At 63.3% G+C, this 57,046-nt stretch carries 52 protein-coding genes (2 of these 52 only partly in view); 14 read left to right on the top strand and 38 right to left on the bottom strand.

What is annotated here, in order from left to right; all coding sequences use genetic code 11:
- Positions 1–179: the 5' portion of a preprotein translocase subunit YajC gene (yajC, locus tag C7G61_RS16425; RefSeq protein WP_108515959.1), read on the bottom strand. 184 nt of this gene lie to the left of the window's left edge; the window shows 179 of its 363 coding nt (coding positions 1–179); its start codon is at positions 177–179; the stop codon falls past the left edge of the window.
- Between the two features lie 197 nt (positions 180–376).
- Between yajC and C7G61_RS16430 the strand changes: the two genes are divergently transcribed.
- A complete protein-coding gene (locus C7G61_RS16430; RefSeq protein WP_108515961.1) occupies positions 377–1,360 on the top strand; it encodes an ATP-binding protein in 984 nt (327 codons plus the stop codon).
- A 113-nt stretch (positions 1,361–1,473) separates the two neighbouring features.
- Here the strand turns inward: C7G61_RS16430 and C7G61_RS16435 are convergent, their stop codons facing one another.
- A complete protein-coding gene (locus tag C7G61_RS16435; RefSeq protein WP_108515963.1) occupies positions 1,474–2,844 on the bottom strand; it encodes a peptidoglycan DD-metalloendopeptidase family protein in 1,371 nt (456 codons plus the stop codon).
- Positions 2,845–2,953: 109 nt separating this feature from the next.
- A complete protein-coding gene (locus tag C7G61_RS16440) occupies positions 2,954–3,598 on the bottom strand; it encodes a protein-L-isoaspartate(D-aspartate) O-methyltransferase (RefSeq protein ID WP_417021148.1) in 645 nt (214 codons plus the stop codon).
- A gap of 237 nt (positions 3,599–3,835) precedes the next feature.
- Here C7G61_RS16440 and C7G61_RS16445 point away from each other — a divergent pair, with 237 nt between their 5' ends.
- A complete protein-coding gene (locus C7G61_RS16445; RefSeq protein WP_108515965.1) occupies positions 3,836–4,213 on the top strand; it encodes a response regulator in 378 nt (125 codons plus the stop codon).
- Between the two features lie 133 nt (positions 4,214–4,346).
- On the opposite strand, the gene surE is transcribed toward C7G61_RS16445, so the two are convergent.
- The 12 genes from surE to C7G61_RS16505 all read right to left on the bottom strand — a co-directional run bounded on the left by surE (position 4,347) and on the right by C7G61_RS16505 (position 16,197).
- Entirely contained in the window at positions 4,347–5,114 is a 768-nt protein-coding gene (gene surE / locus C7G61_RS16450) for a 5'/3'-nucleotidase SurE (protein ID WP_108515967.1), read from the bottom strand.
- A 96-nt stretch (positions 5,115–5,210) separates the two neighbouring features.
- On the bottom strand, positions 5,211–5,573 hold the full coding sequence (locus tag C7G61_RS16455; protein WP_108515970.1) for a hypothetical protein: 363 nt from the start codon (positions 5,571–5,573) through the stop codon (positions 5,211–5,213).
- 11 nt (positions 5,574–5,584) lie between these two features.
- Positions 5,585–6,916, bottom strand: a complete 1,332-nt coding sequence (gene serS, locus C7G61_RS16460) for a serine--tRNA ligase (protein WP_108515972.1) — start codon at positions 6,914–6,916, stop codon at positions 5,585–5,587.
- A gap of 153 nt (positions 6,917–7,069) precedes the next feature.
- Complete coding sequence (tatC, locus tag C7G61_RS16465) at positions 7,070–7,891, bottom strand: twin-arginine translocase subunit TatC (RefSeq protein WP_108515974.1); 822 nt, start codon at positions 7,889–7,891, stop codon at positions 7,070–7,072.
- Entirely contained in the window at positions 7,888–8,403 is a 516-nt protein-coding gene (tatB, locus tag C7G61_RS16470; protein WP_108515976.1) for a Sec-independent protein translocase protein TatB, read from the bottom strand. Before tatB ends, tatC begins: the two co-directional genes overlap by 4 nt.
- A gap of 120 nt (positions 8,404–8,523) precedes the next feature.
- Entirely contained in the window at positions 8,524–8,766 is a 243-nt protein-coding gene (locus C7G61_RS16475) for a twin-arginine translocase TatA/TatE family subunit (protein WP_108515979.1), read from the bottom strand.
- A gap of 147 nt (positions 8,767–8,913) precedes the next feature.
- Positions 8,914–9,666, bottom strand: coding sequence for an SMC-Scp complex subunit ScpB (scpB, locus tag C7G61_RS16480; RefSeq protein ID WP_108515981.1), 753 nt, complete (start codon positions 9,664–9,666; stop codon positions 8,914–8,916).
- Positions 9,667–9,683: 17 nt separating this feature from the next.
- Positions 9,684–10,511, bottom strand: coding sequence for a segregation and condensation protein A (locus tag C7G61_RS16485; protein WP_108515983.1), 828 nt, complete (start codon positions 10,509–10,511; stop codon positions 9,684–9,686).
- Positions 10,508–11,530 (bottom strand): beta-N-acetylhexosaminidase, encoded by a 1,023-nt coding sequence (gene nagZ / locus C7G61_RS16490; RefSeq protein ID WP_108515986.1) that lies wholly within the window; start codon positions 11,528–11,530, stop codon positions 10,508–10,510. Before nagZ ends, C7G61_RS16485 begins: the two co-directional genes overlap by 4 nt.
- 53 nt (positions 11,531–11,583) lie before the next feature.
- The gene (locus tag C7G61_RS16495; RefSeq protein ID WP_108515988.1) at positions 11,584–13,068 is read right to left on the bottom strand and encodes an SPOR domain-containing protein; all 1,485 of its coding nucleotides are present in this window, start codon (positions 13,066–13,068) and stop codon (positions 11,584–11,586) included.
- A 117-nt stretch (positions 13,069–13,185) separates the two neighbouring features.
- A complete protein-coding gene (gene argS / locus C7G61_RS16500) occupies positions 13,186–14,979 on the bottom strand; it encodes an arginine--tRNA ligase (protein WP_108515990.1) in 1,794 nt (597 codons plus the stop codon).
- Between the two features lie 9 nt (positions 14,980–14,988).
- Positions 14,989–16,197 (bottom strand): deoxyguanosinetriphosphate triphosphohydrolase, encoded by a 1,209-nt coding sequence (locus tag C7G61_RS16505; protein ID WP_108515992.1) that lies wholly within the window; start codon positions 16,195–16,197, stop codon positions 14,989–14,991.
- Between the two features lie 104 nt (positions 16,198–16,301).
- On the opposite strand from C7G61_RS16505, the gene erpA reads away from it, so the two are divergent.
- Positions 16,302–16,631 carry an iron-sulfur cluster insertion protein ErpA gene (gene erpA / locus C7G61_RS16510; RefSeq protein ID WP_108515995.1) on the top strand — a complete coding sequence of 110 codons (330 nt, stop codon included), beginning with the start codon at positions 16,302–16,304 and terminating at the stop codon, positions 16,629–16,631.
- Positions 16,632–16,790: 159 nt separating this feature from the next.
- Here erpA and C7G61_RS16515 read toward each other — a convergent pair whose 3' ends face one another.
- On the bottom strand, positions 16,791–17,696 hold the full coding sequence (locus C7G61_RS16515; RefSeq protein WP_108515997.1) for a LysR family transcriptional regulator: 906 nt from the start codon (positions 17,694–17,696) through the stop codon (positions 16,791–16,793).
- A 111-nt stretch (positions 17,697–17,807) separates the two neighbouring features.
- Between C7G61_RS16515 and C7G61_RS16520 the strand changes: the two genes are divergently transcribed.
- Positions 17,808–18,881 (top strand): tartrate dehydrogenase, encoded by a 1,074-nt coding sequence (locus C7G61_RS16520; protein ID WP_108515999.1) that lies wholly within the window; start codon positions 17,808–17,810, stop codon positions 18,879–18,881.
- Positions 18,882–18,971: 90 nt separating this feature from the next.
- Positions 18,972–19,940: a tripartite tricarboxylate transporter substrate binding protein BugD gene (locus tag C7G61_RS16525; protein ID WP_108516320.1), complete on the top strand. Its 969-nt coding sequence runs from the start codon at positions 18,972–18,974 to the stop codon at positions 19,938–19,940.
- A gap of 144 nt (positions 19,941–20,084) precedes the next feature.
- Here C7G61_RS16525 and C7G61_RS16530 read toward each other — a convergent pair whose 3' ends face one another.
- From C7G61_RS16530 to C7G61_RS16545, 4 genes are all read right to left on the bottom strand, one after another.
- Positions 20,085–20,645 carry a DUF3224 domain-containing protein gene (locus tag C7G61_RS16530; protein WP_244608321.1) on the bottom strand — a complete coding sequence of 187 codons (561 nt, stop codon included), beginning with the start codon at positions 20,643–20,645 and terminating at the stop codon, positions 20,085–20,087.
- A gap of 316 nt (positions 20,646–20,961) precedes the next feature.
- A complete protein-coding gene (locus C7G61_RS16535) occupies positions 20,962–21,798 on the bottom strand; it encodes an amidohydrolase family protein (RefSeq protein WP_108516324.1) in 837 nt (278 codons plus the stop codon).
- A gap of 17 nt (positions 21,799–21,815) precedes the next feature.
- Positions 21,816–24,941, bottom strand: coding sequence for an efflux RND transporter permease subunit (locus C7G61_RS16540; protein ID WP_108516001.1), 3,126 nt, complete (start codon positions 24,939–24,941; stop codon positions 21,816–21,818).
- A 3-nt stretch (positions 24,942–24,944) separates the two neighbouring features.
- Entirely contained in the window at positions 24,945–26,075 is a 1,131-nt protein-coding gene (locus C7G61_RS16545) for an efflux RND transporter periplasmic adaptor subunit (protein ID WP_108516004.1), read from the bottom strand.
- A 154-nt stretch (positions 26,076–26,229) separates the two neighbouring features.
- Between C7G61_RS16545 and xth the strand changes: the two genes are divergently transcribed.
- Both xth and C7G61_RS16555 read left to right on the top strand, forming a co-directional pair.
- A complete protein-coding gene (gene xth, locus C7G61_RS16550; protein ID WP_108516007.1) occupies positions 26,230–27,021 on the top strand; it encodes an exodeoxyribonuclease III in 792 nt (263 codons plus the stop codon).
- Positions 27,018–27,611 (top strand): GNAT family N-acetyltransferase, encoded by a 594-nt coding sequence (locus C7G61_RS16555; RefSeq protein WP_338026085.1) that lies wholly within the window; start codon positions 27,018–27,020, stop codon positions 27,609–27,611. Before xth ends, C7G61_RS16555 begins: the two co-directional genes overlap by 4 nt.
- Positions 27,612–27,714: 103 nt before the next feature.
- On the opposite strand, the gene C7G61_RS16560 is transcribed toward C7G61_RS16555, so the two are convergent.
- Both C7G61_RS16560 and ilvD read right to left on the bottom strand, forming a co-directional pair.
- A complete protein-coding gene (locus C7G61_RS16560; RefSeq protein ID WP_108516010.1) occupies positions 27,715–28,560 on the bottom strand; it encodes a tetratricopeptide repeat protein in 846 nt (281 codons plus the stop codon).
- Positions 28,547–30,271 carry a dihydroxy-acid dehydratase gene (gene ilvD / locus C7G61_RS16565; RefSeq protein ID WP_108516012.1) on the bottom strand — a complete coding sequence of 575 codons (1,725 nt, stop codon included), beginning with the start codon at positions 30,269–30,271 and terminating at the stop codon, positions 28,547–28,549. The genes C7G61_RS16560 and ilvD overlap by 14 nt, the downstream gene beginning before the upstream one ends.
- A 931-nt stretch (positions 30,272–31,202) precedes the next feature.
- On the opposite strand from ilvD, the gene C7G61_RS16575 reads away from it, so the two are divergent.
- Both C7G61_RS16575 and C7G61_RS16580 read left to right on the top strand, forming a co-directional pair.
- Positions 31,203–32,159 carry a calcium-binding protein gene (locus C7G61_RS16575; protein WP_108516017.1) on the top strand — a complete coding sequence of 319 codons (957 nt, stop codon included), beginning with the start codon at positions 31,203–31,205 and terminating at the stop codon, positions 32,157–32,159.
- Positions 32,160–32,722: 563 nt separating this feature from the next.
- The gene (locus C7G61_RS16580; RefSeq protein ID WP_108516020.1) at positions 32,723–34,933 is read left to right on the top strand and encodes a lytic transglycosylase domain-containing protein; all 2,211 of its coding nucleotides are present in this window, start codon (positions 32,723–32,725) and stop codon (positions 34,931–34,933) included.
- Between the two features lie 55 nt (positions 34,934–34,988).
- Here the strand turns inward: C7G61_RS16580 and C7G61_RS44680 are convergent, their stop codons facing one another.
- The 10 genes from C7G61_RS44680 to C7G61_RS16625 all read right to left on the bottom strand — a co-directional run bounded on the left by C7G61_RS44680 (position 34,989) and on the right by C7G61_RS16625 (position 44,610).
- Positions 34,989–35,153 (bottom strand): hypothetical protein, encoded by a 165-nt coding sequence (locus tag C7G61_RS44680; RefSeq protein WP_190241845.1) that lies wholly within the window; start codon positions 35,151–35,153, stop codon positions 34,989–34,991.
- A gap of 96 nt (positions 35,154–35,249) precedes the next feature.
- Positions 35,250–36,218, bottom strand: coding sequence for a tripartite tricarboxylate transporter substrate binding protein BugD (locus tag C7G61_RS16585; protein ID WP_108516023.1), 969 nt, complete (start codon positions 36,216–36,218; stop codon positions 35,250–35,252).
- Positions 36,219–36,251: 33 nt separating this feature from the next.
- The gene (locus C7G61_RS16590) at positions 36,252–37,493 is read right to left on the bottom strand and encodes a threonine synthase (protein WP_108516026.1); all 1,242 of its coding nucleotides are present in this window, start codon (positions 37,491–37,493) and stop codon (positions 36,252–36,254) included.
- A 47-nt stretch (positions 37,494–37,540) separates the two neighbouring features.
- Positions 37,541–38,959: a dihydrolipoyl dehydrogenase gene (lpdA, locus tag C7G61_RS16595; protein WP_108516029.1), complete on the bottom strand. Its 1,419-nt coding sequence runs from the start codon at positions 38,957–38,959 to the stop codon at positions 37,541–37,543.
- 208 nt (positions 38,960–39,167) lie between these two features.
- Positions 39,168–40,508: a pyruvate dehydrogenase complex dihydrolipoamide acetyltransferase gene (locus C7G61_RS16600; RefSeq protein ID WP_108516032.1), complete on the bottom strand. Its 1,341-nt coding sequence runs from the start codon at positions 40,506–40,508 to the stop codon at positions 39,168–39,170.
- Positions 40,509–40,510: 2 nt separating this feature from the next.
- A complete protein-coding gene (locus tag C7G61_RS16605; protein ID WP_108516035.1) occupies positions 40,511–40,816 on the bottom strand; it encodes a DUF5076 domain-containing protein in 306 nt (101 codons plus the stop codon).
- Between the two features lie 6 nt (positions 40,817–40,822).
- Positions 40,823–42,244 (bottom strand): pyruvate dehydrogenase complex E1 component subunit beta, encoded by a 1,422-nt coding sequence (locus C7G61_RS16610; protein WP_108516038.1) that lies wholly within the window; start codon positions 42,242–42,244, stop codon positions 40,823–40,825.
- A gap of 102 nt (positions 42,245–42,346) precedes the next feature.
- Entirely contained in the window at positions 42,347–43,372 is a 1,026-nt protein-coding gene (gene pdhA, locus C7G61_RS16615) for a pyruvate dehydrogenase (acetyl-transferring) E1 component subunit alpha (RefSeq protein ID WP_108516040.1), read from the bottom strand.
- Positions 43,373–43,572: 200 nt separating this feature from the next.
- Positions 43,573–43,890: an FtsB family cell division protein gene (locus tag C7G61_RS16620; protein ID WP_108516042.1), complete on the bottom strand. Its 318-nt coding sequence runs from the start codon at positions 43,888–43,890 to the stop codon at positions 43,573–43,575.
- Positions 43,891–44,058: 168 nt separating this feature from the next.
- Positions 44,059–44,610, bottom strand: a complete 552-nt coding sequence (locus tag C7G61_RS16625) for an NADPH-dependent FMN reductase (RefSeq protein WP_108516044.1) — start codon at positions 44,608–44,610, stop codon at positions 44,059–44,061.
- Between the two features lie 274 nt (positions 44,611–44,884).
- On the opposite strand from C7G61_RS16625, the gene C7G61_RS16630 reads away from it, so the two are divergent.
- Complete coding sequence (locus C7G61_RS16630) at positions 44,885–46,000, top strand: D-alanine--D-alanine ligase family protein (RefSeq protein WP_108516046.1); 1,116 nt, start codon at positions 44,885–44,887, stop codon at positions 45,998–46,000.
- A gap of 203 nt (positions 46,001–46,203) precedes the next feature.
- On the opposite strand, the gene C7G61_RS16635 is transcribed toward C7G61_RS16630, so the two are convergent.
- Together C7G61_RS16635 and eno are read right to left on the bottom strand one after the other, a co-directional pair.
- Positions 46,204–47,340 (bottom strand): zinc-binding dehydrogenase, encoded by a 1,137-nt coding sequence (locus C7G61_RS16635; RefSeq protein ID WP_108516048.1) that lies wholly within the window; start codon positions 47,338–47,340, stop codon positions 46,204–46,206.
- A gap of 49 nt (positions 47,341–47,389) precedes the next feature.
- Positions 47,390–48,673 carry a phosphopyruvate hydratase gene (gene eno, locus C7G61_RS16640; protein WP_108516050.1) on the bottom strand — a complete coding sequence of 428 codons (1,284 nt, stop codon included), beginning with the start codon at positions 48,671–48,673 and terminating at the stop codon, positions 47,390–47,392.
- A gap of 176 nt (positions 48,674–48,849) precedes the next feature.
- Between eno and C7G61_RS16645 the strand changes: the two genes are divergently transcribed.
- The 4 genes from C7G61_RS16645 to C7G61_RS16660 all read left to right on the top strand — a co-directional run bounded on the left by C7G61_RS16645 (position 48,850) and on the right by C7G61_RS16660 (position 51,868).
- Complete coding sequence (locus C7G61_RS16645) at positions 48,850–49,842, top strand: Vgb family protein (RefSeq protein ID WP_108516052.1); 993 nt, start codon at positions 48,850–48,852, stop codon at positions 49,840–49,842.
- On the top strand, positions 49,839–50,213 hold the full coding sequence (locus C7G61_RS16650) for a c-type cytochrome (protein WP_108516054.1): 375 nt from the start codon (positions 49,839–49,841) through the stop codon (positions 50,211–50,213). Before C7G61_RS16645 ends, C7G61_RS16650 begins: the two co-directional genes overlap by 4 nt.
- 56 nt (positions 50,214–50,269) lie before the next feature.
- Positions 50,270–50,734: a preQ(1) synthase gene (gene queF, locus C7G61_RS16655; RefSeq protein WP_108516328.1), complete on the top strand. Its 465-nt coding sequence runs from the start codon at positions 50,270–50,272 to the stop codon at positions 50,732–50,734.
- A 252-nt stretch (positions 50,735–50,986) separates the two neighbouring features.
- Positions 50,987–51,868, top strand: a complete 882-nt coding sequence (locus C7G61_RS16660) for an FkbM family methyltransferase (RefSeq protein ID WP_190241846.1) — start codon at positions 50,987–50,989, stop codon at positions 51,866–51,868.
- A gap of 50 nt (positions 51,869–51,918) precedes the next feature.
- Here the strand turns inward: C7G61_RS16660 and C7G61_RS16665 are convergent, their stop codons facing one another.
- The 4 genes from C7G61_RS16665 to C7G61_RS16680 all read right to left on the bottom strand — a co-directional run.
- A complete protein-coding gene (locus C7G61_RS16665) occupies positions 51,919–53,151 on the bottom strand; it encodes an HlyD family secretion protein (RefSeq protein ID WP_108516058.1) in 1,233 nt (410 codons plus the stop codon).
- Complete coding sequence (locus C7G61_RS16670) at positions 53,144–53,611, bottom strand: hypothetical protein (RefSeq protein ID WP_244608322.1); 468 nt, start codon at positions 53,609–53,611, stop codon at positions 53,144–53,146. The genes C7G61_RS16665 and C7G61_RS16670 overlap by 8 nt, the downstream gene beginning before the upstream one ends.
- A 288-nt stretch (positions 53,612–53,899) precedes the next feature.
- Entirely contained in the window at positions 53,900–55,774 is a 1,875-nt protein-coding gene (glsA, locus tag C7G61_RS16675) for a glutaminase A (RefSeq protein ID WP_108516060.1), read from the bottom strand.
- Positions 55,775–56,113: 339 nt separating this feature from the next.
- A protein-coding gene (locus tag C7G61_RS16680; RefSeq protein WP_108516330.1) for an MFS transporter crosses the window boundary here: on the bottom strand, positions 56,114–57,046 show its 3' portion. The gene runs 243 nt beyond the window's last position; only the last 933 of its 1,176 coding nucleotides appear in the window; its start codon lies off the right edge, out of view — the gene reads right to left on this strand; the stop codon is at positions 56,114–56,116.

A 57,046-nucleotide genomic window follows, 5' to 3' on the forward strand; every position in this document is an offset into this window, starting at 1 on the left:
GTGTCGCCGCGCCGGATGTTTTTGACCAGTTCCTGATGATCCTTCACCTTCTTCTGCTGCGGGCGCAGAATCAGGAAATACATGATCACGAAGATCAGCGCGAACGGCAGCAGTGACATCAACATGCTGTTGGCATCGCCGCCGGCCGCAGCCTGGGCGTACGCAGGGGTAATCAGCATCGAACAATCCTCGTGAGACGGAAAAGAACCGGCCATGCCTGGGCTTAGCGCCTTGGGCAAATCGCCCGGTCCCCGGGGCAAATTCGCGCGGACTATAGCGGCGGCGGGCCCAATTGCAACGTGGCCGGCCCTCTCATTTAGGCCGCTTGCGGGACCTTCCAAGGCCCGTTAAGGCTGCGCGGTCAGGAACTGCAAAAATGTCGAAAAAAGCCAAGAAAACCGCGGCTCAAACAGCGGCGCGCACCACCCCCAAAGTGGCCTCGCGAGCGGTCGCGAAAACCGCGACAAAACGTCCGGCAAACAGCCTCAACGGCGCCACCGCCGAGCGGATCGCCACGGCGCTGGAAGCCATCGCCGTCCACCTTTCCGCGGCCTCCCCGGCGACGGCCACCCTTGAGCAGTTCGGTTCTGCGGACGCCTTTGTCTGGCATCCGGACGGACGGCTTTCGCCGGTGCCGCGGGTCAGCCGCGTCGACCTTGGGCTGCTTAGGGGTATCGACCAGGTGCGCGACATCCTGATCGAAAACACCGAGCGCTTTGCCGACGGGCTGCCCGCGAACAACGCGCTGCTGTGGGGCGCGCGCGGCATGGGCAAGTCGTCGCTGGTGAAGGCCACTCACGCCAACATCAACATCGACCGCAAGCCGGCCGACCGGCTGAAGCTGATCGAGATCCACCGCGAGGATATCGAGAGCCTGCCGGGCTTGATGGATCTCCTGCGCAGCTCCGATTTCCGCTTCATCGTGTTCTGCGACGACCTCTCCTTCGACGGCAACGACGCCTCCTACAAATCGCTGAAGGCGGTGCTGGAAGGCGGTATCGAGGGACGCCCCGACAACGTCATCCTCTACGCCACCTCGAACCGGCGGCACCTGCTGGCGCGCGAGATGATCGAGAACGAACGCTCGACCGCGATCAACCCGGGTGAAGCGGTCGAGGAGAAAGTCTCGCTGTCGGATCGCTTCGGGCTTTGGCTCGGCTTCCACCGCTGCAGCCAGGATGAATATCTGGCGATGGTGCGGGGCTATTGCGGCCATTTCGGCATCGCGATGGCCGACGAAGAGCTGGAGCGCGAAGCGCTGGAATGGTCGACCACGCGCGGCTCCCGTTCGGGCCGCGTGGCCTGGCAGTTCACGCAGGAACTGGCGGGACGGCTGGGCGTGCGGCTCTCGGGGAAGTAGGCGACGCGCGAGAACCCGTAGCCCGGATGGAGCGCAGCGCAATCCGGGATCAGTCTGACCACTGGCGAGAGCGGCCCCGGATTTCGCTTCGCTCCATCCGGGCTACGCTCGCCTCACGCCCCGTTCAGGAATTGAAGCGGGTCAACCGGTGAAGATCCCTTGCGGATCTCGAAGTGGAGCTGCGGCGACCCCACCTCGCCCGATTGACCCGATTTGGCAATGATCTGGCCGCGCTTGATCGTATCCCCGCGCTTCACCATCAGTTCACTCGCATGGGCATATGCGGTGACGTAACCGTTGGAGTGCCGCACCAGAACCAGATTGCCGTAACCCTTGAGCTCGTTGCCGGAATAGGCGACCACGCCATCTTCCGCGGCTTTCACCGGCGTACCTTCCGGCACCGCCAGGTTGATACCGTCATTCGATTTGCCGTTGGTCTTGGCGCCGTAGCTCGTGATCACCTTGCCGCGCACCGGCCAGCGGAAGGTCGGCAGAGCGCCGGTGGCTTCGCTTGATTTGACCGACGCGGCTTCGACGACGGGCTTTTCTTCGGCAACATTGGTGGTCGCCTGTGCCAGCCGCGCGGCCTGCGGCGGACCGCCGGCTGCGGCCAGCTTGGTGGCAGGCGCCGCAACCGGGGCGACCGGCTGGGCAGGTACGGCGGCGACGACGGGCTGCGCCACTGGCGCGACGGCCGCGGACTTCGAACCGGGCACGGTGAGCTTCATGCCGAGGCTGAGCTTGGCGGACTGATCGAGATTGTTGGCCTTGGCGAGTTCGGCAACCGGGACATGATTGCGGCGCGCGATGCTCATCAGCGTATCGCCGCGATTGACGATATGGACGCTCGACGGCGCAGCCGCGGCGGCAACCGGCTTGCTGGCCGCCGGCGCGGCCGCAGCCGCAGCCACCGCCGTCTGCCGCGGAATGATCAGTTGCTGGCCGGGCGACAGGACCCGCGGGCCCTTGTAGCCGTTGGCCTGCAGGATCGCGGCGGCTGAAACGTTGTAGCGCTTGGCCAGAATGTCCAGCGTGTCGCTGGTGCCGACGATGATCGAGGTGCCGTTCGGCGCAGCCGGGCGCGCGGCCGCGACCGAGCGCGGCGGTACCGTGGCGGTGGTCTCGATCGGCGGCTGGGATGGCGGCGCATAGGAGGAAACCCCGCGCCCTCCTCCCGACACCCCGCCAGGGCTGGCCGGATAAGCCTGCGGTGTAACGACGGCGGGCGGCGGCAGAGCCTGGGACTGGAATTGCGGCGCAGACGCCTGCGGCCGGCCGTATTGCGGCAGCTCGCGGCGTTCAGCGGCGGGCGGGCGCACCGAACCGGTGGCTTCGGGCTGCGAGGCAAAGGGATTGGAGAACGAGCTATCGGAAAAGCGCGTCTGCATATCGGCGCTGCAGCCGGCAAAGCCGACCGACATCAGCGTCAGCACCGCGACCTGCGGCATCCGACGCGAGCGAAGCAACTCGGCGACACGGGACATGGTTACTCACTCGTACGCAACAAAATACTGTTTTGAGTAAACACTGACCGAGTAAATAACCGCTTAACCCTTGGAATAAGATGTTGGAGGGAACCGCCAATCCGGGATTCTACAGCTCTCGCGCAATTCCCGGCAGCGCCGGGACGAAGCGGACATCGACCAATTCCTTGCGCTCGAAACCGCTATCTTTCCTGGTCACCCTGACCAGCGTCTGGGTGCCGTGATGCGGACCGACCGGTGCGATCAGGATGCCGCCGGGCTCAAGCCGCCGCTGCAGGGTATCGGGGATTTGCTCCATCGCGGCGGTGACGATGATGCGATCGAAATCGCCGGCGCCCGGCGGAATGTCGAAGCCGTCGCCATACATCACCTCGATATTGAAATAGCCGAGCGCTTCGAGCCGGTCGCGGGCCGTGTCCGCCAGCGTCCGATAGCGCTCGATGGTCAGGACATGCGCGCACAGCCGCGACAGCACCGCGGCCTGATAGCCGGAGCCGGTACCGATCTCGAGCACCTTGTGGTCCTTCCGCAGCTGCAGCTGCTCGGTCATGTAGGCCACCACGAAGGGCTGGCTGATGGTCTGCCCGCAGGCGATGCCGAGCGCACTGTCGCGATAGGCGTGACCGCGGTCGCCAGCCGCCACGAAAACCTCCCGCGGCACCTCTTCCATGGCGCGCAGTACCGCCTGGTCGCTGATCCCCCGCCGCCGCAGGGTGAGCTGAAACATCATCTTCTCGGGCGGTTCTTGCGACATTGCGGTCTCGCGGCGGGCTCAGGCCCCGCCGAGATGTAATAGCGTCCGCGCACTTAAGGAAGAATTTCCTCAAGATTTCGGTTCCGGCTACCGGAACTGTTGTTGCGCCCCCGGCGTTAGGGCACGGCAAATCCACAGCCGGAGTCTTTGCTTAAATGCGTGCCGGTTCATGTCGACGTTGCGCCAAGGGGTGTTTTTTGCGAACCTCAAAGCCTTGGAAGGGCAAGGATTCCCCTCATGATAGCGACACGGCCGGCAGGCTGTTCTGTTTTCCTCGTCGAAGACGAGGTGATGATCCGGATGATGGTCGCTGACATGCTGGAAGAGCTGGGCCACAGCGTAGCTGCCGAGGCCGGCGAAATCGGCGAAGCGGTCAAGCTGGTGCAATCGACCGAATTCGATCTCGCCATTCTCGACGTCAACGTCAACGGCAAGGTGATCACGCCGGTCGCCGAGCTTATCACGGCGCGCAACCTCCCGTTTATCTTTGCGACCGGCTACGGCTCCTCCGGCCTGCCCCAGGAATATCGCGACCGCCCCGCACTGCAGAAGCCGTTCCAGCTGGAAACGCTGGCCCAGGTGATCGCCGCTACGATGAAGAGCGCCCCGGTTTAAGTGTTATCCGCGTGCTCAGCTGTCATCATCCGCGTAGGCGGATGATCCAGTATCCCAGAGACCTGCGATTGAACCGAGAAGCCGCGGCGTACTGGATACCCGCCTTCGCGGGTATGACGAGTTCGGCCGGAGCCTACTTCAACGTCGTCGTCAGCTCTTCCGAAAACGCCTCGTCCGTGCGATCGAGCCGCAGCGGCGTGACCGATACGTAGCGCGCCGCAAGTGCGGCAAGATCGGTGCCTTCGGCCGGCGTATCCATCATCGCCGCGCGCTCAAAGCCGATCCAGAAATACGGATTGCCGCGGCCGTCGTGGCGCTTGTCGACCTTGAGGAAGCCGAGGTTGCGCTTGCCCTGACGCGTCACGCGCACGCCCTTGACCTGGTCGGGCGTGCAGGCGGGAAAATTGACGTTGATCACAGTATTTTTCGGCACGCCCGCATCGATCACCTTGCGCAGGATATCGGGGCCGAATTTCAGCGCGGTGTCCCACAGCGGCGCGTGACGAGTCTCGATGGAAAATTCCTGGCTCAACGCAAACGACGGGATTCCCAGGATCGTGCCTTCAAGGGCACCGGCGATGGTGCCGGAATAAACCACGTCCTCGGCGACGTTGCGGCCCTTGTTGACGCCGGACAGCACCAGATCCGGCATCTTCTCGCCGAGGATGTGACGCGAGCCCATGATCACGCAATCGGTCGGCGTGCCCCGCACCGCGAAATGGCGCGGACCGACTTCGCGCAGCCGCAGCGGATCGTTCAGCGACAACGAATGCGAGACGCCGGACTGATCGAGCTCCGGCGCCACGATCCAGACGTCGTCGGACAGCGCGCGGGCGATTTCCTCGACGATCTTCAACCCCGGCGCATGAATGCCGTCGTCGTTGGTGCAGAGAATTCGCATCCGTCAAAATGCCTTCTGGTTCAGGTCGGGGCAGGCGCTTACCTTTGGGCGTCGTCTTATCCGGCTATCGCGGCTGAGGCAAACCGGCCGATTTCCTCATGTTTTCTTCATCCAGACCCGCCAAGGGCGCGCGAATCTGGCGCTGCCATCGATTTTCATCTGCAGGTCCGGCGATTGCTGCTCGGGCGGCGCGATGGGAACAGGCGGCGGCGGTGCAACTATCGATGTCGATCCCGCCTGCGGCTGCGGATGTCGCGTTCGCGCAACCGCCAGCCCCTTGTCGAAGTCCGCGGCGTTGAGCCATTCCTTGGCATGCATACGCTCGATCAGGTCATCGTCCCACAGGCCGGCCACTTCGATATCGAAGGCGCCCTTCAGCCGCTGGTCGACCAATTGCATCCCGTGGCCGGTAACAGCCCATTGCCTCCCGATCCAAAAGATGTCGCGATGCAATGCCATTTTGCCTTGCGCTATTTGTCCCGCTCGATGGTCTTGAGCCCGCCCATATAGGGCTGCAACACGTCGGGCACCGCGATCGCGCCGTTTTCCTGCTGATAGGTTTCCATGACCGCAATCAGCGCGCGGCCGACCGCCGTGCCGGAGCCGTTCAGCGTATGAACGAAACGCGGCTTGCCGTCGGGCCCACGCGAACGCGCATCCATCCGCCGCGCCTGGAAGTCGCCGCACACCGAGCAGCTCGAGATTTCGCGGTAAGCCCCGCCCTCGCCCTGCCCCGGCATCCAGACCTCGATGTCGTAGGTTTTTTGCGCGGAAAAGCCCATGTCGCCGGAGCACAGTGTCATCACGCGATAATGCAAATCGAGCCGGCGCAATACTTCCTCGGCGCAGGACAACATACGCTCATGCTCGTCGCGGCTGGTCTCGGGCGTCGCGATCGAGACCAGCTCGACTTTTGTAAACTGATGCTGCCGGATCATGCCGCGGGTATCGCGGCCCGCAGCGCCCGCTTCTGCGCGGAAGCACGGCGTCAGCGCGGTCAGCCGCATCGGCAGCTCTTTTTCGTCGACAATGGATTCGCGGACGAGATTCGTCAGCGAGACTTCCGCGGTGGGAATGAGCCCGAGACGCTCGGTCTTCAACCGCTCGTCGGGCGCCACAAGCAATTCGCCCTTGATGGCCCAGAACTGGTCGTCCTCGAATTTCGGCAATTGGCCCGTGCCGAACATCACGTCGTTGCGCACCAATAGCGGCGGGTTGATTTCGGTGTAACCATGCTCGCCGGTGTGGAGATCGAGCATGAACTGACCGATGGCGCGCTCCAGCCGCGCCAGCCCCCTCTTCAGCACCACGAAGCGCGCGCCGCTCAATTTCGCGGCGGCCTCGAAATCCATGTAGCCGAGCGCGCCGCCGAGATCGTCATGCGGCTTCGGCGTGAAGGCATAGTTGCGGATCTTGCCATAGAGGTGGCGCTGCACGTTGCCGTGCTCGTCTGTGCCTTCGGGCACATCGTCGAGCGGCAGATTCGGAATAGCGGCAAGTTCTTTCGCCAGCTCCTCGTCCGCGATCTTCGCGGTAAGCTCAAGCTCCGGCATCGTGGTCTTGAGCTCGGCGACTTCCGACATCAGTCTGTTGGCGCGCGCGTCGTCCTTGGCCTTCTTGGCCTCGCCGATTTCCTTCGACGCCGCATTGCGCCGCGCCTGCGCCTGCTCGGACGCCAGGATCGCCGCGCGACGCTTTTCATCGATCGCCAGCAGCGCAGCCGACAACGGCGCCAGCCCGCGGCGCTTCAGTCCGGCGTCGAACGCCTGGGGGTTGTCGCGGATCGATTTGATGTCGTGCATGGCCACAATTCCTGCGTCATGGCCGGGCTTGTCCCGGCCATCCACGTCTTGGCTGCGTTAGAACAAGTCGTGGATGCCCGGGTCAAGCCCGGGCATGACGAATCATTGGCAGCACGGCGCGATGATAGAAAAAAAGGCGGCGAACGCGCCCCCCTACTCGGCCGGGTTGGCTTCCGGGGGCGGGCTGGCGGGCGGAGGCGTGGTCGAGGCCTGCGCGGCCGCGGCCTTCTTTTCCACCATGCGGACGGCAACGATGGCGCCCTCGTAGAGCAGCAGCAGCGGTATCGCGAGCGAGGCCTGGCTGATCACGTCGGGCGGCGTCAGGACGGCTGCGATCACGAAGGCGATGACGATGAAATAGCGCCGCTTCTCGCGCAGCATCTGCGAGGTGACGATGCCGATCCTCCCCAAAAGCGTCAGGATCACCGGCAGCTGGAACGCGATGCCGAAGGCGAAGATCAGCGACATCATCAGCGACAGATACTCGCCGACCTTCGGCAACAACTGGATCTGCGCGGACTCGTCACCGCCGGTCTGCTGCATGCCGAGCGAGAACCGCACCAGCATCGGCAGCACGATGAAGTAGACCAGCAGCGAACCGAGCGCGAAGAAGAACGGCGTGGCGACCAGGTAAGGCAGGAACGCGCCGCGCTCGTGCTTGTAGAGGCCGGGCGCCACGAACATGTAGATCTGCCCGGCAACGATCGGGAACGAGATGAAGGCAGCGCCGAACATCGCCAGCTTCAACTGGGTCAGGAAATATTCCAACAGCGCGGTGTAGATGAATTTCGAATTTTCGGCGCCCGCGACCCAGACGAACGGCCAGACCAGCACGTTGTAGATCTGCTTGGCGAAGAAGAAGCAGAAGATGAACGCTATGCCGAAGGCCAACAGCGCCTTGATCAGCCGCGAGCGCAGCTCGATCAAGTGATCCATCAATGGCGCCTTGCTGGCCTCGATATCCTCAATGGTCATGACGCTTTGGCGTCCTTGAGAACGTCAGGCGCCACCGGCGCGATATCCTGCGCCGCCGCCTGAACCTCACGCGTGATCACAAGCGGCTCGGACGCCGCCGCATGCGCCTCGGCTTCGACGAAGGTCTCCGGCGTCGGTGCGGCCGGCGTAGTCGGGGTGACGGGTTCGCCGATCGCGGACGCCACTTGGGCATCGTTGGGAGCGGTGGCGGGCTTGTCGATATCGCCGATCTGCAGGGCGTCGCCGACATCCTTCTGCAGCGAGGTCATGAGGCTGCCGGGGGAAAGCGCCGTCGCGGAGTCCTTGACCTCGTCGAAGCTTTTCTTCAGGTCGGCCATTTCGGCCTCGCGCATGGCTTCCTGGAACTGGCCCTGGAATTCAGAGGCCATTTTGCGCGCCTTGCCCATCCATTGCCCGACCATGCGCAAGACGCCCGGCAGTTCTTTCGGGCCGATGGCGATCAGCGCGACAACCGCGATGACGACCAGTTCACTCCACCCGATGTCGAACATGAATTCTTCCGCTCGCGCGAGACGTCCGCGCCCCAATCCATCATAGCCAAGATTTGGAGCCGCCCGCGCCGTTTCTCAACCGGCATCCTCTAAACTGACGCCTGGTTCAAGATGCCTGGTTCAGACAGCCTTGCTGCCGACATCGGTCCGCGCCGCGGTGGGCGCCGGCGCCGCATTGTGATCGATGGTCTTCACCGGCTCAGCGGGCTTTTCGGGTGCCTTGTCATCGTCCTGCAAGCCCTTCTTGAAGGACTTGATGCCCTGCGCGACGTCGCCCATCAGATCCGAGATCTTGCCGCGGCCGAACAACAGCAGGACCACTGCGATCACGACGATCCAGTGCCAAATGCTAAGCGAACCCATCCTGCAACTCCTCCAAAAGAGACGGCCGGCTTCCGGCCAAGCTTTGGCGGAAGGTAGGCCCGAGAGGTGTCAAAAACAAGGACCCCTGCCGCGGCAAATCGCTGTCGCGGCTACGTATTATGGCTATCATTAACCCCGCTTGCGGGGCTAGCCGGCTGAGCCTTCAGAACCAGCTCCACCGCCCTCTTCGGGCTCGGCGGCCGGGGCCAGCAGGAGTTCCAGAGTATCGCCGGCGTCGAGCGGATCCTCGTCCTCACGCAGTGCCGCGTCGTCCGACGGCGTCGGAACGCTGAAGCCGGAAGGCAGCCGCGAATCCAGTAGCCCCGTCCCCTTCAGCTCTTCCAGGCCCGGCAGGTCGCCGAGCGCTTCCAGGCTGAACTGCGACAGGAACGCTTCCGTTGTGCCGAAGGTTAGCGGCCGGCCCGGCGTCTTGCGGCGGCCACGGGGGCGGATCCAGCCGGTTTCCAGGAGCACGTCGAGTGTTCCCTTGGATGTGATCACGCCGCGGATATCCTCGATCTCGGCACGCGTCACCGGCTGGTGATAGGCGATGATCGCGAGCACCTCGATCGCCGCCCGCGACAGGCGCCGCGTCTCCGTGCTCTCGCGCGTCATCAGCCACGACAGATCGCCGGCGGTGCGAAACGTCCATTTGTTGGCGACGCGCACCAGATTGACGCCGCGCGGGGCATATTCCGCCTGCAGTTGCGCCAGCGCTACCTTGACGTCGACGCCATCGGGCATGCGCTTGGCAAGCGCCGCCTGATCGATCGGCTCGGCAGAGGCAAACAGCAGCGCTTCGAGAAGACGCAATTCCTCCGGCCGCGCCTCAACTTCGGTATTCTGGTCGATGGGATGATCCTCGGCATCTTCCATGCGTTTTTCCGCCAGGCTTGCCATGGCTAGGTCTCCTTCCACTACTCGACCGTCATATCCGGCGCGGGCATCGCTGCCTGCGGCGGACGCTTACGAAAATACAGCGGCGCGAACGCCTCTTTCTGGTTCAATTCCATCTCGCCTTCGCGCACCAGTTCGAGTGCTGCAGCGAAGCTCGACGCGAACACCGTCGCCCGCTGCGAGGGATCGACCACGTAGCTGAGCAGGTAATCGTCGAGGCAGCTCCAGTCTTCGGCTTCGGTCATGCCGACCAGCCGCTCCAGCGAGGCGCGCGCTTCAGCCAGCGACCACACCGTGCGCTTGGCCAGATGCACCGTCGCCAGCACGCGCTGCTGACGCTGCACGGCATAGGCCGTGAGCAGGTCGAACAGCGTGGCGGTGAATTTGGGATGCTTGATTTCGGCGATCGATTCCGGATTACCGCGCGGAAAGATATCGCGCTGGAACTGCGGCCGGTTCATCAGCCGGTTGGCGGCTTCGCGGATGGCCTCGAGCCGCCGCAGCCGGTTGGCGAGCGCGGTCGCCATTTCCTCCGCGCTCGGTCCGTCCGGCGTCGGCGGTTCGGGCAGCAGCAGGCGCGATTTCAGGTATGCCAGCCAGGCGGCCATCACGAGGTAGTCGGCCGCCAGTTCAAGACGGATCTTTCGCGCGGCCTCGATGAACGTCAGATACTGATCGGCCAGCGCCAGGATCGAAATCTTGGCGAGATCGACCTTCTGCTGCCGCGCCAGCGTCAGCAGCAGGTCGAGCGGGCCCTCATAGCCCTCGACGTCGACAACCAGCGCCGCCTCGCTGTCGGCGATTTCGGCGGGCCGTCCGGTTTCAAACGATAGAATTTCCGCGGTCATGCCGTTCCTACCCGATCCGTCAACGCTTCCAGTTCAGCCCGTGCCGCCTGCCGGTCGAAGGGCTCAGGCTGTTTTCGCGAGGCCAATGCCCGCCTGGCGCGATCCAGCGCTTCGCCCGCCAGCTCCGGCGTCTCGCGCGCCACATCGCGCATCTCGTCGAGCTTGCCGTTGCAATGCAGGACCATGTCGCATCCGGCGTTGACGATGGCGCGGGTCCGCTCGGCGATCGATCCCGCCAATGCATTCATGGACACGTCATCACTCATCAACAAGCCTTGGAACCCAATTACGCCGCGAATCACCTGCCGGATGATTGTCGCAGAAGTCGTCGCCGGTTGGGCGGGGTCTAATGCGCTAAACACAACATGTGCGGTCATGGCCATCGGCACGTCCGACAGCGGTTGAAAGGCCGCGAAATCGGTCCGTTCCAGCTCTTCTCGCGACGTATCAACGGTCGGGAGCCGCAAATGGCTATCCGCAGTGGCCCTTCCATGGCCGGGAATGTGCTTCAGGACGGGCAGGACGCCACCCTGCTCCAGCCCCTCGGTGACAGCGCGGGCGATCGCTGCGACCTTGCCCGGCTCGGTTCCATAGGCCCGGTTGCCGATCACGGCGTCGGCCCCGGCCACCGGAACATCCGCCAGCGGCAGGCAGTCGACGGTGACGCCGAGGTCGATCAGGTCGGCCGCGATCAGGCGCGAGCTGAGCCGCGCAGCCTTCAGCCCCAGCGCCTTGTCGAGGTCGTACAGCGCCCCGAAGGCGGCGCCGGGCGGATAGACCGGCCAATGCGGCGGCCCCAGCCGGGCCACCCGCCCGCCTTCCTGGTCGATCAGCACCGGAGCATCCGCTTCATCCAGGCAATTCCGCAATTCCCCAACAAGCGCAGATACTTGATCCGGCGTCTCGACATTGCGTTTGAATAGGATGAAGCCCCATGGGCGCTCGGCACGGATGAACTCGCGCTCCGTGGCGCTGAGTTCCAGTCCCGATACGCCCGTGATGAATGCGCGGCTGCTCATGGGGGCCGATTAGGCCCCTCACGGCTCCGCGGTCAAGGAAACCGGAGATAATTCTACGGGATAAAGCACTGCCCCCCGGCAGACTTCAGCTCGGTGCAGAACTGCACGGCCTCCTGCCGCGTGCGGTACGGGCCGACCATGGCGCGATACTTGGTCTTCCCATCAGCCAGATCCACCCGCCTGATGACAGGCGAACGGGAACCGAGCACGGACGCATACTTGCCCTGCGCCGCGCGGAACGACTCCCTGGCCGCGGACTCGCTGTCCTGCGACGTCACCGATACCAGAAAACTGCCTCCACCCTCGGAAGCTGCAGCCGGCGCGGTTTGCGTCGGGTTGGTCGCAGCCACGCGGGTCGACGGCTCCGATTCGCCCGCCTGAGGCGCGAGCGACATCGGCGTGTTGGCGCTGGCATTGGCGGAAGCCGGGTTACGCGCCGGCGGTGCTCCGGGAGCCGGAGCAGCGACGCCGCGCGTCGGCGGCTTCGGCGGCGGCGCGCTGGCGCCTGCCGGGATGCCGCCATTGTCAGCGGCGTCGCCCTTGACGGCGAGCGTCTTGATCCTGCGCGGCTCGTTGTTCGGCATCGTACCGGTGGCGGCAGGCATCGGCGCCGACGGCGATACACTTGAGGCCGGCGGCGGGTTGGCGTTCTGGTTCAACGGCGGAAACACCACGCGGGGTGCCCCCGAGCGGGAATTGACGTCGACCGGCGTTTCTTCGCGCGACACCAGCTTCTCGCCGCCATCGCCCGACAGCATGCGGTCAGGGTTCTTGGCGGCACTTGCGTCGGACTGCGCCGGCACCACCTTGGTCGGGCTGTTGTCGGCCCTGATGATCGGCGGCTCGCCCGAGCGGGGCGAACCGACAAAGGTGCGATAGGCAAAGGCAGCCCCCGTCCCCACTACGGCCAGCGCCAGCACGGCGGCAACCGTCATCAGGCCGCTCGAGCGCTTCTTCGGCGCAGGCTCTTCCTCATATTCGCCCTGGTAGGCGTAGGGATCGTCCGGATAGGCCGGATCGCGCTGATAGTCGTGCTCGCCGGTCTCTAACCGTCCATACAGCGCATCGTCGTAGCGCGACGGGTCCTGCTGCGGCTCGTCGGCATATTGCTGAGGCTGCTCGTCGTAGTCCTGCGCGGGCGGCGCTTGATACGCGGGCACCTGCGGCGGCTGGGCTGCGTAGCGATGCAAGGGATGCACCGGCGCCGGCTGGTACTCCGGCTCGTCATCGTATTTCTGCTCGTCATCGTATTTCTGATTGTATTCCTGCGGCAGCGGCGGCGGAGGCAGCGGGGTTTCGTGGCGCGCGCGCTGCATCCATGCCGGCGGGCTCGGAGGAGCATCGGGCAGCTCTTCCGGCGGATCATATTGCTGTGGGCGCACGTTGGCCCGCGACTGCAGCGGGCGCGGCGCGGGCTTGGCCGCGGCCCCGAGCGGATCATTCTGCCCGATCAGCCTCGCGAGCTCGGCAAGCGGATCACTCTCGCCGCGATCTTCGTCGGCGGAGGGAAAAGGTCGGTCCTGATATCGATTAGCCATCGTGATGATGCATCCCCTACGGGACAGCGCCAACTCGCCATGTCAAACAAACCATGACGAGCGTGGCCCCTGCCAGATACCCCACGAACCCCCATTCGTGAAGGCCTTCGCCCCTGCCTACCGCATCTCGGTCGGGGCGTGGACGCCGAGAACGGCTAAGCCCGATGCCAGAACCGAGACGACGCCCTGAACCATCGCCAGTCGCGCCCTCGTGATCTCTGCATCATTAGTTATAATGAAGCGTAAATAGGGCAAATCCCGCCCTTTCGTCCATAACGCATGAAATTCACTGGCCAAATCATATAGATAAAACGCGATTCGGTGCGGCTCATGCGCCACCGCCGCAGCCTCGATTATTCTGGGATAGAGCGCCAGCCGTTTCAAAAGGTCCAGTTCGGCCGGATCGGTCAGCAGGGCCACCGGGGCGTCCCCCAGCCAAGCCGACCGGGCGGCATCGTCCTCAGGCAGTTCCGGAACCACCTCGCGGGCATTCTTGAAGATCGAATGGCCGCGGGCATGCCCGTACTGGACGTAGAAGACGGGGTTGTCCTTCGATTGTTCGAGCACCTTGGCAAGGTCGAAATCGAGCACGGCGTCGTTCTTGCGGAACAGCATCATGAACCGCACCGCATCGGAGCCGACCTCGTCCACCACTTCGCGCAGCGTGACGAAATCGCCCGAGCGTTTCGACATCTTCACCGGTTCGCCGTTGCGCAAGAGCCGGACCAATTGCACGACCTTGACGTCCAGCGTCGCCCTGCCAGAGCTGACCGCTTTTACCGCCGCCTGCATCCGCTTGATGTAACCGCCATGATCGGCGCCAAACACGTCGATCATGTCGAGGAAGCCGCGGTCGAACTTGTTCCTGTGATTGGCGATGTCGGCAGCGAAATAGGTGTAGGAGCCGTCCGACTTGATCAGCGGACGGTCGACGTCATCGCCATAGGCAGTGGCGCGGAACAGCGTCTGGATGCGGTCCTCGTAATCCTCGACCGGCTTGCCCTTCGGCGGTTGCAGGCGGCCTTCGTAGATATCACCCTTGGCGCGCAGGAAATCGATGGTCTCGGTGACCTTGTTGTTGCCGGTCTCGATCAGCGACCGCTCCGAGAAGAACACGTCATGCTTGATGTTGAGCGCGGCGAGATCACCCTTGATCATTTCCATCATCAGGGCGATGGACTTATTGCGGACGATTGGCAGCCATGATGCCTCCGGCATCGCCTTCAAGTTGTCGCCATGCTCGGCCGCCAGCGCCTGCCCGACCGGCACGAGGTAATCGCCGGGATAGAGCCCTTCCGGAATCTCGCCGATGATTTCGCCAAGCGCTTCCCGGTAGCGCAGGAATGCCGAGCGCGCGAGCACGTCGACCTGCGCGCCGGCGTCGTTGATGTAATATTCGCGCGTGACGTCGTAGCCGGCAAAGTCAAGCAGACCGCACAGCGCGTCGCCGAACACGGCGCCGCGGCAGTGACCGACATGCATAGGTCCGGTCGGGTTGGCCGAGACGTATTCGACATTGACCTTGGCGCCGTGGCCGACCGCGCTTTTGCCGTAAGCCGCGCCTTCGCGCAGCATCGTGAGCAGCTCGGCCGTCCAGACCTCGGGCTTCAAGGTGAGATTGATGAAGCCGGGCCCCGCGACCTCGACGGAAGCCACCAGATCGTCGGCGCGCAATTTTTCCGCGATTTTATCGGCGAGTTCGCGCGGTTTTGCCTTGGCGTCCTTGGCGAGCACCATTGCGGCATTGGTCGCCATGTCGCCATGGCTGGCATCGCGCGGCGGCTCGACCACGACGCGGGAGAAATCGATGCCGGCGGGCCATTGGCCCTCGGCCGCGAGCGCGGCGCAGATCGCCTGCACGCGCACCAGCGCGTCGGCAAACAGATGTTGTGAAGCTGGCTTGTCGGACATGGCCGCCGCCTAACGCAATTCCGGGGTCGAGTCAAAAAGCCTTTGGTGCTCGATTAAGGCGAAACGGTCGGTCATCCCAGCGATGAAATTGCCGATCCGGCGGGCCCGCTCGCCCTCGCTCTCGCGCTCGGTGCCCTCGATCCATTCGGGCGGCAGGTCGCCCGGGGAGGCCTGGTAGCGCGCGAACAGGTCGAACAGGATCCCTTCCGCCTCGCCCATCACCCGCATGACGCGGTGGTGGCGGTACATATGCAGTTTCAGGAACGCCTTGATCGCGGCTTCCTCCTCGGCGACCGCGGGCGGAAAGGCGATCAGCGGCTGATGGTGATGACGGACGTCATGGGCCGATTGCGGCTTCCCCGCCGCAAGCCGCCTGCCCGCCTCCGACATGACCGCCCCGATCATGTAGGAAATCAGCTCGCGCACCAGTTCCGCGCCGCGCCTGGCGTCGTCGAGATTGGGATAATGCCGGTCGATCTCCTCGATGATCGCTTCGGTGAGCGGCATGACCTTCAAATCATCGACGCCGAACAAGCCGGCGCGCAGGCCGTCGTCGATGTCATGGGCGTCATAGGCGATATCGTCGGCAAAGGCCGCGGCCTGTGCCTCCAGCGAGGCGTAACTCCACAGCTCCAGATCGAACTTTTGATTGAAATCGGCGATGCCGACCGGAATCCCGCTTTCGCGGTACGGCCCGGCCGGAGCCCCGTCCGGCGCGGTCAGCGGGCCGTTATGCTTGACGATGCCCTCCAGCGTTTCCCAGGTCAGGTTTAGCCCGTCGAACTCGGGGTACCGATGCTCCAGCGAGGTCACCACCCGCAGCGCTTGGGCGTTGTGGTCGAAGCCGCCACGGGCGGCGAGGCATTTGTCGAGCGCCCGCTCGCCGGCATGGCCGAATGGGGGATGGCCGAGGTCATGGGCCAGCGCCAGGGTTTCCGTCAGGTCCTCGTCGAGGCCGAGCTGCCGGGCCAGCGCGCGGGCGATCTGCGCCACTTCCAGCGAATGGGTCAGCCGGGTGCGGTAATGGTCGCCCTCGTGGAACACGAACACCTGGGTCTTGTGCTTGAGGCGGCGGAACGCGGTGGAATGGATAACCCGGTCGCAATCCCGCCGGAACGGGCTGCGGGTTCGGCTCGGCGGCTCCGCAAACAGCCGGCCGCGGCTGGAATCGGGATCGCAGCCATAAAGCGCGCGGGGGGCAGCCATTCCGACCGACACGATTTTTTAGTCCTTATCCATTTGATTCCACGGGATTACACACTTAACTATGTATGACGCCCCATACCAAATGAATTGGGTATGACGGGGCCGGAGAGCATGCCATGACCACTGCCATCACCGTCAGCGAGCGGGCCGCCCGCCGCATCGGCGAAATCCTTAAAGTCGAAGGCGACGGCGCCATGCTGCGCATCTCCGTCGAGGGCGGCGGCTGCTCCGGCTTCCAGTACAAATTCGATGTCGACCATGCCAAGGCCGAGGACGACCTCGTGATCGCGCGCGAGGGCGCGGTGGTGCTGGTCGATCCGGCCTCGGTGCCATTCCTCGCCGGCTCCGAAGTCGATTTCGTGGATGACCTGATCGGCGCCTCGTTCCGCGTGGTCAATCCGAATGCCACGGCGTCGTGCGGTTGCGGGACGAGTTTTTCGGTCTGAGAATCTTGTAGCCCGGATGCGGTTATCATGTCCCGCGAAGGTGAGCTATCCAGCGCGCCGCGGCCCATCCACGTCATTGCGAGCGCAGCGAAGCAATCCATAGCGCCACACGCGGAGACATGGATTGCTTCGCTGCGCTCGCAATGACGGCTGGGCGCTCTACGCCTCGCCCGCGTAGCGCGACAAATCGGCTTTCAACATCGCCAGCATGTCATCCCTTACCGGATCACGCGTTCCCCGCGCGAAGACAGCCGCCAGCGGCAGCTTGTTCATATCGGAGGCTGCAAGGCGGATGAAGCGGACGCCGCGCGTTGCCATGCGCGAGGTCCAGCGCGGGACGATGGCGACGCCCAATCCTGCGGAGACCAGATTGACGATGGTCTGCTTTTCATCGGCGATCTGGGCGACGCGCGCCTCGCATCCGGCTTCGGCGAACAGTTTCATGGTGAGATCATGGCTGTGCGGACGCGAGCGGCGTTCGGGCACGATCAACGGCGCATTCTCGAGATCGGCGATGGTCACGCGCCTCCGCGAAGCCAGCGGATGACGCTCGGCGACTGCGACGACGGCCGTCTCGTGCAGCAGGAACAGAAACTCCAGCCGCTTGTCGGGCCGCTCCGGCGGACGCACGAAGGCGAGATCGAGCCGGCCGGACAACAGACGCGGCAGCAGGCGGACCGTCTTCTCCTCGACCAGTTGCACCGTGACATCGGGCTGCCGCTTGCGAAAATCATGGAGCAGCCGGGGCAGCAGGCCAGCGGCGGCGCTGTCGATGGCGCCGACGCGAATGATCGCTGCCCGTTTGCGGCCGCGCGTGCGAAAACGGCCGGCCAGCGCATCGGCCTGCGCCAGCAACGTTCGCGCTTCCTTCAGCAGCACAGCGCCATCGTCCGTCAGCGCGACGCTTCGCGTCGTGCGCGTCATCAGCCGCGTGCCGAGATCGTCTTCGAGCAAGCGGATGAAGCGGCCGAGCGCCGACGGCAGCATGTCAAGCCGCTGCGCCGCCCTGCCGAAATGCAATTCCTCGGCCGCCGCCACGAAGCAGCGCAAGTGATGTAGGTCCATCGGTCCTCCCGTCTTGGATTATATCAATTTTTTGTATAAACGCGAGGCAATTGCCTCCCCTCGTCCGAGGCCGCAAGCTCTCGCGCTGCAAGCTGGTTCAGGGAGATTTCGATGCGTGAATATTCAATCGCGGCAATTCCGGCCGACGGGATCGGTCCCGAGGTCATCGCCGCCGGCGTCACGGCGCTGGAGAGCCTCCAGAAGCGCCTGGGCGATGTGAAATTCAACGTCGAAACCTTCGATTGGGGTTCCGCCTATTACCGCAAGCACGGCGTGATGATGCCTGCGGATGCGCTCACCACGCTGAAGAAATTCGACGCGATCTATTTCGGCGCGGTCGGCGCGCCCGATGTTCCTGATCACATCACGCTGTGGGGCCTGCGCCTGCCGATCTGCCAGGGTTTTGACCAATACGCCAATGTCCGGCCGACCCGGATCCTGCCCGGCATCACCTCGCCGCTGCGCCATGCCGGCCCCGGCGATCTCGACTGGGTGATCGTGCGCGAAAACTCCGAAGGCGAATATGCCGGCTGCGGCGGGCGGGTGCATCGCGGCCTGCCGGAGGAAGTCGGCACCGAAGTCGCCGTCTTCACCCGCGTCGGGGTCCAGCGCATCATGCGCTACGCCTTCAAGCTGGCGCAGTCGCGCCCGCGAAAATTCCTCACCGTGGTTACAAAATCGAATGCGCAGCGGCACGGCATGGTGATGTGGGACGAGATCGCCGACGAGGTCTCGAAGGAATTCCCAGATGTCACCTGGGACAAGATGCTGGTCGATGCGATGACGGTGCGGATGACGCTGAAGCCGCAGAGTCTCGATACCATCGTGGCGACCAACCTCCACGCCGACATCCTCTCCGACCTCGCCGGCGCGCTGGCCGGCAGCCTCGGCGTGGCCCCGACCGCGAACATCGATCCCGAGCGGCGCTTTCCTTCGATGTTCGAGCCGATCCATGGCTCGGCATTCGATATCACCGGCAAGGGTATCGCGAATCCGGTCGCGAGCTTCTGGACCGCATCGCAGATGCTCGATCACCTCGGCGAGGCGGAAGCTTCGGCGCGGCTGATGCGCGCCGTGGAGCAGGTCACAGGCGCCGGCATCACCACGCCCGATGTCGGCGGTAACGCCACGACGAAGGATGTCACCGCGGCGGTGGTGGACGCGATCCATAGCTCCAACGTGTGACGGCCGGTCACCCGGCCATGACGGATCGATCGCGAGGCAAAAAGCCCGCGAGACAAATCAGAACAAGACCCCAGGGAGGCGTTAATGCAAATGAAGAAGACAGCCGCCATTGCGCTCGCATTCGCCATGGTCAGTTCCGCAGGCCTCGCGCAAAACTATCCGAACCGGCCGATCACGTTGCTGGTCCCCTTCGCCGCCGGCGGCGCCACCGACACGGTGGCGCGGGTGACTGCGCAATCGATGTCGAAACTCCTGGGCCAGACCATCGTCATCGAAAACGCGACGGGCGCCGGCGGCACGATCGCAGCCACCCGGGCCTCGCGCGCCGAACCTGACGGCTATACGCTGATGATCCACCATATCGGCATCTCCACGGCGGCCACGCTGTACCGCAAGCTGCCCTATGACACCAAGACGGCGTTCGCGCCGATCGGTCTCGTCACCAATGCGCCGATGACGATCATCGGCCGTCCCGATCTGCCGCCGAACACGCTTTCCGAGCTTGTCACCTACATCAAGGCCAATGGCGACAAGATGACCTTTGCCAATGCAGGCCTTGGCGCCGCATCGCATCTCTGCGGCATGCTGTTCATGACCGCGGTCGGCAAGGAAATCCTTACCGTGCCCTATAAGGGCAATGCGCCCATCATGAACGATCTGATCGGCAAGCAGATCGACCTCTCCTGCGACCAGACCACCAATACCACGGCGCCGATCGCCTCGAAGCTGGTCAAAGCCTACGCCATCACCACGAAGTCGCGCCTCGGGTCGATGCCCGACCTTCCGAGCGCGGATGAAGGCGGCTTGAAGGGCTTTGAAGTCGGCGCATGGCACGGCATCTATGCGCCGAAGGGCACGCCTGACGAAATCATTCAGAAATTGTCCAAGACGTTGCAGGAGGCGCTGCGGGACCCGGACCTGGTGAAGCGATTCAACGACATCAACACGGAACCTGTCCCGCAGGATCAGGCCACGCCCGCTGCGCTGAAGGCACAATTAATCAGCGAGGTCGACCGCTGGGCGCCGATCATCCGCGCAGCCAACCAGTTCGCGGATTGAGGCGTTTCCTCAAACCGTGCGGCCGTCGCCTCAGCGCTCGTTGATCCCGGTGCCGGAGCCGAGCGGGAAACGATCGGGATTGCGCTCGAACAGCGCGCGCCTCACGGCATCAAAGTGGCGGAGGCGCGTCTGGTGTAAGGCCTCTTACGTACCGGGCGTTTTAACGACCAGTTTTATGTTCAAGAGGTTGACGCCCTTGAACGGGTTCGGCGCGCTTTCGATGGTGCCCGTGCCCGTAGCGTTCGCATAGGCACCCGTGCCCGAGAGGATCGTATATTCGCCGTTTGACCGGCCGTCTTTGACTGCGCCGGTGTAACGCGCCGTAATCGAGCCTTCCTCGAACGTGTAGGTGCTGTAGCCGTAGTAGGGTCCCGAGCCTTTGAGCGAGTCTGCGGAATGGACGAACTCTTTCACCCCGATACGGCCGTCCTTGAAGACGGCGACGCCGAACAATTTGCCGGACATGACCGTCTGTCCTTCGACGTTTGCTGCCTCTGTTACCTTGACATCGATAGGCTTGGTGATGAGCTTGAACTCTAGCACCTGCTCTCCGGCTAGAGCGGTCGACGCCGCAATGACCAGTGCCACGCCAGAAAGGAAAACGGCGAGAGATTTGCGCATAGGCTTCTCCTCCGCTTGCTGGTTGAAATGTGGAATGCTTGCCGTGCCTCGCCAGTTGCCGACGTTCTTGGGACTGTCCAGCATGCAGGCTCGGACACGACTATAGGTCTTAGCGACGGAAGAAAGGTTCAGCGCTTGATCCCATGATCTTCACCAACCGGGGGCGGTCCCAAAAAGCAATTCCATGCCAATTCAATGGCCCTGGAAACCTCCGGAAACCTCCTGTGTTCTGCCTTTTCGGCGACAACCCGCCTTCACAGCGTGGGAACCGCCGCGCCCTCGGCGTCCCAAAGAACGTCGCTGTGCGTAAGATCACCTCGGAATTTCGATTCGACGGTATCGCCGGATACGGGCTTTTGGCTGCGAGTTTGCGGATTGAGGCGACCTTCACGCCTCGCGCTCAGCGCTCGCTGCCGAACAGCGCCTTAGCATTGCCATGCGCAATCTGCGCCGCGATCTTTGGCGGTAGCTGCGCAAGCCACGCCCGGTACCCGGCCATGATGTCGCCGTAGCTCGCCCAGCGCTCGTTGACCCAGGTGTCGGAGCCGAGCAGGAAACGGTCCGGGAAACGCTCGAACAATGCGCGCCATTCCGCCGTCAGCTTGCCGCTGCCGTCGATGATGCCGCCGCGGTAGGACAGTTCGCCCCACAGCTTTGGATATTTTGACAGCATTTCTGAAACGCGGTCGGTCGACAGGCCGAAGCCGGTATGGGCCCAGATGATGCGGGCGCGCGGGTTGTGGCGCATCAGGATTTCCACGGCGACATCATCGGCGTGGGCGTGCAGGTAAAGGTCGTGCTCAACAGCGAAATCGACAGTCTTCTTCACCCACTCGTTTTCGGCCGCCTTGCCCGAGATGTGGAATTCGCCGATGCCGCGGTAATAGCCGCGTTTGAATTCCTCCTGCACGAGGTCGAAAATGAAGGGATCGCCGAACCAGGTCTGGATGTCCGCGCGCACGCGGTAGGGCCGAATGAAGGGCACGATCTGCAGGCCCTGGGGCTTGGCGTCCATCAGCGCATGCGTACCGGTGTTCGGGCGGCTGGTCGCGAGGATGCCGGTGACGCGGTGTTTTTTGAACAGCGCCAGCACTTCGTCGACGCTGTAGTGGGGATTTGGCTCCCAATTGTAGTGCAGATGGGCGTCGAAGATTTCGATTGGCTCGTCGGCGCGGGCCAGGCCGACGATGAACGCCAGCGCCATCAGGACAGCAGCCCCCCGCGCAGCCGACCGCATCACGCGTCCAAACGTCATCATTCGGCGGCGACCACGTGCGGCCGCTCGTCGCCCGCTTCTTCCAGTTGCGGTTCGAGCTTGCGCCGCAGGCGGCGGTCGATGCGGTCAAGATAGATGTAGACGACCGGCGTGATGTAGAGCGTCAGCAGTTGCGACAAGCAGAGACCGCCGACCACGGCGACGCCGAGCGGCTGGCGCAATTCGGCGCCGGCGCCGGCGCCGAGCGCGATCGGCAATGTGCCGAAGATCGCGGCAAACGTCGTCATCATGATGGGGCGGAAACGCAACAGCGCGGCTTCGCGGATGGCGTGCTCGGCGCTGAGGCCAACGCGGCGGCGCTCCAGCGCAAAATCCACCATCATGATGGCGTTCTTCTTGACGATGCCGACCAGCATCACGATGCCGATCATCGCAATGACAGACATTTCCATTCCGAACAGCATCAGGGTGAGGATCGCGCCGATGCCGGCCGACGGCAGGCCCGAGATGATGGTGATCGGGTGGATGAAGCTCTCGTAGAGAATGCCGAGGATGACGAAGGCGGCGAAAACAGCGGCGAGGATCAGGACACCCTGCCCGCGCAGCGAATCCTGGAACACCTGCGCGGTGCCGGAGAAGCCGGTGGCGATGGTCGCCGGAAGGTTCGAGGTCTGCTCGAGCTCGGTGATCTTGTCGACTGCGTAGCCCAGCGAATTGCCGGGCGCGAGGTTGAAGGAGATCGTCACCGCCGGCTGCTGGGCCTGGTGGTTGATCTGCAGCGGACCGACCGTCGGAACCAGTTTTGCCACCGCCGACAGCGGAATGGTCTGGTTGTTCTGGGTCTTCATGTAGAGCTTGGAGAGATCCGACGGATCGACCCGGAACTGCGGCTGCACTTCCAGGATGATCTGGTAGTCGTTCGACGGCATGTAGATGGTGCCGACCTGGCGCGAGCCGTAGGCGTTGTAGAGCTGGTTACGCACCTGGTCGACGGTGATGCCGTAGACCGCGGCCTTTTCGCGGTCGATGTCGACCGTCATCTGCGGATTCTTGATGTAGAGGTCGGTGGTGACGTCGAGCAGACCGGGCAGCTTCTCGATCTTCTCGCGCATCTCAGGCGCCAGCCGGTACAGCGACTCGGTGTCGCCGCTCTGCATCACGTATTGATACTGGCTCTTGGAAATCCGGCCGCCGATATTGAGGTTCTGGATCGGCTGGAAGAACGCCTGCATGCCCGGGATATCGCGGGCCTTGAGTCGCAGCCGGCCGATGATCGTGTTGAGATTGTCGCGCTCCTTCTTCTGCTTCAGCGCGATGAACAGACGTCCGTAATTCGCCGTCGCGTTGGGGCCGCCGGCGCCGACGGTGGAGTTGATATACTCGACCGCGGGGTCGGATCTCAGCACGCCGACCAGCGCTTGCTGCCGCTCCTTCATCGCCTCGAAGGAAGTATCGGTGGCGGCTTCGGTCACACCGATCAGGAAGCCGGTGTCCTCCTGCGGGAAGAAGCCCTTCGGCACGATCATGTAGAGATAGACGGTGCCGCCCAAGGTGGCCAGCGTCACCATCAGCATCAGGAATTTCCGGGCCAGCACCCAGTCGAGCGTCCACTCATAGGCGCGCAGCCAGGATTCGAACATCGCCTCGAAGACGCGAAGCACGACATTTGGCCGCTTGGTCGCGTCATGGGCCCGCAGCACGCGCGCGCACAGCATCGGCGTCAGGGTCAGCGACACGAAGCCAGACACGATGATCGCAACCGATACGGTGACGGCGAATTCGCGGAACACACGGCCGACGATACCGCCCATCAACAGCACCGGAATGAACACGGCGATCAGCGAGAATGTGATCGAGATGATCGTAAAGCCGATCTCGCGGGCGCCCTTCAGCGCGGCCTCGAACGGCCGCATGCCATGCTCGATGTGGCGGACGATGTTTTCCAGCATGACGATGGCGTCGTCGACCACGAAGCCGACCGAAAGCGTCAGCGCCAGCAGCGTCATGTTGTTGATGGAATAGTCGAGCGCGTACATCACCGCGCAGGTGCCGAACAGCGAAATCGGAACCGCCAGCGCCGGAATGAAGGTCGCGGACGCCGAACGCAGGAACAGGAAGATCACCAGGATCACCAGCCCGATCGCGATCAGCAGCGTCTCCTCGACGTCGGCCACGGCCTGGCGGATGGAAATGGAGCGGTCCATCAGCACGTTGATCGACACCGACGGCGGGATCTGCGCCCGCAGCACCGGGAACTTGGCCAGAATGGAGTCGACCACCGCCACGGTGTTGGCGTCCGGCTGCTTCTGAATACCCAGCACGATGGCGCGCTCGTCATTCAGCCAGCTCGCAATCCGCTCGTTCTCGACGCTATCGTAGATCCGCGCGACCTCATCGAGCTTGACCGGGGAACCGTTGCGCCAGGCCACCACGATCTGGCGATAATCAATCGCCTTGTCCATCTGGCCCGAGGCCTGCAGCGCCACGTCCTGCTTCGGCCCGTTCAGCGTGCCAACAGGCGTCGAGGAATTGGCGCGGGACACCGCCGTCCTGATGTCCTCGAGCGACAGCCCGCGGGCCGCAGCGGCCTCAGGGTCGGCCTGGACACGAATGGCGAACTTCTGCGCGCCGTAGACACTGACCTGAGCGACGCCCGGAATCTGCGAGAGCGTCTGGCCGATGGTGATGTCGCCATATTCGTGGACCGCCGACAGCGGCAGCGTCGACGAGTTGAGCACGACGAACAGAACAGGGAAATCGGCCGGGTTCACTTTGCGGAAGCTCGGCGGGATGATCATCTCGACCGGTAACCGGCGCTGCGCAATCGTCAGCGCGGTCTGCACGTCGAGCGCTGCGGCGTCGATGTTGCGGTTGAGATCGAACTGGATGGTGATGGTGCTGATGCCCTGCGACGAGTTCGACGACATCGAGGAGATGCCGGCAACCGTCGAGAGCTGGCGCTCGATGACGCCGGCGACCGAGGCCGCCATGGTGTCCGCGCTCGCGCCAGGCAGGGTCGCGGTGACGGCAATAGTCGGGAAATCGACCCGCGGCAGCGCCGAGACCGGCAGCAGGCGGAAGCCGAAAATGCCGAACGCGATGATCGACGCCGTGATCAGCGTCGTCATGACCGGCCGGCGGATGCAGAGTTCGGAGAGCGTCATCGGTTACGCTCCGGCCTTCTTGGCCCGCGGCTCGATCCGCGTTCCGTCCGACAGCAGCAACTGCCCGTCGACGACGACACTCTCGCCGCCCGCGAGCCCTTCCGAGATCACCGACATGCCCTGCGCGGTGCGGTCGACCTTGACCGGCTGGACCTTGGCGGCACCGTCCTTGACCACGAAGACGAAATTGCCGCTCTGGCTGCGCTGCACGGCGACCGTCGGCACCACGATCGAATCCTCGCTGCGGATGATGAGCTTGGCCGCGACCAACGTCCCCGGCCACAAACTCTCGTTCTCATTGTTCATGATGCCACGCACGGTGACCATGCCGGTGGCCATATCCACGGTGTTTTCGATCATCGCGACCTTGCCGGTCTCGGAGTGTTGGCGGCCCGGAATGGTCGCGGTGACGCCAGAGGCACCCTTGGCCATGGACTCGCGCAGATCCACCAGCACGCGCTGCGGAACCGCGAAGGTCACGTAAACCGGCGCCATCTGGTTGATGACCGCAAGCGGGGTGGTATCGGCCGGGCGCACGAAATTGCCGACCTTCACATTGGCGACGCTGATGCGCCCCGCGAACGGCGCGCGGATCGTGGTGTAGCTTTTCTGGACCTTCAGATTGTCGAGCGCAGCCTGATTGGCCTTGATGGAGCCGGCCAGGATGTCGGACTGCGTTTTAGCGTTGTCGACATTGACCTGCGTGGTCGCGCCCTTGCCGACGAGATCGGTGAAGCGGCGGAGGTCGCGCTGGGCGCCCTCGAGCTGCGCATGATCCCTGGCCAGCACGCCCTCGGCCTGCTCGATCTGGGCGTCGATCTGGCGGCTGTCGAGCGTGAACAGCAGATCGCCTTCGTTGACCTTGGCGCCGTCCTCGAAGTGCACCGCGACGATGGTGGTCTCCAGCCGCGACTTCAGCGCCACGCTGGAGATCGGTGTCACCATGCCGATCGCGTCGACATCGACGGGCATGACTTTGCGCTCCGCCTTGGCCAGCTCGACGGAAACCATCCGCGGCCGCTGCGGGCCCTGGGCGTTGCTGCTGCCGCCCATCCAGGAGGAGCGGGTGATGAAACCCGCCGCGGCAGCGATGCCGACCGCGCCGGCAAGAAGTATCAAGGTACGTTTTTTCATATTTTTTCACGCCCGCCAGTCCGAAAGGACGGGACGATCTTCTCCTGCCCCTTGACGGCGACGGGTGCGCCTTATTTCTAAACGATTACCACAGCCTTCCTGCACATGGTATGCCACTGCCAGAAAATGTGTAGTTACAATCCCGGGCGATCTTATGCGCATTGCAACCTGGAACGTTAATTCGATCCGGCAGCGGGTCGACCATCTCCTGACCTGGCTCAAGGAGACCTCGCCCGATATCGTCTGCCTGCAGGAAATCAAATGCGTCGACGAGGCGTTCCCGAGGCTGGAGATCGAGGCACTCGGCTATAATGTCGTCACCCACGGCCAGAAGACCTTCAACGGCGTCGCGCTCCTGTCGAAGCTGCCGTTCGACGAGACCAAATCGGGTCTTGCCGGTGACGACGAGGACGCCCATGCCCGGTTCCTCGAAGGCGTGGTGACACTGAAGACCGGCGTGATGCGGATCGCCTGCCTCTATCTGCCCAACGGCAACCCGCCGGATACGGACAAATATCCCTATAAACTCAAATGGATGTCGCGCCTTCTTGAGTATTCGAAGGAGCGTCTTAAGGCAGAAGAACCGCTGGTGCTCGCAGGCGACTTCAACGTCATTCCGGCCGCTCGCGACGTTTATAACCCGGCCGCTTGGGGCAACGATGCGCTGTTCCGTCCCCAAACCCGCGAGGCCTTCCAGTCCCTCCTCGGCCTCGGGCTGACGGACGCGCTGCGCACGGTGACCGACGAGCCAAACCTCTACACCTTCTGGGACTATCAGGCGGGCGCCTGGCAGAAGAACTGGGGCCTTCGAATCGACCATCTCCTGCTGTCGCCACAGGCCAGCGACCGCCTGACCAATGTCGGCGTGGACAGCTACGTGCGCGCCTGGGAGAAGCCGTCCGACCACGTGCCAGTGTGGGCGGATTTCGACCTGGAGACGGCTTGAGCGGGACAGGCGCGGCAATGGTGGCGATTCGGGATGCTGCGTCCGTAGACGCCGTCGCGGCCTGCCATGTCCTGAGAGAATCGATCTCCCGCTTGTGCGTTGCCGATCACGACAACGATCCGGCGATCCTGAATGCGTGGCTGGCCAACAAGACGCCGGAAACGGTGGCTGCGTGGGCTGTGCAGAAGAGAAGCTCGCTCCTGCTCGCCGTCGAGGGCGATGCCGTCCTCGGGGTGGGATCCGTGACGGACGCAGGCGAGATCATGCTGAACTATGTGGCGCCCGGTGCACGATTTCGCGGCGTCAGCCGTGCCTTGCTCAGCGCGCTCGAAGCCAGAGCGGTGGAGCGCGGCAACAGTCGCTGCGCGCTCACAAGCACCAAGACGGCGCATCGCTTCTATCAGTCGGCTGGTTATGTTGACGACGGAGTGCCGACAGGCAAATTCGGCACGAACGCCGGCTATCCGATGTCCAGGCGGATTGTCGCTTCGCGGTCGCTGGGCAAATCACGCCAGTTTGTAGGTTGGGCAAAGCCACCGGGTCGCGCGAATGCGTGCCCAGTGACGAGCGCGATTGCGCCCGCACAGTGATGACAGGCTCCGCGTGCCCACCACTCATGATCGATCGGGAAAGGAAGATGGTGGGCACGGCGCAAGAACGCCTTTGCCCACCCTACAAATCGGCTAGCGCCGCTCAGTCCCGCTTGCCCTGCACCCAGTGCTCGAGCATCTGCAGTGCCGTGGCGCGGTCGTCGTCGGAGGCCTTGGCGAAAGCGCGGTTGTAGCTTTCGCGGATCCAGCTCTCGTCGGGGGCCGCATTGTCGCGCGCCAGCGTCAGCCACATCAGGCCACGGGCCGCCTGCCGCGGCAGCCGGTCGCCGTTGAACAGCATCTGGCCGAGCATGGCCTGCGCCTGATGCTGGCCCTTCTGGGCGGCCAGACCAAGCCAGCGCGCGCCGTAGCGGAAATCGTCCCGCGAGGCGTCCGGCGTCTTCAGGTAAAGCCGCGCCAGATCGTACTGCGCGTCGGCGTTGCCGAAATAGGACGCGGCATAGGAGAACATCTCCCGGGCGCGATCGGTATCGGGCTTGACCTTGGAGTTCGGGATGCCGTTGAGGTAGTAGCGCCCCAGCGCCACGAAGGCATTGGCGACGATCGTCGCCTGCGGCGCCGACGGGCTGTCCTCGGCATGCGCGTTGGCGATGCGGCTGAAATATTCGAAGGCGCGCAGATCGTCCTGGATGACGCCATTGCCATCGGCATACATCCGGCCGAGCTTCCACTGCGCGACGGGATGGCCACCCTCGGCGGCGTATTGCAGCGAAGTCAGCGAGGACGCGGCAACCGCAGTCGCGGTCGGCGCTGCGGGCGGGACCTTCTTCAGGGCCTGGGCCGTGACGGCTTGCGCGGCGGCGGGCTGGTTCCCCATGGGCAGCGTGGCGTCCGGCTTCACCGGCGCGCCATCAAATGCGAATCCAGGAGCCGCCACCGGCGTGGCCCCCAGCATCAACGCAAGAATGATACGCCTAGATGTCCGCATAACACTGTTTCTCGTGCGCACCGCCAGGATGGGTTACAGCCCCATCCACCGCCGGCCCAACCTGTTGGGCATATTTCCACAGCGCACCCGACGTGTGGTTAGTCTGTCGAGGCGCCCATTTGGTTTTACGTTCGGCGAGTTCGGCGTCGGTCAATTTTACGTTAAGGATTCCGACCTCGGCGTCGATCTCGATAATGTCACCATTTTGCAACAGGGCGATCGGACCGCCCACGGCCGCCTCCGGCCCGACATGGCCGATGCAGAACCCGCGGGTGGCGCCAGAGAACCGGCCGTCGGTGATCAGGGCGACCTTGCCGCCCATCCCCTGCCCGGTCAGCGCCGCCGTGGTCGAGAGCATCTCCCGCATGCCGGGACCGCCGCGCGGCCCCTCGTAGCGGATCACGATGACCTCGCCTTCCTTGTAGGTCCGTTTCTGGACCGACTCGAAGGCGTCCTCTTCGCGATCGAAGCAACGGGCAGGACCGGTAAATTTCAGCTTCGACATGCCCGCGACCTTCACGATCGCACCCTCCGGCGCGAGATTACCCTTCAACCCGACAACGCCGCCCGTGACGGTGATCGGGTTGTCGGCGGACCGCACCACATCCTGGTGCGGATTCCACTTCACGCTTTTGAGGTTTTCGGCGATCGTACGGCCTGTGACGGTGATGCAATCTCCGTGGAGGTGGCCATTGTCGAGCAGCGTTTTCATCAGAAGCGGTATGCCGCCAACCTCGAACATGTCTTTGGCAACATAACGGCCCCCTGGCTTCAAATCCGCGACATACGGTGTCTTTTTGAAGATTTCGGCGACGTCGAATAAGTCAAACTTAATGCCGCACTCATGCGCAATGGCCGGTAGGTGCAGCGCAGCATTGGTCGATCCGCCGGAGGCCGCGACCACGGCGGCGGCATTCTCCAGCGAGCGGCGGGTGACAATGTCGCGCGGCCGGATATTGGCTGCGATCAGCTCCAGAACCTTCTCGCCGGCGGCTGAGCAAAACGCGTCGCGAATTTCGTAAGGCGCTGGCGCCCCAGCCGAATACGGCAGGGCCAGACCGATCGCCTCGGATACCGTCGCCATGGTGTTGGCGGTGAATTGTGCACCGCACGCCCCTGCCGAGGGGCAGGCCACCCGCTCGATTTCATCGAGGTCAGCGTCCGACATTTCGCCGACTGAATGCTTGCCGACGGCCTCGAACATGTCCTGCACTGTGACCTGCTGGCCACGGAAATTGCCCGGCAGAATCGATCCGCCATAAATGAAGATCGAGGGCACGTTGAGCCGGACCATCGCCATCATCATGCCCGGCAGCGATTTGTCGCAGCCGGCAAGCCCGACCAGGGCGTCATAGGCATGGCCGCGGACGGTCAGTTCGACCGAGTCGGCGATGCATTCGCGGGACGGCAGTGACGAGCGCATGCCGTCATGGCCCATGGCGATGCCGTCGGTCACGGTGATGGTGCAGAATTCGCGCGGGGTGCCGCCGGCGGCCGCAACGCCCTTCTTGACCGCCTGCGCCTGGCGCATCAGCGAGATATTGCAGGGCGCGGCCTCGTTCCAGCAGGACGCGACGCCGACGAAAGGCTGGTGGATCTGCTGGGTGGTCAGCCCCATCGCGTAGAGATAGGACCGATGGGGCGCGCGCTCCGGCCCCTCCGTCACGTGACGGCTCGGCAACCTCTTCTTGATGTCGGTTTTGGCGTCCATCCGCGAAACCTGTTTTCCCCAGCCATCTCGTGTCGGTCTCGGGAGCAATTTCCCGTCGCCTTCACCGGTGCTGAGGCCAATCAGCTATGAAAGAAATGGTTTCATGGAGGGGTGTGGCCAAAAAGCGGCGCAAGCAAGAGGCGGGCGGAGCAATTAACCAAATGTCCGCCCACTGTTGCGGGCACGCAACAATCGTGGCCCGGCGGCAACCTTTATTTGGCTTTATCGAAGCCGCCCCCGCCGCCCGCTTCGACTGGCCTCCATTGCGAGCGCCCCGCGCCGCGCGCCGGTCACAACCTGAGGACGATCGATGGAGAAGTTTCTCCAACGCGAGATTCGCGCGTGTCACCGCGCGACCAAACCGAATTTGGCGACCGCCCACGCGCCGCCGAAGAATCGCAAAGACGCGATTCGGAATCGCAAGACGCGATTCGGAATCGCAACGCGCAATTCGAATCACATCCCTGCAGCAGCGATCGTGAGAATCGCGATTGCGCCCACTGAAAATTACAACGCCTGACATCAATCGTGTTCGAAGGGGATCGCGTCATTTTTGTGCGGCCGGCACTTTTTGCGCCAGCTTTCGCCACGTGACGACGCGGCCCATGACGCGCGCGGCCAGTGGACTTATCGTTCAGACGCAAGACAGAACAACGTCGTGCGCGATTTGTCGCAGAGGTTTTGATTGCTGGCGGAAGCGACCGCTGCGCTGAAGACGGATCGCAAGGATGCCTTTCGCGTCACCGTATTGCCCCTAGCCTGCGCAAATCCGCCGCGTGCAGGTCCAGTCACGGGCCCGTTTTGCTGTTCTTCCTTCGATGCGGGTGAGGAGTCACGCCTCACGTCTTGCCCGCGCGCATCACTTCACGATTCCCAAAATCCGTGGTGGTCGTTTGTAGTTCGTGAGGCCTCTGAGTAAGAGGTTTGAATAATGGCACGCTTCAATCTGAACGGCTTCCTCGACAACAGCCGCTTCGAGGATTTCTTCGCTAGGTTCGGCGGCGGCAGCTCCGACCATGATCATCTGAACGGGACAACCGGCAACAACACCTTGTCCGGGGGTGCCAAGGAAGACACTCTCGCAGGCATGGCCGGCAGCGACACGCTCAATGGCGGCTCCGGCGCTGACAAGGTGTGGGGCGGCTCGGGCAACGACAACCTCTCGGGCGGCTCCGGCGCCGACCTTCTCGTCGGCGGCTTCGGCGCCGACCGGATGGATGGCGGCACCGGCAACGACACGTTGCTCAGCCGGTCGGATGCCGGCGAGATGGTCGCAGCACAGGACGGCACGACGCAGATCTTCGCTGAAGAAACCGCCGCGTTCAAGGCCGTCAACGATACGCTGACCGGCGGCGCCGGCGGCGATACCTTCCGCTTCGAAGGTATGGTGAACGCCAAGGACGAGATTGTCGCAAAGCACGTCAATGCCGACGGCACCATCGACTGGGTTGGCGTGACCGGCGAGAACAACGCCACTCACGACCACTGGGTCGACGGCTTTGGCAACGACGTGATCCGCGACTTCAATCGCGCCCAGGGCGACAAGATCGAAATCTCGGCGCACACCGCCGAGGTCCAGTCGATCCAGCACAAGGACAGCAATGGCGACGGCAGGAACGACTACAGCGTGATCACCGTCATCAGCCAGCAAGGCAATGCCGGCGCGCATGACGAGGATCTGCTCGGCACCATCACCGTCTACGGCAACCTGGTGAAGGCAAGCGATATCACGACGACCCAAACCGTGTATGGCGCATACGAGAAGGTCGGCGAACTCGGCGGCGCGCACTTCGAACTGGAGGACGACGGCGTGCTGGCCGGTGGCGGCACCGACGGCGGCCACCATAACGAAGCGACGGCGATGGCCAACATGGCCATGTACGGTTAAGCCGAAAACAACAAGACACGATCACGGACAAGGGCCGCCTCCCGGCCCTTGTCCTCCAGCGTCCGGTGTCGATTCAATCGTCACCGGGCGCTGGACTGCGTGGCTGGGTCCCACTGCTCGCGCGCCCCTGGGTATTGATCGCGTAGCCGCAAGAGCGCAGCGATATGCGGGAAACTTCGAAAATCCCGGATGTCGCGGAGCCTGTCATCACCATGCGAGCGCAATTGCGCTCGTCACTGGGCGCCCCTTCGCGCGACCCGTCGTCCGGCGCACGATAGCGACATTCGCGGCTAATCCGCCGCTTCGTCCGCGGTCGAAGCGATGCCACACGCGCTATCTGGCGTAAGCCTTGGAATTCCTTATTGGCACGACTGCGCGGCGTTACGCCGGGAACTGTTGGGTTCCATTCCCATTCGCCTCATTTTGCACGTGTTTGTTGCCTTGAAGTGACAATTGCAAATCCTGGGTTGTGGCATCTTTCGAACAGGTCAAGGCCACAAGCATCGTGCGATCTCTTGGCTTTGACGGCGTTTGTGACGTGGGTTTCGCAGGGGGACCATGGAATGAACCGGTGCTTACGCTCGCTGTCTTGTTTTTTCACGGTAGCTGGGCTCGCCCTCTTCTCGACGGATGCGACCGCGCGGGCCAGCCATAAGCCACACACCCAGAAGGCGCACGAAGCGACCAGGAAGTCGCACGTGAAGGAGGCTCATCCTCATCGCAGCGCTGCGTCCGGGAAACGCCGGCACGCCAAACACGCTTCCGCGCAACGCAAGCCGAAGCCGTCGAAGGCTTCGCCTGCTCCCAGCGAGGCCATAGCTCCGCTGACGGGCGATTTTGCGCTGGTGAAGGAAGCCATCGATCTCGCGCGCAGGGCAAAGACCGAAGAGGCGACGGCCATAAGGAACAGGATCGCGGACCCGGCGGCGCAGAAGCTCGTCGAGTGGTTCATCCTGCGCCACCCGGCGACGACCGCGACTTTCAGCCGCTACGCGGCGTTCATCGCCGCCAAACCGGAATGGCCGAGCACCGCGTTGCTGCGCCGGCGCGCAGAGGCGCGGCTGTGGGAGCAGCGCAGCGATGCGGCGACGGTCCGCGGCTTCATTGGCGATCGGCCCACAAGTGCCAAGGGCAAGTTGGCACTCGCGCGCGTGCTGCTCGCAGAGGGTGATCGGGACGGCGCGGCGCGGCTGGCCCGCGACGCATGGCGATCGGACGAATTGTCGGAGCCCCTGGAGGCCGCAGTGTTCGAGACGTTCCGCGATTTTCTCGATCGCGACGACCACCGTGCACGCATGGACAGGCGCATCGGCGCCAAGGACCTCGCCGGCGCGAAGCGCGCCGCGAAACGCCTCGGCAACGACGAGCTTGCGATCGTGAAGGCGTGTGCCGCGGTCAGGGGAAAAGCGGACAAGGCGCTGGATGCGCTCGACGATGTCGCAGCCGAGGCACGGCAGGATCTCGGCTACACCCTTTGCCGCATCCAGTGGATGCTCGCTCAAAACCGCATTGACGATGCGGCCCGCCTGATGCTGGCCGCGGCACCCGAGACCATGGCGCTGCAGGACACCGATCAATGGTGGCGCGAGCGGCGCATGCTTGCCCGCAAGCTGCTTGATCAGGACAAGTTCCAGACCGCCTACGATGTGGTCCGTCCCGCCGCCACGCCGGCCAATGAATATTACCGCGCCGACGTCCACTTCATGTGCGGCTGGATCGCCTTGCGCTATCTCGACGATCCCGCCACCGCCGCCCGGCATTTCGCCCACATCGATGAGGGACAGGCCAATCCGATCGTGCTGGCACGGGCCAACTACTGGCGCGGACGCGCGGCCGAAGCCCTTGGCCAGACGGATGCGATGCGTGCGAGCTATGAAGCGGCCGCCCGCTACCCGACCGCCTATTACGGCCAGCTCGCGCGCGCCAGGCTTGGCCGCGACCAGATCGAACTGCGCGCGCCCTCGCCCGTTCTCGCGTCCGCCGATGCTTCGGCCACGGACGAACGCGTGCGCGCCGCCGACATGCTCTACGAGATCGGCGAACGCGATGTCGTGCTCTATTTTGCCGCCGATCTCGGCGAACAAAGCTCTGATGTTGCTCTGCTCGAAGCGCTCGGCGAACTCACCGGCCGCCGCAACGACGCCCGCGCGATGCTGCAGGTCGGAAAGCCCTCACTCGGTCGCGGACTGCCGCTCGACCATTACGCCTTTCCCACCATCGGGATTCCGCCGCACCGCCAGCTCGCCCCCGAAATCGAGCACAGCATGATTTATTCGGTGGCGCGCACGGAGAGCGCGTTCGACCAGCGCGACAAGTCTGCGGCGGATGCGGTCGGCCTGATGCAGGTGACGCCGGAAGCGGGACGCGATACCGCCAAGCGCTTTGGCATCAGCTATGACTGGGACCGCATGGTTTCCGACCCGGTCTACAACACGCAAATGGGCGCCGCCGAACTGAGCGCGCTGCTGAGCGAATACAAGGGCAATCACATCATGACCTTTGCCGGCTACAACGCCGGCCGGGGCCGGGTGCGGGACTGGGTCAAGGCCCATGGCGATCCGCGTGACCCCACGGTCGACGCGGTCGACTGGGTCGAGCGGATTCCGTTTTCCGAAACGCGGAACTACGTCCAGCGCGTGATTGAGAATTTGGCGGTCTATCGCGTGCGGTTTGACAACGCCCCCGCGGTGACGTCGAAGATCGACCAGCGCGTCGTGACGCAGGAGGTGAATGCGGCGCCATTGCCGGCCGCCGAGGCGGCCGCCCGCCGGTGAAGTTGTGACAGGCTGCCACGATTGGTCGCCGCACACTCACCGATCCATTTTCACGCTATTTCTTTCCGGGCGCGACCGGCGCAAGGTCAGCATCGTTGGTCACTTCTTTAACCCCGCCCAATTGCCCGCCGGTGAGAATGAATGCCGCGGCAGCCACTGCGATGATTCCGCCGAGAATGAGCCCGAGTGTGCCCTTCCGTCGGTTGTCATTGTCAGCCATTGTGCGCTCCGTATACCTATAAGAGCGCTAACGTCCGCGCTAACGGTAGGTTCCCCGTTCCCGGTCTTGCATATTCGTCCGCGTGCGCATCCGGGGCTAGTCCACCTTGACGTTGGCGGCCTTGATCATCGGCCACCATTTTGCAATTTCGGCCTTCTGCCAGGTGCCGAGCGCTTCGGGCGTGAGCTTGTCCTTTGGCGGCATCTGCAGCCCGAGATTTTCGAGCTGCTTGCGCACAGCCGGATCATTCAGGGCGTCGACCGCCGCAGCATTCAGCTTTGCGACGACGTCTTTTGGTGTGCCCTTGGGCACCCAAAGGCCGGACCACAGCGTCATGTGGAATCCCGGCAATCCCGCCTCGTCGACGGTCGGAATGTCGGACGCGGATTCCACGCGCTTGCTATCTGTGATGGCATAGGCGCGGATGTTGCCGGCGCGCACCTGCCCGATCGAGTTCGAGGTCTGGTCGACGATCAGGTCGATCTGGCCGGCGACGAGATCGTTCATCGCGGGGCCGGTGCCGCGATATGGCACGTATTGCAGTTTGACGCCGGCGACGCTCTCGAAATAGAGCCCGGCGATGTGGCTCCCGGAGCCCGCGCCTGCGGTGCCGGCCGTCGCCGGCGCTGGCTGCGCCTTCAGCCACGCGATGAATTCCTTCAGCGATTTCGCCGGGACCGCGTTCTTGCTGACGATGATCATCGGGTTGCTGGGCAGCAAGGCGACCGGTTCGAGATCGGTGACGAGATCGTAGCCGAGCTTGTAGATCGCGCCGTTGGCGACGTGAGTGCCGAGATGGCCGAAGCTGATCGCGTAACCGTCAGGCGGCGAGCGCACCGCACGGCCGACCCCGACCGATCCGCCCGCCCCTGTCACGTTCTCGACCAGGACCTGCTCGCCGAGCGTGGCCTTCATGCGCTCGGCGAGAATCCGCGCCATCGCATCCGACGGGCCGCCGGCGGAGAACGGCACAATGATGGTGATGGGACGCGATGGAAAGTTTTGCGCGGCCGCGGCGCCGCCGAATGCCAACACTGCAATCGCGGCCAGAATGATCTTTCGCATCTCGTGCTCCCATCACATCCCGCCGCGCGACAGTCAGAGCTTTGCGTAGTCGATCGGCTTGTGTCGATCGAGCGTACGCGTGACCGGCGGCAGCGGATATTTAAGCCCTGTCGCGCAATTGAACAGCATGACACGATCGTTTTTCGTCACGCGGCCGTCGGCAAGGCTTTGCTGGTAAGCAGCATACGTCGCCGCCCCTTCCGGACACAACAGCAGGCCCTCCTCGCGCGCCACTTCGTTGAGCGCAGCAGAAATCTTCTCATCCGGGACCGCAATCGCAAATCCCTTGCTCTCACGGACCGCGCGCAGGATCAGAAAATCTCCGACCGCCTGCGGCACGCGAATGCCTGATGCAATGGTGTGGGCATCTTCCCAGCGCGGCGCGTGCTCGGTGCCGTTCTCGAAGGCGCGCACCATCGGCGCGCAGCCCGACGCCTGCACCGCCACCATCCGCGGCCGCTTCGCGCCGATGAAGCCGATAGCCTCCAGCTCGGCAAAAGCCTTCCACATGCCGATCAAACCAGTACCGCCGCCGGTCGGATAGAAGATCACGTCGGGCACCTCCCAGCCGAGCTGTTCGGCGAGCTCCAGCCCCATCGTCTTCTTGCCTTCGATCCGGTACGGCTCCTTCAGCGTCGAGGTATCGAACCAGCCGGCCTTTGCTTTGCCCTCACCGACGATCTTGCCGCAATCATCGATCAGCCCGTTGACGCGGTAGACGGTGGCGCCCTGCAGCTCGATCTCGCTGACGTTCACTTCCGGCGTATCGGCCGGGCAGAAGATCGTGGTCTTGATGCCGCAGGCGGTCGCATAGGCCGCCAGCGCCGCGCCGGCATTGCCGTTGGTCGGCATCGCCATGTGCCTGATGCCGAGCGCCTTGCCCATCGACACCGCCATCACGAGGCCGCGGGCCTTGAACGAGCCGGTTGGCAGCCGGCCCTCGTCCTTGACGATGATCTCAGCCCCGCCGAGTTTCTTCCCAAGTTTCGGCAACCGGATCAGCGGCGTCGTCACTTCGCCGAGGCTGACGATATCAGTGACCTTCCGCACCGGCAGCAATTCGCGGTAGCGCCACATGTCGGCGGGACGCTCCGCCAACGCCTCCTTGGTCAGCGCCTTCTTCACGCCGACCAGGTCGTAGCGCACCAGCAGCGGCTTTCCGGCCTTCGACAGGTTATGGATCTGGTCGGCAGGATAATGATCGCCTTCCATCGCGCATTCGAGATGGGTCACGAACGTTGGACGTTCGATGGTCAGGTTGTCGTTGTCTTTCACGGATTGCTCTTTCGTTTCTTGTTGGGCGCGACCGGTGGGATCACGCCTTACATGTTCAGCACGCGCCCATAAGCATCCAGCACGGCTTCCTTCATCATCTCCGACAGCGTCGGATGCGGGAACACCGTGTGCATCAATTCTTCTTCCGTGGTCTCCAGATTCATCGCGACCACGTAACCCTGAATCAGCTCGGTCACTTCGGCACCGATCATATGCGCGCCGAGCAACTGGCCGGTCTTCTTGTCGAAGATCACCTTGATCAGGCCCTGATCCTCGCCGAGCGCAATCGCCTTGCCGTTGCCGACGAACGGGAAACGGCCGACGCGGATCTCGCGACCGCCATCCTTCGCCCGGGCCTCGGTTAGTCCCACAGAGGCGACCTGCGGATGGCAATAGGTGCAGCCCGGAATGAGGTCCTTGTCCATGGCGTGCGGATGCAGGCCCTTGATCGCCTCGATGCAGACCACGCCCTCATGCTCGGCCTTGTGGGCCAGCATCGGCGGGCCCGCGACATCGCCGATCGCGTAGATGCCGGGCACGTTGGTCTTGCCGTAGCCGTCAATCACAACAACGCCACGGTCGGTCTTGACGCCGACCTTCTCCAGCCCGAGGCCCTCGATGTTGCCGACCACACCGACCGCCGAGATCACCCGCTCGAACTCGACCGTCTGCGGTTTCTTGCCGTCGTCGATGGTGGCGACGACGCTGTCGGCCTTCTTCTCGAGTTTTGTGACCTTGGTGTTACTGAGGATTTTGATTCCCTGCTTCTCAAACTGCTTGCGCGCCAGGCCGGCGATCTCGGCGTCCTCGACGGGGAGAATCTGCGGCAGCACCTCGACCACGGTGACGTCGGCGCCCATGGTGTGGAAGAACGAGGCGAACTCGATGCCGATCGCGCCGGAACCGACCACCAGCAGAGATTTCGGCATCCGCTCCGGCACCATCGCCTCGAAATAGGTCCAGACCAGTTTCTTGTCGGGCTCGAGCCCCGGCAGCACGCGCGGCCGCGCGCCGGTCGCGAGGATGATGTGTTTGGCTTGATACGCCCCCTCGCCCAGCGCGCCCTTCGGCGCCTCGACGGCGGACTTCTTCACCGTGACCTTGCCGGGCGCATCGATCGAGGCGTCGCCCCAGATCACCGTGACCTTGTTCTTCTTCATTAGAAAGCCGACGCCGTCATTGAGGCGCTTTGAGACGCCGCGCGAGCGCGCCACGACGGCCTTCGGGTCGAACGAGACTTTTTCGGCGGACAGCCCGTAATCCTTGGCGTGCTGCATGTAGTGGTAGATCTCGGCCGAGCGTAAGAGCGCCTTGGTCGGGATGCAGCCCCAGTTCAGGCAGATGCCGCCGAGATAGGATTTTTCGATGATCGCGGTCTTGAAGCCGAGCTGGGCGGCGCGGATCGCGGTGACGTAGCCGCCAGGGCCGGAGCCGATGATGATGACGTCGAAGGATGTGTCGGCCATTGGCTACTCGCTCGTTTTCATCGTGCGACCATCTCGTTTCTTCAGTCATTGCGAGGAGCTCGCGACAAAATTGCAAGAGCAATTTTGCGCTGATGCGACGAAGCAATCCACATTGTCGCGAGTAAGATGGATTGCTTCCGCCTTCGCTCTTCGAGCTACGGCGGACATGTCGCAGCGCTCGCAATGACGGCGTTGCATCATGCGATGATCACACCATCATCATCACGGGGTTTTCGATCAGCTGCTTGAAGGCGCCGATTAGCTCGGCGCCGAGCGCGCCGTCGATGGCGCGGTGATCGCAGGACAGCGTCACGCTCATCATCTGCGCGATCTCGATCTTGCCATCGCGCACCACGGGACGCTCTTCGCTGGTGCCAACCGCCAGGATCGTCGCATGCGGCGGATTGATCACGGCGGTGAAGTGATTGATGCCGTACATGCCGAGGTTCGACACCGCCGTGGTGCCGCCCTGATATTCTTCCGGCTTCAGCTTGCGGGCGCGGGCGCGGGCCGCATAGTCCTTCATTTCGGACGAGATGGTGGACAGCGTCTTGGTCTCCGCCTTGCGGATGATCGGCGTGATCAGGCCGCCCGGCATGGCGACCGCCACGCCGATGTCGGAATGCTTGTGCTTGAGCATGCCGCCTTCGGTCCAGCTCACGTTACAGTTCGGAATTTTTTGCAGCGCGACCGCCATCGCCTTGATGACGAAATCGTTGACCGAGAGCTTGTAGAGCGGCTTCTTTTCCTTGTCCTTGGGTGCGGCGGCATTGATCTCCTCGCGCGCCACAAGCAGCTTGCCGATGTCACAGTCCATCGTCAGGTAGAAAACCGGCACGGTCTGCACCGAGGCGGTGAGCCGTTGCGCGATGGTGCGGCGCATGCCGTCATGCGGCACAACCTCGTAGGAGCCCTCCTCGAACAAAGCGAGGATCTGCTTGTCCGACATCCCGGGCGCGAGGCCCGGACCCGCCGCAGGCGCGGCGGCCGGGGCCTTCAGGCCCTTGCCGGATTTCGCACCCTCAACGTCGCGGGCGACGACGCGGCCATGCGGGCCGGAGCCGTTGATGCGCGAAAGGTCAATGCCGGCGTCCTTGGCAAGACGGCGGGCGAGCGGCGACGAGAAGATGCGCGCGTGACCATTGCCTTGCGAAGCGGAAGCCGCCGCCTGCGGCGCCGCAGCCTGCGTCGGCCCGGTTGCTGCGGGTTTTGGCGCGGGCGCGGCGGCAGCTGCCGGCGCCGGTTTTGCGGCGGGCGCTTCAGCAGTCTTTGGTGCCGGTGCAGCACCGGCTGCCTTCACGTCCTCGCCGTCGCCGGCCAAAACCGCGATGATATCGTTGACCGGGACGTCCTGCGTCCCTTCAGGCACCAGAATCTTTGCAATCGTTCCCTCATCGACCGCCTCGACCTCCATCGTCGCCTTGTCGGTCTCGATCTCCGCGATCACGTCGCCGGACTTGACCTTGTCGCCCTCTTTCTTGAGCCACTTGGCAAGGTTGCCCTTTTCCATCGTGGGCGACAGCGCGGGCATCAAAATGTTGATCGGCATTGTCAGTGACCTTGTTGCGACCGGGGCATGGTTGAGCCCATATCGGTCGGCCGGTTGATTTCGGCTTCGAACATGTCGACGATACGCGTCAGCGCCTCGTCTTCGGTGTAGCCGCTCTCGCGGGCATAGGCGCGGGCAGCGTGGCGCGCGATATCGACCAGAAGCATGCCCCACATGTCAGGCTCCTCGAAGGCGCGCTGGAACGCGATCGAGAGCCCGCCGTCGACCACGAAGGCGCGCAGCACTTCGACGGCATCCTCGCGGCCGATGACGTCGGGCGGCAGCGGCTGTTCGTTGGGACCGGCCATATCGACCTACCGATAGGCAACGGCTTTGGCGGCCGCGACCACCTCGGCCACGTTGGGCAATGCGAGCTTCTCGAGGTTGGCCGCATAAGGCATCGGCACGTCCTTGCCGGACACCCGCGCCACCGGCGCGTCGAGATAGTCGAAGGCGTGCTCCATGATGCGGGCGGCGATCTCGGCGCCGACGCCCGACTGCTGCCAGCCTTCTTCCACCGTCACCGCGCGGCCGGTCTTCTTCACGGATGCAACGATGGTCTCGGTGTCCATCGGACGCAGCGTGCGCAGGTCGATCACCTCGGCCTCGATGCCTTGCTTGGCCAGTTCGTCGGCGGCCTTCAGCGCGTAGGTCATGCCGTTCGACCACGAGATCAGCGTCACGTCCTTGCCCGACCGCACGATCCGCGCCTTTCCGATCGGGATCACGTAATCGTCGAGTTTTGGCACCTCGCCGGTGTGGCCGTACAAAACCTCGTTTTCGAGGAAGATGACCGGATTGGGATCGCGGATCGCGGCTTTCAGCAGCCCCTTGTAGTCGGCGGCCGAGAACGGCGCGATCACTTTCAAGCCGGGAATCTGCGAGTACCAGGCCGAGTAATCCTGGCTGTGCTGGGCGGCGACGCGGGCGGCGGCGCCGTTCGGGCCGCGGAACACGATCGAACAGCCCATCTGGCCGCCCGACATGTACAGCGTCTTGGCCGCGGAGTTGATGATCTGGTCGATCGCCTGCATGGCGAAGTTGAAGGTCATGAATTCGACGATCGGCTTCAGCCCGGACATCGCAGCACCAACGCCGACGCCGGCAAAACCGTGCTCGGTGATCGGAGTATCGATCACGCGCCGCGCGCCGAACTCCTGCAGCAGGCCTTGGGTGACCTTGTAGGCGCCCTGATATTCCGCGACCTCTTCGCCCATCACGAACACGTCGGCGTCGCGCCGCATCTCCTCGGCCATCGCATCGCGCAGCGCTTCGCGGATGGTCTGGGTGATCATCTCGGTGCCCGCAGGGACTTCCGGATCGGGTTCGGCGACGGCGGCCGGCGGCGCCTTTGCCTCGGCCTTCGGCTGGGGCGCCTTTGCCTCGGCCTTCGGCTGGGGCGCTTCTGCCTTTGCTTCGGCTGATGGTGCTGATTCCGCGGCCTTCGCCGCTGGCACGGGTGCGGCCATCTTGCCGAGATCGGCAGCGCTCTCGCCGTCGGCCAGAATGGTCGCGATCGGTGTATTGACTGCGACGTCGGCGGTGCCTTCGGGGATCAATATCCTGCCGAGCGTGCCCTCATCGGTCGCCTCGACTTCCATCGTCGCCTTGTCGGTTTCGATCTCGGCGATGACATCGCCCGACTTGATCGTCTCGCCTTCCTTCTTCAGCCACTTCGCAAGGTTGCCCTTTTCCATGGTGGGCGACAGCGCAGGCATCAGCACTTGAATGGGCATATCGGCTCCCGAAATCACTTGTCAGTTGGTTCTGCGCTGGTTTGGTTTGCACGTCGCCAGAGTCGCAGAACCGGTCCCACTTTTTGCGGAATATTGGTTGAACTACCTGTAGATGTCGGTCCAGAGCTCGGAAGGATCGGGCTCGGGATCGCGCTGGGCGAAATCCGCCGAGGCGTTGACGATCTCGCGCACCTCGGCGTCGATGGCCTTCAATTCCTGCTCGCTGACCTTGGCGGCCAGGAGACGATTGCGCACCTGCTCGATGGGATCCTGATCGGTGCGGATCTTCTCGACCTCTTCGCGGGTCCGGTATTTGGCCGGATCGGACATCGAGTGGCCGCGGTAGCGGTAGGTCTGCATTTCCAGGATGAACGGCCCCTTGCCGGCGCGGCACCAGGCGACCGCCTCGTCGCCCGCCGCCTTGACGGCGCGGACGTCCATGCCGTCGACCTGCTGGCCCGGAATGTTGAAGGAGGCGCCGCGCTTGGAAAAATCGGTCAGGGCCGAGGAGCGCGTCACCGACGTGCCCATGGCGTAGCGGTTGTTCTCGATCACATAGATCACCGGAAGCTTCCACAGCTCCGCCATGTTGAAGCTCTCGTAGACCTGGCCCTGATTGGACGCGCCGTCGCCGAAATAGGCGATGCTGACGAAATCATTGCCGCGGTAGCGGTTGGCAAAGGCGAGTCCCGTCCCGAGCGAAACCTGGGCGCCGACGATGCCGTGGCCGCCGAAGAAATTCTTCTCCATGCTGAACATGTGCATGGAGCCGCCCTTGCCCTTGGAATAGCCGCCGCGACGTCCGGTGAGTTCGGCCATTACGCCATTGGCGTCCATCCCGCAGGCCAGCATGTGGCCGTGGTCACGGTATCCGGTTATGACCTGGTCGCCCTGCTTCAGGGCCATCTGCATCCCGACGACCACGGCTTCCTGGCCGATATAGAGATGGCAGAAACCGCCGATCGCACCCATGCCGTAGAGCTGGCCGGCCTTTTCCTCGAAGCGGCGGATCAACAGCATGTCCCGCAGCGCGGCCAGCTCCTGCGCCTTGGTGAATTCCGGTGGGGACCCGTTTGCCTTCTCCTGCTCTGTTTCCTTCGCGACGACGCTTTTCTTGGGTGCAGCCATGGCAATTCCGGGTGAGAGAGAGACGGATCAGCCCTCTCTAACCCAACTCAAACCGGCGTGAAAGGATTGCCTGCGCTGGAGAAAATATTGCTATGCCGCACTGCAGCGCAGCGAGACATTTTCGAAATCGATTTGGCGATTTTTTGAAATTTGCGGACACGCGCCGACATGAGACCGCTTTCGTGACAGCGGTTTGAAAATCAGTTCGGCTTGATGGTCCGGACCAGATCGCGCGGGTTGGCGTAGTCGAGCTGGAAGCGTGCGCGCTCGTCCAGCATATCAGGGTCGACCCGGTCGGACCGCAGCAGCGACACCCGCTGCTCGCCCTGCGCCCGCTCCCGCTTCAGCCGCGCCAGTTCCGAGGTCAGCGCGATGATCTCCTGATCGAGTTCCTGGCGCGCGTTCAGCCCGTATTTGCCGGTATAGGCGTTGACGCCGAAATAGCCGACCATCAGCGCCGCCATCGTGTAGAGGGCGAGGCCGGTCAGGATGGATTTCAGGCGCGTGCGGGAGACCATGCGCCAAGATGCGACGGCCGGGTTAATGGAATCCTAAGATGGCAGGTGTGGGCAATGAGGACCGCCCTCCCTCCCCCGTCATTGCGAGCGCAGCGAAGCAATCCATCATTCGGCTATGCCGCGCTATGGATTGCTTCGCTTCGCTCGCAATGACGTGGATGGGTCTGCCTACCCGTTCTGCTTCTCGATGAACGCAGCGAACGCGCCGAGATACTGCTGCAGCACCTTCTGCACGGCCTCCTTGATCAACTCACCCTTGTCGTCGAAGGCGTCGCCGACGCCGTTGACGTAGATCTCGGGCTGGCCGAGGATCGGCCCGGCAATGCCGGACAGGATGTTCTGCAGATGCTTGGTCGCGCTGATGCCGCCGAGCGCGCCGGGCGAGTTGCTGACAATGCCGACCGGCTTGCCGAGGAACGAGCTCTTGCCATAGGGGCGCGAGCCGACGTCGATGGCGTTCTTCAACACGCCAGGGATCGAGCGGTTATATTCAGGGGTCACGAACAGCACGCCGTTCGACTTCTGCAGCTTCTCGCGGAACGCCAGCCAGTCGGCCGGAGGTGCGGCTTCCAGATCCTGGTTGAAGAAGGAAATATCGCCCAGCGTAGTGACGTCGAGCTTCAGCGAAGCCGGCGCGAGCTTGGCCAAAGCGTTGGCGATCTTGAGCGAGAAACCCTCCTTGCGGAGGCTGCCGACGATGGTGACGATGGTGTGGGCCATGGATTTTCCTTGTGAAGCTGGACGCCTGCCCCTCACCTAACGATATCGCCAGATAGATGCAAGCGCATGAACCGTGCAATTTCGGAAACGCATCGTTTTTGAAACTGGCCGAGGGAATTGGGTCCCGGGGCAGACGGACAAGGCCGTGCTGGGCCAGAAGCTGAGATGCCCCGACGCGCAGCCCGGTCCGCTTCGGCGCCAAATTGCGGACGTGTTCGTTTGACTATATGCAAGCAAAACGCGGCGTCTTCGGCCGACCAACGAGAAGCGAACGATGGCAGAACGCAAAACGAGGGTCGCCATCCTGTTCGGCGGGCGCTCCGCGGAGCACGACGTATCCAGGGCGTCCGCAGCGAACGTGCTTCGCTCCCTCGACCCCAGCCGTTATGATGTCACGCTGATCGGCATCGCCAGGGATGGCCGCTGGATTGTCGCCGACGCGGGCAATGGCGCCGGCATCGGCGCTGTTGCGCTGGCCATTCCGGACGATGGACCGCAGCTGACCCTGTTGCCGGGCGGACATGGCCGTGCACTGGTTCTTGAGCGGAATACGGCAGGGATTCGGGAATTGCCGGCGTTCGATCTCTTCTTCCCGGTCCTGCACGGCCCCAACGGCGAGGATGGCACGGTTCAGGGCGCGCTCGAACTATGCGACGTGGCCTACGTAGGCTCGCGTGTGATGGGATCGGCGGCATCGATGGACAAGGATGTCGCAAAGCGGCTGATGCGCGACGCGGGCCTGCCGGTCGTGCCCTATGTCGCCATGTCGGCCATGTCACCGCTCACGTATGACGATGCGGTCGGCGCCGTTGGCTCGCCGGAGGTCTTCGTCAAGCCGGCCAACATGGGTTCGTCGGTGGGCGTATCGAAGGCTCGAACCGCGCAAGAGTTCGAAGCTTGCTGCGGGTTGGCGTTTCGCTTCGACAGGAAGATACTGATTGAGCGATGTGTCGCCCCGGTGCGGGAAATCGAGTGCTCCGTGCTTGAAGACGCGAATGGCAACATCCGTGCGTCGCAACTCGGAGAGATCGTCCCCGCCGACAAGCACGGTTTCTATTCTTACGATGCGAAGTACCTTGACGATGATGGCGCCGCTCTTCAGGTTCCGGCCGATGTGCCCCCACCGGTGGCCGACCGCATCAGGGAATTCGCAATCAAGACGTTCCGCGTGCTGGGCTGTGAAGGAATGGCGCGCGTCGATTTCTTTCTCAACGGCGAGCAGGTATTCGTGAACGAAGCCAATACCCTTCCCGGCTTCACCAATATCAGCATGTACCCGCGGCTATGGCAGGCCAGCGGGTTATCACAATCCGACCTTATGGATGTGCTGATCGGCCATGCACTGGAACGTCACAAGAGATCCAGGAACCTGGCTTTCCAGCGCGAGTAGAATAGGCACGCCGCCTCGCTTTCGCCGGCCAAATCAATCGGCCGCCGAAGAGCCGCCGCTGCGGCCCTTCACCATCAGTCATGGCGAATACTCCCCAGCGCTGGTTGCGGTTGTTCCGCATTCATTTGCGCCGCAAGCGTTCTCCCGTCGCCGGGAGAACGCAAGCCGGATTTGCCAGGGAAGCGAGCCGCCTGCTGTCGTCGTCAGCCCTTGTTGGGGTTGATCAGGAATTTCTCGCCGGTGGCGCGTTTGTTGTAGACCGCGATGTTGGAGAGCTGCAGCGTCTCCTGCAGCGACACCACCTGCGTGTAGTGGCTGGCGAAGGTGGTCCTGAGTTCGGAAGCGACGCGCTGGCGCAGCTTGCCGATTTCGGCGGGGCCGATCTTCTGCAGGAACGGTGTCAGCAGCCAGCCGCCGACGCCCCAGGTCAGGCCGAACGCCCGGCTCAGTTCGGTCGGACGGTTGTCGAGGCTGCCGTAGATGTAGACCTGCTTGTACACGTTCGAGCCGTAGCGGCTGTATTCCTTGGCGGTCTTGTTGGCCGCACTCTCCATGCAGGTGAGGATCTGCCCCGCGAGCTTGCCGCCGCCGATGGCGTCGAACGCAATCGTGGCGCCAGTTTCCACCAGCGCATTGGTCAGATCGTCCATGAAGCTGTCTGCGGTGGAATCGACGACATGCTTGGCGCCGATCTTGTGCAGGATATCCGCCTGCTCCTTGCTGCGCACGATGTTGACGAGGCCGATACCGTCCTTGATGCAGATCTTGTTGAGCATCTGCCCGAGGTTCGAGGCGGCCGCCGTATGCACCAGCGCCTTGTGATTCTCGCGCCGCATGGTCTCGGTCATGCCGAGCGCGGTCAGCGGGTTGACGAACCACGACGCGCCGTCGGCAGGCGTGGTGCCGGCCGGGAGCTCCATAACGTCCCTCACCTTCATGGTGCGATACTGCGAGTACATCGCGCCGCCGATCATCGAGACATTCTTGCCCATCAGCGCCTTGGCGGCATCCGAGGATCCGGTCCTGATCACCACGCCGGCGCCCTCGTTGCCCACGGGGAGCGACTGGTCGAGCCTCGCCGCCATCATCCGCAGGGCGGCTTCCGGCATTTTTGCGGTGACCACAGGTGTGTCCTCGCTGCCTGAAACCTTGGCGGTCGACATGTCGGCCGGGCCGATCAGGAGCCCGAGATCGGACGGGTTGATCGGCGTCGCCTCGACCCGGACCACGACTTCGTCGTCGGCCGGCTCGGGCGTCGGGACGTCCACCAGCGACAGTTCGAGTTCGCCGCTCTTCTTGAGCAGCGAACGCAGTTGCAGCCCGCTTTTGCCGTCGCTCATCGTACGTCCTCCCCCGTTTGTGTTGGTTATATCTGGATGCGCCGTTGCGTTACGCCAGTGCCTTCAACGCCGCCTTCCCCGCATATTTCGCCTGCTCGCCAAGCTGCTGCTCGATGCGCAGGAGCTGGTTGTATTTGGCGGTGCGGTCGGAGCGCGCCAGCGAGCCGGTTTTGATCTGGCCGCAATTGGTGGCGACCGCGAGGTCGGCGATGGTGGAGTCTTCCGTTTCGCCGGAGCGGTGCGACATCACGGAGGTATAGCCGTACTTGTGCGCCAGTTCGACCGCGGCGAGCGTTTCCGTCAACGTGCCGATCTGGTTGACCTTGATCAGGATCGAATTGGCGCGGCCATTCTTGATGCCGTCGGCGAGCCGCGTGACGTTGGTGACGAACAAATCGTCGCCGACGAGCTGGCACTTGTTGCCGATCAAATCGGTCAATTCCTTCCAGCCGTCCATGTCGTCTTCGGACATGCCGTCCTCGATGCTGACGATCGGATAGCGCGAGACGAGATCGGCGAGATATTTCGCCTGCTCGGAGCGCGAGCGGGTCTTGTTCTCGCCGCCATAGACGTAAGCGCCGTCCTTGAAGAACTCGGTCGCCGCGCAATCCAGCCCGAGCATCACGTCGCTGCCTGCCTTGTAGCCGGCCTTTCCAATTGCGCTCACCACGAACTCGAGCGCGGCGTCCGCCGACGGAATATTCGGCGCAAAGCCGCCCTCGTCGCCAACATTGGTGTTGTGGCCGGCCTTTTTCAGTTCGCCACGCAGCGTGTGGAAGATTTCCGAGCCGCAGCGCAGCGCCTCGGCGAAGCTCGCAGCCCCCACGGGGAGGATCATGAATTCCTGGAAATCGATCGGATTGTCGGCATGGGCGCCGCCATTGATAATGTTCATCATCGGCACCGGCAGCGTCCGCGCCGAGGTGCCGCCGACATAGCGATAGAGCGGCATGTCGAAGGATTCGGCCGCCGCCTTGGCGCAGGCCAGCGAGACGCCGAGGATGGCGTTGGCCCCAAGCCGGCTCTTGTTCGGGGTACCGTCGAGATCGATCATGATCTGGTCGATCTGGACCTGTTCCTCGACGGCCTGATCGCTCAGCGCCTCGAAGATTTCGCCGTTGACGGCCTCGACCGCCTTCTGCACGCCCTTGCCGAGATAGCGCTTCTTGTCGCCGTCGCGCAGTTCGACCGCCTCATGCGCGCCGGTGGAAGCGCCCGACGGCACCGCCGCACGGCCGATCGAGCCGTCTTCCAGCACCACATCGACTTCAACGGTGGGATTGCCCCGGCTATCGAGAATTTCGCGGCCAATGATGTCGACGATGGCGGTCATGTCTTAAACTTTCCTGGGAGTGGTGGGTCAGGTTCGGGGGCGTCTTACACGGCAAGCAAGCAAATGTGAACGCTTGACGGGCCGCCTTTTCCGGACGGTAGGATTGGGTCAGGATAGACTGCTCCAAGGTTGATATCGGCGTCCAAACCTTCACGTTCATAAGTCGGGGTAACGCAATGAATCGCCGCCAGTTTCTTGGAACCGCCGCCGCTGGAATCCTCGCTGCGCCCGCCTTCCTGCGCCACGCCGACGCCCAGGAAGGCCCGTTCCGCGTCAAATATTATCCAGTCAAATCAGGCATGGGCTCCCGCGACACCACCCCTGCGCCCGACGGCACGATCTGGTTCTGCGGCCAGCGCAACGGCACGTTGGGACGTCTCGATCCCCGCGACGGCTCCTACAAACTGGTCGACCTCGGCAAGGGCGCGGCGCCCCATGGCGTCATCATCGGTCCTGATGGAGCGCCCTGGGTGACCGAAGGCGGCCAGAACGCGATTGCGCGCGTCGACCCCGGCGACCACAAGGTGACGCTGTTCCGCCTGCCCGAAAAGGAAAGCTACGCCAACCTCAACACCGCCGTGTTCGACAAGAACGGCATCTACTGGTTCACCGGCCAGTCCGGCATCTATGGCCGGCTCGACCCGAAATCGGGCGACATGACCGTGTTCAAGTCGCCGCGCGGGCGCGGCACCTACGGCATGACGGTCACGCCGAAAGGCGACATCTGGTACGCCTCGCTCGCCGGCAACCACATTGCCAAAATCGATCTGGCGACCGGCAACGCGACCGTGGTCGAGCCGCCGACCCCCAACCAGGGCGCACGCCGGGTGTGGTCGGACTCCAAGGGCCGCATCTGGGTCAGCGAGTGGAACAGCGGCAATGTGTCGATGCACGATCCCGCCGACGGCTCCTGGAAGGCATGGAAGCTGCCAGGCAGCAATCCGCGCACCTATGCCGTCTATGTCGACGACAAGGACAAGGTCTGGGTCACCGATTTCGGGGCGAACGCAATCGTGCGCTTCGATCCCGTGACGGAAAAGTTCAATGCGTTCCCGAGCGACAAATCGGGCGCGAATGTGCGCCAGCTCGACGGCCGGCCCGGCGAAACCTGGGGCGGCGAATCCGGCAATGACCGCCTCGTCGTGATCCAGACGGTCGCGCCTGCGTGAGATTGTTTGCAGTCCTGCTGCTGTTGCCCCTTCTCCTGCCCGCTTCCGCCGCCGCGGAGGAAAACGGCGCGCGGGCGTTCGCGCCCTGCCGCGCCTGCCACAGCCTCGATCCGGCTGAGCGCAACCTGCCCGGCCCCAATCTCTCGGGCGTGATCGGCCGCGCCGTCGGCGGAGCCGCGGAATTCGACTATTCGCCGGTGCTGCGCAAGGCGCGCGACGAGGGCTTGCGCTGGGACGCAAAGCGCCTCGAAGCCTTCCTCGCCGATCCCGCCGCGATGTTTCCGGGATTGTGGATGTCGATGCGCGGGATCGAGGACGCGGCCGAACGGCAGGCGCTGGTGAAGTTTATTGAGGATCCCTCCTCGCGCTAACAGTTGACGGCCACGGCGCTTGCGTCCATGTCAGCCCTCGCAACAGGACGATGAAGATGGCCAAGAAATCATTGCAGAAATCATTGCAGCTCGGCCGCGCCGTGGAATGGCCGGACAGCCCGGAAAAGGCGCAGCTCGATCGCGTGCCCAATCCGCAGGCGGACACCAATTACCTGGTGCGCTTCACCGCGCCGGAATTCACCTCGATTTGCCCCGTCACGGGCCAGCCGGACTTCGCGCATCTGATGATCGATTACGTGCCGGGCCAGTGGCTCCTGGAGTCCAAATCGCTCAAACTCTATGTCGCCAGCTTCCGCAATCACGGCGCCTTTCACGAGGATTGCACGGTCATGATCGGCAAGCGCATTGCCGTCGAAATCAAGCCGAAATGGCTTCGCATCGGCGGCTACTGGTATCCGCGCGGCGGCATCCCGATCGACGTGTTCTGGCAGACCGGCAAACTGCCCAAGGACATGTGGGTGCCCGACCAGGGCGTCGCACCGTATCGCGGGCGGGGTTAGGCACGCCAAGCGTTCGGGCATGGCTTGAACGCCTTCTGTTGCGCGCGCGGAATTTTCAGAAGACGCCTCCAGTGAGGCTCAATAGGGAAATAAACGGCCGCGACAACGATGATTGCATACATCGCAGGCGCAGAAAATGCACGGTTGAGAAAAAGCACTCTCAAACGATTGACGCCACAGATTGGTCCAACTGTCGGGCACAGATTGTCCGCATGTTCACAACATCAAGTTCGTCAAGTTCGTGAGCCCGCCATGATTGCTCGGAAGACCGCCCGCTTCCTCCTGAAATATGCATCGAGCGATCCGCTCGGGCTTGCCGATATCGTACACCGCCGCGCGATCGAGCAGTTCAGAACGCCGCCGACGGGCCTCGCGACCGCGCGCTTCAACGGCGTGCATCACGAGATCGACATGTCATTGCATCGGCTGATGAAGAAGTACTTTTTCCATACCCACGAAATGTTTCTCGAACGCATCTTCAAGCGCTGCCTGGCTCCTCGCAAGATCTTCGTCGATATCGGCGCCAATTGCGGCTACTGGTCGGCCTATAGCTTGTCGCTCGTGGGCCAGAGCGGCGAGGTGCACGCCTTCGAGCCGGTGCCGCAATATTTCACCTTTGTCCGACGGCTCGCCGAGCTCAATCCCGATTATCGGGTCATCGCCAATCAGGTTGCCTGCGGCGCGCGGCCTGGCGCCTTCACGATGGCCGTCGTCGCGCCGCGCGCGGAGAATTTCGACAATTACGATATCAATATCGGGTCGAGTTCACTTGCTACCGGCTTCCTCGACCACGCCAGCGAGCTCACGGAAAATATCACCGTTGAGGTTATCGCCTTCGATAGTTATGTACGCGAGCGGAAAATCGATCTCGATCGCGTCGGCCTTATCAAGATCGATGTCGAAGGTTTCGAGGCTGAGGTCTTCGACGGCATGCAAGGCGTGCTGGCAAAGAGCGGTCGCAAAGTGCCGATCCTGTGCGAGATCCTCACCGATCTGAATCGCCCCAAGCCGCTGGACGGTAGACGGATCATTGAACGCCTTGAGGATTGTGGTTACCGCTGCCTCGATGCCACGCATTTGCGACCGATCGATCGTGATGCGCTTGGTTTTGAGGAGAACATTCTCTGCCTCTGACACTCAACTATCTTTCATCAAACTTGCATCAATTTCGGAGCTTCGCGGGCTCAATGCCCGCTCAGCACCAGCGTCTTGACCGGCAACAGCAGCGCCTGAATGCGCAGCAGCATCGCGTGCACCAGTCCGGTGGCATCGACGACGTGCAACGCGAAGCTCTTGAACGAACCGACTTTACCTGACGAGATCAGTTCGTGATTGCTGGTATAGGCGTTGGCTATACAACTGCTGCCCGGCGTCACGCCCTCCAGCCCGCCCTTGTAGATCGGTTCCATGAAAACGAGAATGGTACCCGGGCGCACGACCTGCTGCGCCTCAACCAGTTGTTCGCCGCCCCTGAACTGACCCGCCGCGATGTAGTCCTGCACGTTGGTAACCACCATCGGAATGATCGTCCACGGCTTGGAAATGCAGGTGGCCTCGGCCACCATTCCGACCTTCATGACCTGAGCCTCGATCTGCCCAAACCCTGCCATAAGAGCACGCCGTCCTGCACCCTCGGGAATCAGAACGCCGGCCGACCGTATCATTGGATTGACGATATCACCCCGCCTCAGACCGAACTGCTCGACCCGTCCGTTGACACCGGCGCGAATAAACGTCTTGTCCAGATCGACCTGCGCTTCGGCCAACGCCGCCTCTGCGCTCGCCTTCTCCGCCGGTAGCAGAGCGGTCAGTCGCGTCATCGCGGACTGTTTGGAAGCGGACGCGGCGTCGAGGCTGCCCTGGCGACCTGCAACGGCCACCGTGAGCTTTTCGATGTCGCGTTGCGGCACGATTCCGGGGTTGCGCTTCTGCAGTTCGCTTTTGGTGTCGAGTTCGTCCTGCGCCTGCTGCAGCGCGCCTTTTGCCTCCTGAAGCTGGCCTTCCGCCTTGAGGATGTCAGCTTGCGCTGCCAGCATGGCAGCATCGACTTCGGCGATCTTGCGCCTGGCTGTCAGTAGCGACGCTTCCTGCTTGGCGCTATCAAGCCTGAAAATCACGTCACCTTGCTTGACGGGCGCGCTGAGTTCGAAGTTAACCTCCGCGACTCGGCCGGCTATTTCGGGCACAATCGGAATGGTCCGATAGAACAACGTCGCCGACGTGGTCGACGGGTGATAATAGAAGATCATCGTGATCAGCGAGACCGTGAGCACCAGGCAGGCGATGATGCCAAAGCGCAGCTCGAACCAGACCGAATAGAGCGTGATCTCCTTGCCGAGCCGTTTGCCCTGCCGGTAGCGGCGATAGAGATAGTCCGGAAATATTGTCAAGAGAGAGCAGAGAAGCAACTCAAGCATGGCTGTGCACCTCGCTCTTGGCGCCACCGGCCTTCTCGATGCGGGCCTTGGCCTCGCCCGTTGCGACAGCGTGCGCCGTGTCCCCAACTGGCGCCTCGGTTGGGTCCGGTTCAGGCGGAACGCCAGCCATCTTCTCGACCGATCCTGCAATTCTGCGCAGCGGCGTGCTGAAGTCCGGCAGGTCGATCATGGCGAGGAACAGGCCGATCACCCAGAACAGGTGGTTGTGCGTGAACAGCGACAGCAGGCCCAGCACGGCCACGATTTCAAACTGGAATTTCTGCGACTTGTGGGCCATCCGCTCCGGCAACGAGTGCAGGTGCAAATAGAAATTACCGACCGCGAGAACGGCGACGATCAGAAAAATGCCGACGGCGACCATCAGAACGTCGGTGTCATCAGGTGCGGTGATGAAAGACGGCAGGTGATGGGGCGCGCTGGGGTGAATCGACTCGTTCATGGCAATCCTCCGTTCACAACGGGACTAACGCACTGGGTCGATCAGCTCGGTTCAATCTTTACACAATGTGAAAACTTGGCAAGCGATAAGGCGCGGCCTGCGGCGCATGCGCAAGGCGATCCGGCTGCCTCGTCTTGAACCGGGTGGCCTCTGCGACCGACCCACCGCACATGCACAAAGCTTTCTCCGCCATTCTCGGGTTGGTCGCCCCGCTCTGTCTCGCCGCCACAATCTCGAACGCGACAGCCTTTGCGGAAGCAACCCGGCAGGCGCAGCTTTCGGCGGCCCTCAATAGGCGCTGAGCAGATCGACCTTGGCGTTGGCAAGGATCAGCCGCCGGGCGAGCAGCGCGGAAAGATTGCGCATGATTTTCAGCGCGATCTGCGGGTGGAGCCGGCGATAATCGGCAAAGCTGTCGAGCGGCAGTTCGAGGCATTTCACGGCCGTGTCGGCCCAGACATCGGCGCTGCGATGCGTTTCTATGATGGCCATCTCGCCGAATTCCATGCCGGGTCCAAGCGAGGCCAGCCGCACGCCGCTCGGCAGCTTCACGCTGACCATGCCGCTTTGCAGGAAGAACAGCGAATTGGCCGGTTCGCCGGCGCTGATAATGCGCTGGCCAGCCTCATAGCGCCGCGCGGTCGAGAGCTCCGCGAGCGCGGCGATTTCGTCGGCGGCCAAATCCGCCAGCAGCGCCTGTTCGCCGAGATGGCTGGTTTCCTTCGACGAGGTGAAGCCGCCATAGCGATAGATGATCTGGTCCTCCGCCCATTCGATGGCTTCGTCGAGCAGCGCGAAGCGCCGCAGGTATTTCAAATTGGCGGTGCGTGCGGAAATCGTCTTCCAGACCGGCGATGTCGCCTCGAGGCCCGTCAGGATCGCGGTGACGCCGGTGTTACCAAGGATGGTCAGGTTCTCGCCGAGGAGTTGGGCGCCCGCCGCGGTCAGGTCGGGCACCCTTCGGAAATCGAGGATCAACAGCGGCGCATTCGGCGGTTCGCCGGCCAGCCGCCGCGTCACATGGTCGATCGTGGCAAAGTTCAGGGCGCCGACCAGCTCGATCACCCTGATGTCACTGTGGCGTTCTTCCAGAATCTGCTGCTCATGCGGCTGCCGGCTGCGGCGCGACGAAATGCCGAAGATGTCGTAGTCGGCAATGACGCAGGTGCGGACGTCAGCGCTGCGGTTGAGCATGTGCAGATCGAAGCGCGATGACAGCGCCTCGCATACTTTCAGGCCGCGCACGCTGTTGCCGTGGCTGTCGAGGTTCGGCGAGAACGTGCCGAGCCCCATCTGGGACGGAAGCGCTGCAACAATGCCGCCGCCGACGCCGCTCTTGGCGGGGATGCCGACACGATAGATCCATTCGCCGGCATAATCATACATGCCCGAGCTGGTCATGACGGACAGCGTGCGGGCAACGACGTTGGGCGAAATGACGGAAACGCCGGTGACCGGATTGACGCCGCGATTGGCAAGCGTCGCCGCCATAACCGCAAGGTCGCGCGCCGTAACCAGGATGGCGCATTGCCGGAAATAGGTATCCAGCACGGCATCGACGTCGTCCTGAAGCACGAGATAATTTCTCAGCAACCAGGCGATTGCACGATTGCGGTTGCCGGTCAGCGCTTCGGAAGCGTGGACCGCGTCGTCGACATCGAGTTCGCGCCCGGCGAACTGGCTGAGTTTCTCGCGAATGCGCTCGAAGGCGAAAGCGCCGTCGACCTGATGGATCAGCCCGGAACAGGCGATCGCGCCAGCATTGACCATCGGGTTGAACGGCCGGTTGTCATTGGTCAGACGGATCGAATTGAACGCCTCGCCGCTCGGCTCGACGCCGATCGCAGCGGATACGCGCTCCTCGCCGACCAAGTCGAGCGCAAGCGCAAACACAAAGGCTTTCGAGACCGATTGAATGGTGAAAGGCACGCCGCTATCGCCGACCTCGTAGACGTGGCCATCGATGGTGACGAGGCCTATGCCGAAATGTGCCGGATTGGCGCGCTTCAGCTCGGGGATATAATCGGCGACCGCGCCGGAATGATCCGATCTGAACTCCTCGTGGCAGGCGGCCAAAAACCCTTGCAGCGGCGGCTCGTTGGCGTAACCGGTATTTCTGGCGGCGAAATTGCTTTTGGCCGAGCGGGTAATCTGGGCGTCCACATCATCACCTTAAATGGCAAGAAGCGAAGCAATCCCCATGCCATGGCCGGCTGCCTGACTTCGGCATCTGACGGCGGGCGCGCGACCGATGTGCGTCATCCTGCCGCTAGCCCACCATTTCCTGCCGTTCGTGCCCGATTTGCGCCATTGTCAACCGGCCGGGGGAAATCAGCGCTGCCAGATTTGCGGCGTGCTAAGGCGCGAGCAATCAGCATGACCAAGGAAACGACGCCCCTGTGGGTATGGCTGTCGGTTGCCCTGTTGGCCATCGGTACCCTCGCCTATGTCACGGCGGTTTATCTCATCGAGCACATCATGTGATTCTTTTAGCGGCGTGGGCTAGGCCGCTTTCGCGTCAGCCGGCCGCGTCTGGCGCAGCAGTTTTGCGCAGGCAAAGCCAAGCGCGATCATGATGGCCGCAGCGGTCAGCAAGGTCGGGACCTTGCCGGCATGCTGGATGCCGAAACCGTAGGCGATCGGGCCGATGGTCTGGCCCATGAAGAAAAAGAACGCGTGCAGCGACAGCGCGGTCGCGCGCGCTTCCGCCGACAATTCGCTGGCGAATACCTGCAGGCTGCCGTGGATCATGTAGAACCCCCAGCCCATGAAAATCAGGCTGAGCGTTTGCAATCTCCATTCCGGCCCCATCGCCACCGCGATGAGCTGCACGCCGACCATCGCCGCGCCGCCGATCATCATGCCATTGACGCCGATCCTCGGCAGAAACCGCGACACCGTCATGGTGTAGAACAGCCCGCCGACGGCGAAGCCGGCGATGACGATGCCGGCGATCGACAGCGAGGTTTCGCCGAGTTCGAACAGGAAGGCCGCGAGGAACGGAAACAGTCCGAGGACGCAGCAGCCTTCAATGAACACGGCCCCGTAGCAGATGCGCGCATTCGGGTTTGTGAAAATCGTGCGATAGCCTTGCAGGAGGGCTGACAGGCCGGTGCGCGGCGGACGCGTCAGCGCGGCGCCGCGAAACCCGGCCGCCACCGCGATCGAAGCCAGCACGACAAGAACGCCTAGCACGGCGAGCACGCCGCGCCAGCCGAGAAAGTCTCCGATCAGGCCGGACGCGGAGGCCCCCAGCAGATTGCCGGTCATCGCGCCCGCCAATGTACGACTGATCGCGACCTGGCGTTTTTCGGGACCGACGAGATCGCTGGTCAGGCTGAGTGAGACCGGGAATACGCCGCCGGAGCCGATGCCTGCGAGAATCCGGCTTGCGAACAGCAGCGGGAACGATGTCGCCATCGCGCCGAGAATATT

The sequence above is a fragment of the Bradyrhizobium algeriense genome, from assembly GCF_003062295.1.
Taxonomy (GTDB): Bacteria; Pseudomonadota; Alphaproteobacteria; order Rhizobiales; family Xanthobacteraceae; genus Bradyrhizobium; species Bradyrhizobium algeriense.

Bases quoted from the DNA above. Each gene is read 5' to 3' on its own strand.
- C7G61_RS16430 (WP_108515961.1), top strand. From the start codon at position 377: ATGTCGAAAAAAGCCAAGAAAACCGCGGCTCAAACAGCGGCGCGCACC.
- C7G61_RS16435 (WP_108515963.1), bottom strand. From the start codon at position 2,844: ATGTCCCGTGTCGCCGAGTTGCTTCGCTCGCGTCGGATGCCGCAGGTC.
- C7G61_RS16440 (WP_417021148.1), bottom strand. From the start codon at position 3,598: ATGTCGCAAGAACCGCCCGAGAAGATGATGTTTCAGCTCACCCTGCGG.
- C7G61_RS16445 (WP_108515965.1), top strand. From the start codon at position 3,836: ATGATAGCGACACGGCCGGCAGGCTGTTCTGTTTTCCTCGTCGAAGAC.
- surE (WP_108515967.1), bottom strand. From the start codon at position 5,114: ATGCGAATTCTCTGCACCAACGACGACGGCATTCATGCGCCGGGGTTG.
- C7G61_RS16455 (WP_108515970.1), bottom strand. From the start codon at position 5,573: ATGGCATTGCATCGCGACATCTTTTGGATCGGGAGGCAATGGGCTGTT.
- serS (WP_108515972.1), bottom strand. From the start codon at position 6,916: ATGCACGACATCAAATCGATCCGCGACAACCCCCAGGCGTTCGACGCC.
- tatC (WP_108515974.1), bottom strand. From the start codon at position 7,891: ATGACCATTGAGGATATCGAGGCCAGCAAGGCGCCATTGATGGATCAC.
- tatB (WP_108515976.1), bottom strand. From the start codon at position 8,403: ATGTTCGACATCGGGTGGAGTGAACTGGTCGTCATCGCGGTTGTCGCG.
- C7G61_RS16475 (WP_108515979.1), bottom strand. From the start codon at position 8,766: ATGGGTTCGCTTAGCATTTGGCACTGGATCGTCGTGATCGCAGTGGTC.
- scpB (WP_108515981.1), bottom strand. From the start codon at position 9,666: ATGGCAAGCCTGGCGGAAAAACGCATGGAAGATGCCGAGGATCATCCC.
- C7G61_RS16485 (WP_108515983.1), bottom strand. From the start codon at position 10,511: ATGACCGCGGAAATTCTATCGTTTGAAACCGGACGGCCCGCCGAAATC.
- nagZ (WP_108515986.1), bottom strand. From the start codon at position 11,530: ATGAGCAGCCGCGCATTCATCACGGGCGTATCGGGACTGGAACTCAGC.
- C7G61_RS16495 (WP_108515988.1), bottom strand. From the start codon at position 13,068: ATGGCTAATCGATATCAGGACCGACCTTTTCCCTCCGCCGACGAAGAT.
- argS (WP_108515990.1), bottom strand. From the start codon at position 14,979: ATGTCCGACAAGCCAGCTTCACAACATCTGTTTGCCGACGCGCTGGTG.
- erpA (WP_108515995.1), top strand. From the start codon at position 16,302: ATGACCACTGCCATCACCGTCAGCGAGCGGGCCGCCCGCCGCATCGGC.
- C7G61_RS16515 (WP_108515997.1), bottom strand. From the start codon at position 17,696: ATGGACCTACATCACTTGCGCTGCTTCGTGGCGGCGGCCGAGGAATTG.
- C7G61_RS16520 (WP_108515999.1), top strand. From the start codon at position 17,808: ATGCGTGAATATTCAATCGCGGCAATTCCGGCCGACGGGATCGGTCCC.
- C7G61_RS16525 (WP_108516320.1), top strand. From the start codon at position 18,972: ATGAAGAAGACAGCCGCCATTGCGCTCGCATTCGCCATGGTCAGTTCC.
- C7G61_RS16530 (WP_244608321.1), bottom strand. From the start codon at position 20,645: ATGCTGGACAGTCCCAAGAACGTCGGCAACTGGCGAGGCACGGCAAGC.
- C7G61_RS16535 (WP_108516324.1), bottom strand. From the start codon at position 21,798: ATGCGGTCGGCTGCGCGGGGGGCTGCTGTCCTGATGGCGCTGGCGTTC.
- C7G61_RS16540 (WP_108516001.1), bottom strand. From the start codon at position 24,941: ATGACGCTCTCCGAACTCTGCATCCGCCGGCCGGTCATGACGACGCTG.
- C7G61_RS16545 (WP_108516004.1), bottom strand. From the start codon at position 26,075: ATGAAAAAACGTACCTTGATACTTCTTGCCGGCGCGGTCGGCATCGCT.
- xth (WP_108516007.1), top strand. From the start codon at position 26,230: ATGCGCATTGCAACCTGGAACGTTAATTCGATCCGGCAGCGGGTCGAC.
- C7G61_RS16560 (WP_108516010.1), bottom strand. From the start codon at position 28,560: ATGCGGACATCTAGGCGTATCATTCTTGCGTTGATGCTGGGGGCCACG.
- ilvD (WP_108516012.1), bottom strand. From the start codon at position 30,271: ATGGACGCCAAAACCGACATCAAGAAGAGGTTGCCGAGCCGTCACGTG.
- C7G61_RS16575 (WP_108516017.1), top strand. From the start codon at position 31,203: ATGGCACGCTTCAATCTGAACGGCTTCCTCGACAACAGCCGCTTCGAG.
- C7G61_RS16580 (WP_108516020.1), top strand. From the start codon at position 32,723: ATGAACCGGTGCTTACGCTCGCTGTCTTGTTTTTTCACGGTAGCTGGG.
- C7G61_RS44680 (WP_190241845.1), bottom strand. From the start codon at position 35,153: ATGGCTGACAATGACAACCGACGGAAGGGCACACTCGGGCTCATTCTC.
- C7G61_RS16585 (WP_108516023.1), bottom strand. From the start codon at position 36,218: ATGCGAAAGATCATTCTGGCCGCGATTGCAGTGTTGGCATTCGGCGGC.
- lpdA (WP_108516029.1), bottom strand. From the start codon at position 38,959: ATGGCCGACACATCCTTCGACGTCATCATCATCGGCTCCGGCCCTGGC.
- C7G61_RS16600 (WP_108516032.1), bottom strand. From the start codon at position 40,508: ATGCCGATCAACATTTTGATGCCCGCGCTGTCGCCCACGATGGAAAAG.
- C7G61_RS16605 (WP_108516035.1), bottom strand. From the start codon at position 40,816: ATGGCCGGTCCCAACGAACAGCCGCTGCCGCCCGACGTCATCGGCCGC.
- C7G61_RS16610 (WP_108516038.1), bottom strand. From the start codon at position 42,244: ATGCCCATTCAAGTGCTGATGCCTGCGCTGTCGCCCACCATGGAAAAG.
- pdhA (WP_108516040.1), bottom strand. From the start codon at position 43,372: ATGGCTGCACCCAAGAAAAGCGTCGTCGCGAAGGAAACAGAGCAGGAG.
- C7G61_RS16620 (WP_108516042.1), bottom strand. From the start codon at position 43,890: ATGGTCTCCCGCACGCGCCTGAAATCCATCCTGACCGGCCTCGCCCTC.
- C7G61_RS16625 (WP_108516044.1), bottom strand. From the start codon at position 44,610: ATGGCCCACACCATCGTCACCATCGTCGGCAGCCTCCGCAAGGAGGGT.
- C7G61_RS16630 (WP_108516046.1), top strand. From the start codon at position 44,885: ATGGCAGAACGCAAAACGAGGGTCGCCATCCTGTTCGGCGGGCGCTCC.
- C7G61_RS16635 (WP_108516048.1), bottom strand. From the start codon at position 47,340: ATGAGCGACGGCAAAAGCGGGCTGCAACTGCGTTCGCTGCTCAAGAAG.
- eno (WP_108516050.1), bottom strand. From the start codon at position 48,673: ATGACCGCCATCGTCGACATCATTGGCCGCGAAATTCTCGATAGCCGG.
- C7G61_RS16645 (WP_108516052.1), top strand. From the start codon at position 48,850: ATGAATCGCCGCCAGTTTCTTGGAACCGCCGCCGCTGGAATCCTCGCT.
- queF (WP_108516328.1), top strand. From the start codon at position 50,270: ATGGCCAAGAAATCATTGCAGAAATCATTGCAGCTCGGCCGCGCCGTG.
- C7G61_RS16660 (WP_190241846.1), top strand. From the start codon at position 50,987: ATGATTGCTCGGAAGACCGCCCGCTTCCTCCTGAAATATGCATCGAGC.
- C7G61_RS16665 (WP_108516058.1), bottom strand. From the start codon at position 53,151: ATGCTTGAGTTGCTTCTCTGCTCTCTCTTGACAATATTTCCGGACTAT.
- C7G61_RS16670 (WP_244608322.1), bottom strand. From the start codon at position 53,611: ATGAACGAGTCGATTCACCCCAGCGCGCCCCATCACCTGCCGTCTTTC.